The organism is Sphingomonas sp. A2-49, from assembly GCF_025548555.1.
Lineage (GTDB): Bacteria > Pseudomonadota > Alphaproteobacteria > Sphingomonadales > Sphingomonadaceae > Sphingomonas.
In genome coordinates this window covers 56,114-112,182 of the sequence record NZ_JAJLPA010000006.1, presented here as the reverse complement: position 1 = coordinate 112,182, position 56,069 = coordinate 56,114, and the positions used below count along the sequence as shown (strand labels likewise).

The following is a 56,069-nucleotide window of genomic DNA, read 5'->3' as shown; positions in this document are numbered from 1 at the left end:
GCGCTGCCCGGCGATGCCGCAAGCCCGGCGACCTCGGGCGGGGCGGTCGTCGAATACGAGCCCGACGAGGAATCGATCCTCGCCGACCTGCTGCCGCGCAACGTCGCGATCCAGGTATTCCGCGCGATGCTCGAAAACGCCGCCTCCGAACAGGGCAGCCGCATGAACGCGATGGACAATGCCACCCGCAACGCGGGCGACATGATAAACCGTCTGTCGATCCAGTATAACCGCACGCGCCAGGCCGCGATCACGACCGAGCTGGTCGAGATCATCTCCGGCGCCGAAGCGCTCTAACGACTCCGAAGCAGGAAGAACCGCCATGGCAACCGCCGCAGACGACATCCGCCCGACCCAGAGCACGGGCAGCAGCAACACCACGGGCACGATCGCGCAGATCATCGGCGCGGTCGTCGACGTGCATTTCCCGGACAATCTGCCCGCGATCCTCTCGGCGCTCGAGACGGACAACAACGGCAACCGGCTGGTGCTCGAGGTCGCGCAGCACCTCGGCGAGAACACCGTCCGCACCATCGCGATGGACGCCACCGAGGGCCTGACCCGCGGCCAGACCGTCCGCGATACCGGGGCGCAGATCAGCGTGCCGGTCGGCCCGGCGACGCTGGGGCGCATCCTCAACGTCATCGGCGAGCCGATCGACGAGCGCGGTCCGGTGCTGACCGACCTGCGCGCGCCGATCCACGCCGACGCGCCGCTGTTCGTCGACCAGTCGACCGAGAATGCGATCCTCGTCACCGGCATCAAGGTCATCGACCTGCTCGCGCCCTATGCGAAGGGCGGCAAGATCGGCCTGTTCGGCGGCGCGGGCGTCGGCAAGACCGTGCTGATCCAGGAACTCATCAACAACATCGCCAAGGGCCACGGCGGCACGTCGGTGTTCGCCGGCGTCGGCGAGCGCACCCGCGAGGGCAACGACCTCTATCACGAATTCCTCGACGCGGGCGTCATCGCCAAGGACGCCGATGGCAATCCGCAGTCGGAGGGGTCGAAGGTCGCGCTGGTGTTCGGCCAGATGAACGAGCCGCCGGGCGCGCGCGCCCGCGTCGCGCTGTCGGGCCTGACCATCGCGGAATATTTCCGCGATCAGGAAGGGCAGGACGTGCTGTTCTTCGTCGACAACATCTTCCGCTTCACGCAGGCGGGCGCGGAAGTGTCGGCACTGCTGGGCCGCATCCCGTCGGCGGTGGGCTATCAGCCGACGCTGTCGACCGACATGGGCGCGCTCCAGGAACGCATCACCTCGACCAACAAGGGGTCGATCACCTCGGTGCAGGCGGTGTACGTGCCCGCCGACGATCTTACCGATCCGGCGCCGGCGACGTCGTTCGCCCACCTCGACGCAACCACCGTGCTCAACCGCGCGATCTCGGAACTCGGCATCTATCCGGCGGTCGATCCGCTCGATTCGACCAGCCGCGTGCTCGAACCGCGCGTCGTCGGCCAGGAGCATTACGACACGGCACGCGCCGTCCAGTCGCTGCTCCAGCGCTACAAGTCGTTGCAGGACATCATCGCCATCCTCGGCATGGACGAACTGTCCGAAGAGGATAAGCTGACCGTCACGCGCGCGCGCAAGATCCAGCGCTTCCTCAGCCAGCCGTTCCACGTCGCCGAGGTCTTCACCGGCATCAGCGGCAAGTTCGTGCAGATCGAGGACACGATCCGCTCGTTCAAGGCGGTCGTCGACGGCGAATACGATCACCTGCCCGAAGGCGCGTTCTACATGGTCGGCGGCATCGACGAGGTCGTCGCCAAGGCCGAAAAGATGGCGCAGGACGCGTAAGCCGATGCTCCCCTCCCGCTTGCGGGAGGGGCTGGGGGTGGGCCTGAGCGAGGCGTTGCCCCATGCCCACCCCCGACCCCTCCCGCAAGCGGGAGGGGAGTGAGAAGAACCATGCTGCACTTCGAACTCGTCACGCCCGAAAAGCTCGTCCGGTCCGAGGACGTGTACATGGTCGTCGTCCCCGGCACCGAGGGCGACTTCGGCGTGCTGGAGGGGCATGCCCCGCTGATGTCCACCGTCCGCGACGGCGCGCTGACCGTCTATCGCACCGAGGGCGGCACGCCCGAGACGGTCGCGATCCAGGGTGGCTTCGCCGAAGTCAATGCGCGCGGCCTGACCGTGCTGGCCGAACGCGCCGCCTGACTCGCGCGGGGGGCGATGCCCCCGCGACAGGGGGGGGCGAGCGCGGAGGCGCTGTCCCGGCCCCGGTCGCGTCCCCTCTTCGTCATTGTGAGCGGCGCGAAGCAATCCGGAGCCGGACCAGGACGCCGTGGATTGCTTCGCTACGCTCGCAATGACGTGGCGGGGGCGGCAGGTCCGGTCCGTTACGCCGGTATCGGCGACGCGCCCGTCCTTACGCCCGCCGTACCGGTCAGACGGCATAGGCTAACCCCGGCAGCAGGCCGGACGCGCGCCCTGAGCGGGCGGCGGGCGATATCCCCAAGACGGCGGACCGGCGCGGCGGCTCTATCCCGGCCCGTTGACGTTCTCCCTTCGTCATTGCGAGCACAGCGAAGCAATCCAGAGCCGGACCAGGACGCCTTGTATTGCTTCGCTCCGCTCGCAATGACGGGGCGGGGGGGCGACAGGTCCGCTCCGTTACATCGCTCACCCCGCGAACAGCGACGCACCCTTCTTGACCACGGTTCGCCCCGCCGCATCGGTCACCGCATAGGTGAATCCCGGCAGCAGGCAGAACGCGCCCACCTCGCCGCGCGGCGACAGCGCGAGGAAGCCGACCTGAACCCCCTTGATCGCGTCGCCGCGCAGCCGGGCGATGTGGCGCACCACTTCCTCGCACGCCGCCTGCGGCGACAGGCCGGCGCGCATCGAGGCGACGACGCGCGCGGTGCCCGATACGCGGGTCACTTCCTCGCCAAGCCCGGTCGAGGTCGCGCCGCCGACGCCCGCCTCGACGTACAGCCCGGCGCCGACCTGCGGCGAATCGCCGACGCGCCCGCGCATCTTGAACGCCATGCCCGACGTGGTGCAGGCGCCCGCCATCCGCCCCGACGCATCGCGCGCGAGCAGCCCGATCGTGTCGTGGTCGAGCGCACCGCCCGGGGTGCGATGCGGCGTCATCCGGTTCTCGATATTGGCGACCGGCCGGTATTGCGAGGTCTTGAGCCAGTCGCGCCACGCCTTTTCCGCCGGCGGGGTCAGCAGGTCGACCCTGGGGAAACCCTGGTCGCGGGCGAAGCGTGTCGCGCCCTCGCCGACGAGGAAGGTGTGCGGCGTCCGTTCCATCACGCGCCGCGCGACCGAGATGGCGTGGACGGTATCCTCCAGCGCCGCGACGGCGCCCACCCCGCCACGGTCGTCCATGATGACCGCGTCGAGCGTCACCCGGCCGTCACGATCGGGATAGCCGCCATAGCCGACCGAGTGGTTCTCGGGATCCGCCTCGGGCACCATGCCGCCCGCCTCGACCGCATCGATCAGGCTGCCGCCCGCCTTCAGCCGGGCGAAGGCGGCATCGTTCGCCGCGGCGCCGAAATCCCAGGTCGACACGATCATCGCGCCGCGCCCGGGCGTGGCCGCTCCGCCGAGCGCCGCGACACCGCCGGCCGCAGCCGCGCCCCCCATGAACCCGCGGCGTGTCGTCATCGTGCAAACCCCTTTGGACCGATATTGGTATTCAAAGGAAGTTATACGGATCCACGTCCACCGTCACGCGCGCTTTCGCCGGCCAGTCGAGCGGCCCCAGCCAGTCGCGGATCACGTCCTGTACGTCGAGCGCGCGGCGGGCGTGGACGAGCAAGCGGTAGCGGTGCCGCCCGCGCAGCATCGCCAGCGGGGCCGGCGCGGGACCATAGACGGCCATGCCCTCCACCTGCGGCGCGCTCTTGGCCACCAGCCGCGCGACGTCGTTGGCACAGGCCTGATCCTCCGAAGACACCACGATCGCGGCATAGCGGCCGAACGGCGGCGCGCCGGCATCGCGCCGCGCCTCCGTCTCCGCGGCGTAGAAGGCGTCGGCATCGCCGGTGACGAGCGCCTGCATCACCTGTGCCCCGGGACTGTGCGTCTGGATGAAGACGTGGCCGGGCTTGGCGCCGCGCCCCGCACGACCCGACACCTGACGGATCTGCTGGAAGGTGCGTTCCGCCGCGCGCAGGTCGCCGCCCTCCAGCCCCAGATCGGCGTCGATGACCCCCACCAGCGTCAGATTGGGGAAGTGATAGCCCTTGGTGACGAGCTGCGTGCCGACGACGATGTCGATGTCGCCCGCTTCCATCCGCCCGACGAATTCCGCGGCCTTGGCCGGGGACCAGATCGTGTCGCTGGTGACGACCGCGGTCTTCGCCTCGGGGAACAGCGCCGTCACCTCGTCCGCGATCCGCTCGACGCCGGGGCCGCAGGCGACCAGGCTGTCCTCCTCCTTGCATTCGGGGCAGGCGCGGGGCGTCGGCATGACGTGGCCGCAATGATGGCATGCCAGCCGCCGGGTCAGCCGGTGCTCGACCATCCAGGCGGTGCAATTGGGGCATTGGAAGCGATGCCCGCAGGTCCGGCACAAGGTCAGCGGCGCATAGCCGCGGCGATTGAGGAACAGCAGCGACTGTTCGCCCCGCGCCAGCGTCTGTTCCAGCGCGGCGACGAGTTTCGGGGCGATCCAGCGGCCGCGCTCGGGCGGGTTCCGGATCAGGTCGATCGCCTCGATCGTCGGCATTTCGGCCGCGCCATAGCGGCCGGGCAGGCGCAGTTCGGCATAGCGGCCCAGCGCGACCTGCTGGCGCGTCTCGATCGCGGGCGTGGCGCTGGCGAGGATGACCGGGCATGCCTCGAACTTGCCGCGCATCACCGCGACGTCGCGGGCGTGGTAATGCACGCCCTCTTCCTGCTTGAAACTGGTCTCGTGCGCCTCGTCGACGACGATCAGGCCGAGGTTGCGATAGGGCAGGAACAGCGCCGAGCGCGCGCCCACCGTCACCAGCGCCCGACCATCGGCGATCGCCCGCCACGCGCGGCGCCGCTGCGTCGAGCGCAGGCCGGAATGCCACGCCACCGGCTCGCAGCCGAAACGGTCGTGGAAGCGCTTCAGGAACGGTTCGGTCAGCGCGATTTCGGGCAGCAGCACCAGCGTCTGCCGGCCCTGCCGGATCGCCTCGGCCACCGCTTCGAAATAGACTTCGGTCTTGCCCGATCCGGTGACCCCGTCGAGCAGCGTGGGGGCGAAGGCATGCGCCGCCACGGCGGCGGCCAGCGTCGCCGCGGCATCCTGCTGTGCGCCGGCGAGCGTCGGCGGACCGAAGGCGGGGTCGGGGGAGGGATAGGGACTGTCGATATCCACCGCCACCGCCTCCAGCGCGCCGGCCTTCACCAGTCCGCGCACCACCGCGTCGGACACGTCGGCGATGCCGGCGAGTTCGCGGATCAGGCCCTGGCGGTCGCCGATCCGCTCCAGCGCCTGCGCGCGCTGGGGGGTAAGGCGCGGCGGGACGCGACCGGTGGCGCGATATTCGGTCGCCGTCCGCGCGCCCTCCAATGCCGAGGTCGAGGCGAGCGCCATCCGCACGACGGCGGCCGGCGGGCTGAGGTAATAGGCGGCGGTCCATTCGACCAGCCGGCGCAGCGGCGCGGCAAGCGGCGGCACGTCGACGAGCCCCAGCAGCGGGCGCAGGCGGTTGTCGCCGACCTCCGCATCCGAGGGCAGCCGCTCGGGCTCCCACGCGACGCCGAGCAACTGGCGGGGCCCGAGCGGCGCGATGACGATCGATCCGGGCTCGACCGCCATGCCGGCCGGCACCCGATAGTCGAGCGGACCGAGCGCGGAATTGAGGACGAGGACGCGGGCACGCGAGGACATGCCCCGCCATATGGGGGCTATGCGACTCGACGGGAAGCACCAAGGCGGGCTCACGGGGGTGGGGGCGCTGCCGCGGGCGTGGCCCTTCGCCGTGTGGTCGGATCATGCGCCCGGACCGTGACGCGCGCGACGATCGTATCCCTACGCTCCGGGGCCCAGCCAGGCGCGATCCCGCACGCGGGCGGGCGCTAAGCCGCCGCGCGAAGACCCTGCGGGCGGCGCGTGCCGACACGGGCGCGCTTGGCGGCGTAGAGGCGCGTGTCGGCGCGGCGGGCGAAATCGCGCAGCGAATGGCAGTCGGCGTCGAACAGCGCGATGCCGACCGATCCGGCGCTGGTCATGGTGATCCCGTTGGCCTCCACCGCGACGCGCAGCGCCGCCTCCAGGTCGAGCGTGACGCGGTCCGGGTCTGCGACCAGCCGCGGGTCGGCGATGACGACGGCGAATTCGTCGCCGCCGATGCGCGCCGCGAAACAGTCGCGCATCCACGACCCGCGGAGCGCCGCGCCCGTCATCCGCAGCACGTCGTCGCCCGCGGCGTGACCGAGCGAATCGTTGATCGCCTTGAAGCCGTCGAGGTCGATCAGCGCCAGCATCAGCGGCGTGCCGTCGCGGCGGGCATCGCGCATCGCCGCGTCGAGTTCGCGATCGAAGGCGGCGCGATTGGCGATGCCCGTCAGCGCGTCGGTATCCGCGGAGCGGCGCAATTGCGTCTCCAGATCGTGCCGGTCGGTGATGTCCTGGAACACGCCGACCAGCGTGGCGGGCACGCCGTCGACCATCTCGACCTCGCCCGCCGACCGGACGCGGCGCCGGCGCCCGTCCGCGGTAACGAAGTCCGCCTCATATTCGAACGGGTCGCCGGTCCGGATCGCGGCCGCGATCCGCGCCTCGACGTCGGCACGGGCATGCGGCGGATAGAAATCGAGCGCATGGTCCAGTGCCGGCTGGCGCCCGACCGGAAGGCCGTGGATGCGATAGACGTTGTCCGACCATTCCAGCGCGGAATCGCTCAGTGACAGGCGCCACGATCCGATCATCGCGATGCGTTCGGCATGGCGGAAGATGCGGTCGTTGCGCGCGAGCCGGCGGACCAGTTCCTCGCCCGTGGTGGCGATCCGCAGCGCCTCGACCGCGGTCCGGCGCGCGGCGATCAGCGCTTCGGCGAGCGTCGCGAGGTGACGCAGGGCGGCATGGCCCGCCGCGCTGAGGCTGCGCGGGTTGCTGTCGAGCACGCACAGCGTGCCGATCGGCTGGCGTATGCCGTCGCCGTCGGCGAGGTGGATCGCGGTGCCCGCATAGAAGCGCATGCCGCCGTCGGTGACCAGCGGGTTGGCGGCGAAGCGCGGATCCATCGACAGGTCGTCGACGATCAGCGGCACGTCCTGCCGGATGGTGCGGTCGCAGAAGGCGATGTCGCGCCCGAGCTCGCGCTCGCCGGGCGTGTTGCGCGCCTTGATCCACAGCCGGTCGCGGTCGATCAGCGTCATCAGCGCGGTCGGGCAGCCGAGCATCTCGGCCGCCAGCGCGACCAGCGCGTCGAATTCGCGCTCCGGTTCGCTGTCGAGCAGCGCGAGCGCGTGCAGCGCGGCGAGCCGGCTGGTCTCGTCATAGGCCGGCGGCACGGGATACGCGACTGCACTCATCATGTTGGAATGGATGGCATAGAGGCGTTAAAATGTTCTTTGCCCTGACCGCCGGCGGGCGCCAGAATGGCGAGCGCATGACCGATCCTATCCTTCCGTTACCCCTGCAATGGGCGGCGCACCTTGCGCGGGACCGGCGGCGTTCGGTGCACACCGTGCGCGCCTATCGCGCGACCGCGGAGCGGCTGACCGCGTTCCTCCGGGCGCATTGGGGGGGCACGGTGGATGCCGCGGCGCTGGCGCGGATCACCGCGGCGGACCTGCGCGCGTTCCTCGCGGCGCGGCGGGCGGAGGGGCTCGGCAACGCCTCGGCGGCACGCGAGCTGTCCGCGGTGCGCGGCTTTCTGGCGTTCGTGGTGCCGGCGGCGGCGACGCCGCGGCTGCGCGGCCCGCGCGTCAAGACGGGCGTGCCGCGGCCGATCTCGCCCGACGAGGCGCTCGCGCTTGCCGGACAGGTCGCCGACGATGCCGCCGAACCGTGGATCGGCGCGCGCGACTGGGCAGTGCTGCTGCTGCTCTACGGCGCGGGCCTGCGGATCGGCGAGGCGATCGCGCTGCCCGCGCGGGTGCTGCCGCTCGGCGACACGCTGGTGGTGACCGGCAAGCGCGACAAGACCCGGGTGGTGCCGCTGCTGCCGCAGGTCCGCGCCGCGATCGAGCATTATGCGGCGCAGGTGCCGTGGGCGCTGAGCGCGGACGCACCGCTGTTCCGCGGGGCGAAGGGCGGGGCGCTGTCGCCCGGGATGATCCGCCGCGCGGTGCAGGCGGCGCGGGGCGGACTGGGTCTGGGCGACCGGACGACGCCGCACGCGCTGCGCCACAGCTTCGCGACGCATCTGCTCGGCCGCGGCGCCGATCTGCGCGCGTTGCAGGAACTGCTCGGCCACGCCAGCCTCAGCTCGACGCAGGTCTATACCGCGGTGGATGCCGCGCACCTGCTCGACGTCTATCGCAACGCGCATCCGCGCGCCTGACCGCGCTCAGCGCGTCCGCGGCCGCCAGGTGGCGACGCGCCACAGGTAACCGCCCAGCATCAGCACGGTGAGCGCGATCGCCAGCGGCCCGACGTAGCGGTCGAGCTCGCCGAACCGCGAGCCGAGGTAGAGGCCGGCGGCGGCGAGGATGCTGTTCCAGATCAGGCTTCCCGCGAAGGTCCAGACGAGGAACCGCCACAGCGGCATGCAGGTGATGCCGGCGGGCAGCGAGATGATCGTGCGGAATGTCGGCATGAAGCGGAACACGAACACCACCCAGCCGCCGTGCTTCACGAAGAAACGGTGCAGGCGCTCGACATCGTCCCACTCCATCGTCAGCCAGCGACCGTGCCGTTCGACGAAGGGGCGGAAGCGCGCATAGCCGATATGCCGGCCGACATGGTACCAGAAGTAGTTCCCGGCGGTGGTACCCGCCGTGCCCCACAGCACCAGCGGCACGATCCCCATGCTGCCCCGCGCGACCGCCATGCCGCCGAGCCCCATGATGACCTCCGACGGGATCGGCGGCACGATATTCTCGAGCGCCATCAGCAGGAAGATGCCGAAATACCCGCCCCAGGCGATTCCGTTGAGGATGAATTCGGTCATGTCCGCCGCTCAACGGCGGGCCGGTCAGCCGCGTTCCGCGATCCTGCGTTCGATCGCATCCCAGATGAGGCCGGCGACGTCGGTGCCGTCGAACCGCTCGATCGCGACGATCCCGGTCGGCGAGGTGACGTTGATCTCGGTCAGCCATTCGCCGCCTATGACGTCGATACCGACGAAGATCAGCCCGCGCCGCTTCAGTTCCGGCCCCAGCACCGCGCAGATCTCGCGTTCGCGCGGCGTCAATTCCGTCTTCACCGCCGACCCGCCGACCGCCAGGTTCGACCGGATCTCGCCCTCGCCGGGCAGGCGGTTGATCGCGCCCGCGACCGCGCCGTCGACCAGTACGATGCGCTTGTCGCCCTTCGCCACCGCGGGCAGGAACGCCTGGATCATGTGCGGTTCGCGCCACGTCTGGTTGAACACCTCGATCAGCGCGGACAGGTTGGCGCCGTCGCGGCCGACCTTGAAGATCGCCTTGCCGCCGTTGCCGTGCAGCGGCTTGACGACGATCTCGCCATGGTCGGCGAGGAACGCGCGCGCCTCGTCGAGGCTGCGGGTGACCAGCGTCGGCGGCATGAACTGCGGATAGTCGAGCACGAACACCTTTTCGGGCGCATTGCGGACGCTCGCGGGATCGTTGACCACCAAAGTGCGGTCGGCGATCCGTTCGAGCAGGTGCGTCGCGGTGATGTAGCCGAGGTCGAACGGCGGATCCTGCCGCATCAGCACCACGTCGGCGTCGTCGCCAAGGTCGAGATCGACGGGCTCGCCGAAGCAGAAATGATCGCCCTCCACGCGCTGCACCGTGACCGGATGCGCACGCGCCCAGACGCGGCCGGCGCTGTAGCTCAATGCCTCCGCGTCGTAATGGAACAGGCGATGGCCCCGTGCCTTCGCCGACAGCATCAGTGCGAAGCTGGAATCGCCCGCGATGGCGATGCTGTCGAGCGGGTCCATCTGGACGGCGACGGTGAGGGACATGCGGACGCTCCTTGCCTGTACGCGCCGGCAGGTAGGACGCCGCCGCCGCCATGTCACCTGCGGCGGCGGCATCGAACTAGAAAGGACGGGTCCGCGCGGCGGCGCGGAGGCGCGGAGAGGATACGCCCGGCGCCATCGGCGCCCTCCCATCACGGCCCTTCCGAGGTTCGCAAGGCCGCGCCGCGCGAGCCCTCTCCGCGTCCTCCGCGCCTCCGCGCGAACCAATGTTCTTCGCGTCATCGCGTCTTCGCGCGAACCCGCCCGCTCGATCGACGCATGCTCGAATTGTCGAGACCGCGTACCGGGTCACGTCGACCCGTGGCCGGCGACAGCGAGGAAGAAAGAGTTGGTGCGCGCGAAGGCGCGGAGACGTGAAGATGATCCGCGTGGCGCCATCGGCGCCCTCCCATCACGGCCCTGCGAGGTTCGAAAGGCTGCGCCGCGCGAACTCTCTCCGCGCCTCCGCGCCTCCGCGTGAACCAGCCTTCTTCGCGCCTTCGCGTCTTCGCGCCTTCGCGTCTTCGCGCGAACCCGTCCGCTACCCGATCCACGCATTCTCGATGTGCCGCGGCCGCGTGCCGGGGGCGAGGAGGATGACGTCGACGCGGATGTCGTCACCCGGCCCGGCATAGCGCGGCATCAGCACCTCCGCGGCCGCCGCGACCCGTGCCAGCCGCCGCGCGTCTATCGCGAAGTCGAGTTCGGCGGCGGTGCGCCGCGTCTTCACCTCGACGAAGGCGATCAGGGTGCCGCGGCGCGCGACCAGATCGACCTCGCCCGCCGGAGTGCGCACGCGGCGGTCGAGGATGCTCCACCCCTTCAGCCGCAGCCACCAGCCCGCCAGCCGCTCGCCGCGCCGTCCGGCGGCTTCGGCGGTGCGCCGGGCATCGGCGGTGGGGCGGCGGGGCGGGCGCGTCATGCACGGCAGGCTGCCGCAGCCGTCGGTGCGGCGCAAGCGTATGTCAGCCGCCGTCCGCCGCCTGCCGCATCACCAGCGCACGCGCGTAGAGGTCCTTGCGGTCGAGCCCGAACGCCTTCGCCACCTCGCCCGCCGCCTTGGCGACCGGCAGCCGGGTCAGCGCCTCGGCCAGCGCGGCGTCCGCGTCGGCGGCGTCGGGGGGCGGCGCCTCGCCCGGCGGCGCGACGACGATCACGATCTCCCCCCTCGGCGGCGAATCGGCGTAGCGCGCGGCGAGCGTCGTCAGCGTCCCCGTCACCGCCTCCTCGTAGCGCTTGGTGATCTCGCGCGTCACCGCGGCGTCGCGATCGCCCAGCCCCTCCGCGAGCGCGGCGAGGCAGGCGGCGAGCCGCGGCCCCGATTCGTAGAGGATCAGCGTCGCGCGCACCGCCGCCACCTCCGCGATCGCGTCGGCGCGCGCCTTTGCCTTGCTCGGCAGGAAGCCGCAGAACAGGAAGCGGTCGGTGGGCAGGCCCGCCAGCGTCAGCGCGGCGATCGCGGCGCAGGGGCCGGGGATCGTCACCACGGCATGCCCGGCTGCGCGCGCGTCGCGGACCAGCTTGTAGCCGGGATCGGAGATCAGCGGCGTGCCCGCGTCGGACACCAGCGCCACCGCCTCCTGCGCCATCCGGGCGATCAGGCCGGGGCGGACGCCCTCGGCATTGTGGTCGTGATAGGGGACCATCGGCCGCTTGATGCCGATGTGGCGGAGCAGGCCGGCGGTGACGCGGCTGTCCTCTACCGCTACGATGTCGGCGCGGCTCAGGATATCGGCGGCGCGCGGCGATAGGTCAGCAAGATTGCCGATCGGCGTCGCGACGATATACAGCCCGGGGTCGAGAGGATTTTCGGATATGGCCACAGGGGACGTCATGGCAGAGGCTTTACCGGTTGGACAGTCGCGACGCGCGCGCATCGGCGGCCTGGCGCGCTGGGCGGGGATCGTGGCGGCGGGGCTGCTCGCCGCCTGTTCCACCGTAGTGCCGCGCGGCCCGGTCGAGGCGCCGGCGCGCCCGACCCGCCCGCAGGCGGAGCGCCCCGAGCCGGTCGAGGCGGGCCTGCCGCGCGACACGCAGCGCAACCGCGTCGCGCTGCTGGTGCCGCTGTCGGGCGGCAATGCGGGCGTCGGGCGCTCCATCGCCAATGCGACGATGCTGGCGGTGCTCGACACCGGCACCGACAAGGTGCGGATCACCAATTACGATACCGCGACCGGCGCCGCCGCGGCGGCGGAGCGGGCGATCGCGGACGGTGCGCAGGTGATCCTGGGGCCGCTGCTTGCCGAGGACGTGCGCGCGGTCGCGCCGATCGCGCGCGCGGCGCGCGTACCGGTCCTGAGCTTCTCGAACGACGCCTCGGTCGCCGGCAACGGCACCTATCTGATGGGCTATGCGCCCGCGCAGTCGATCGACCGCGTCGTCCAATATGCGCGCAGCCGCGGCGTGACGAGCTTTGCCGGGCTGATCCCCAACGGCCTCTACGGCGAGCGTGCCTCGACCGCGTTCCTGCGCTCGGTCGAGGGGGCGGGCGGCGCGGTCGTGTCGCTGCAGACCTATGGCCGGGTCGTCGGCGGGATCGCGGGCGCGGTGACGCGGCTCAACGCCAAGGCGCCCTATGGCGCGGTGCTGGTGGCGGACGCGGCGACCAGCGCCGCCGTCGCCGCGCCGCTCGTCAAGCGCGGCAGCGGCGCCGCGACGCGCATCCTCGGCACCGAATTGTGGAATTCCGAGGCGAGCCTGACCGCGAAGCCCGCGCTCAACGGCGCCTGGTTCGCCAGCGTCGCGGACACGCTCTATCGGCAATATGCGACCAAATACCGCGCCCGCTACAGCGCCGCGCCGTATCGCCTGTCGAGCCTGGGCTATGATGCGGTCCTGCTGACCGTGCGCATCTCGCGCGACTGGCCGGTCGGTCGGCCGTTCCCGGAAGCGCGGCTGCGCGACGCCGACGGTTTCGCCGGCATCGACGGCGCGTTCCGCTTCGGCCGCGACGGCATCGCCGAGCGCGCGCTGGAGGTACAGGAAATCCAGAACGGCGCGACCGTCACGGTGTCGCCGGCACCGAGCGGCTTCGGCCGCTAGGATGTGAGTCGTCCGGGCGGACGCGCCGCCCGGGAAGGCCCGGTCCCGGTCGCCGTCGGGTGGCGACAAACTGCGGTCCGGGCCGCGCCGGTTATCCTTGCGCGCAGCCCGGTCAGGCGGCGCGCACCGTCTCCGGCGCGTCGCGCACCACGAGTGGCAGGATCGCGTCGAGCAGCAGCGCCCCCGCCTCGGTGACGCGCAGCCGGTCGGGCTCGCGGGCGACCAGCCCCTGCGCCTCCAGCCGCGCCACCGCGGTCCAGTCGATCGGCGCGCTGCCACCGGCGAGCGCGGCGACATGGGTCAGGTCGACTCCCTCGCGCAGCCGCAGGCCCATCACCAGCGCCTCGGTCGCGCGCTCGTGCGGCGTCAGCGGCTCTTCCACCTCGATGCCGTGGCCGTTGCGCGCGACCGCCGCCAGCCAGTTTTCGGGCTTGCGGCGACGCTGCGTGGCAAGGGCGTCGCGGCGGCCGTGCGCGCCGGGGCCGACGCCCGCATAGTCGCCGTAGCGCCAATAGGTCAGGTTGTGGCGGCTCTCCGCCCCGGCGCGCGCATGGTTGGAGGTTTCATAGGCGGGCAGGCCGGCGGCGGCGGTCATCGCGCGCGTCGCCTCGAACAGGTCGGCCGCGCGGTCGCCGTCGGGCACCGCCAGCCGCCCCTGCGCCGCCTCGGTCGCGAAGCGCGTGCCGGGCTCGATCGTCAGCTGGTAGAGCGACAGATGCTCGGTGCCGAACGACAGCGCCCGCGCCAGCTCCGCCTCCCACGCCGCGAGCCGCTGGTCGGGCAGCGCATAGATCAGGTCGAAGCTGACCCGCGCGAAATGGCGCTGCGCGGTCGCCAGCGCGGCCAGCCCCTCGTCGACGCCATGCGCGCGGCCGAGAAAGCCGAGCGCGGCGTCGTCGAGCGACTGGAGGCCGAGCGAGACGCGGTTGACCCCCGCCGCGGCGAGATCGGCGAAGCGCGCCGCCTCGACCGAAGACGGATTCGCCTCCAGCGTGATCTCGATGTCGGCGGCCGGCGTCCACGCCCGCTGCGCCGCGTCGAGGATCGCGGCGACCGTCGCGGGCGGCATCAGCGACGGCGTGCCGCCCCCGAAGAACACCGACCCCAGCGTCCGCCCCGGCAGCGCCCGCGCTTCGTGCGCGAGGTCGGCGAGCAGGGAATCGCGCCATGCCTGCTGGTCCACCTGGTCGCGGACATGGCTGTTGAAGTCGCAATAGGGGCATTTGGAGACGCAGAACGGCCAGTGGACGTAGAGCGCGAGCGGCATCTTGTCGGGGGTCATGATGCCGACGATATGGCGGGGATCATGTCGAAACGCCACTCATGGCTTGCCGCGTTGCTGATCCTTCCCGCCTGCGCGCCGTCGCCCGAGCGCGTCGTCGAACCGCGGACGACCGACGCGCCGGCGCCGCGCGGGGCGGCGCTGCTGCGCCACGCGATGCTGGCGGGGCAGAATGCGGCGCGGGCGGACGTCGGCGTCGGCCCGCTCGTCTGGAGCGAACCGCTGGCGGCGTCGGCGAAGCGCTACGCGGAGGAGATGGCGCGGACCGGGCGGTTCGCGCACGCGCCGCAGTCGATCGGGATGGACCGCGAGGGCGAGAACCTGTGGACCGGCACGCGCGACGCCTATCGCTTCGACGAGATGGTCGGGCATTGGGTCGCGGAAAAGCGCGATTTCGTCGATGCCGCGGTGCCGCGGTCCAGCCGGACGGGGCGGTGGGAGGACGTCGGCCATTATGCGCAGATCGTCTGGCGCGGGACGACCGCGATGGGCTGCGCGCTGGCGAGCGACGCCGCCGACGATTTCCTCGTGTGCCGCTACGGCCCGCCGGGCAATGTCGTGGGGCAGGAGGCGTATTGAATGCGATCGATGCGGTCCGTCGCGCGGCTGGATCGAATCACGCGTGCCCGCTAGGGGCAGGATCATGACCAAACTCGCCGTGTTCGACTGCGACGGCACGCTCGTCGACAGCCAGGCCAACATCTGCCAGTCGATGGAAACGGCGTTCCGGATCGCCGGCATCGCCGCGCCGCCGCGTGACGCGATCCGGCGTATCGTCGGGCTGAGCCTGGTCGAGGCGATCCGCGCGCTGCTTCCCGAGGCGGACGACGCGCAGCATCGCCGGATGGCGGCCGATTACAAACAGGCGTTCTTCGACCTGCGCACGAGCGGCGCGATGGCGGAGGAGCCGCTGTTCGACGGGATCGAGGACGTGCTGGAGACGCTCGCCGACGACGGCTGGCTGCTGGGCGTCGCGACCGGCAAGTCGGATCGCGGGCTCGCGCACATCCTCGCGCACCACGGCCTCGCCGACCGGTTCGTCACCTTGCAGACCGCCGATCGCCATCCGTCGAAGCCCGATCCCGCGATGCTGCTCGCCGCGATCGACGCGGCCGGGGCGATGCCGCGGACGACGGCGATGATCGGCGACACGAGCTTCGATATGGCGATGGCGAAGGCGGCGGGCGCCCGTGCGATCGGCGTCGCCTGGGGCTATCATGACGTGCGCGACCTTGCCGACGCGGGGGCCGATGTCGTCGCGGATCGGGTCGCCGCGCTGCCGGGGCTGCTGGCGTGAGCCCGCAGGACGCCACCGCGCGCAAGCGCTGGCTGGCGATGGTCGCCAGCCGCATCGCCGGGAGCCTCGGCGCGGTGTTCGGCCTCGCCCTCGCCGCGCGCGCGCACGACTGGCCGGTGAAGGCGCTCGGCGTCGCGATCACGCTGTCGGCGCTCGCCGTCGTCGCGATCGTGCCTGCCAGCCTCGCGCAGCGCTGGCGGACGCCGCCGCGGCCATGAAGCGCTTCTGGACCGATGTGGCGATCGACGCCGATCGCGTCGTCACGCTGGACGGCCGGCCGGTGCGCACGCCCGGCCGCGTCCCGCTGGCGCTGCCCACCGACGCGCTGGCGGAGGCGGTCGCGGCGGAGTGGCGCGCGGTGGGGGAGACGATCGACCCGCGCGCGATGCCGGTCACCGGCCTCGCCAATGCCGCGATCGACCGGATCGCACCCGATCCGCGCGCGTTCGCCGCGGGGCTTGCGGCTTATGGCGGCAGCGACCTGCTGTGTTATCGCGCGCTGTCGCCGGACGACCTCGTCGCCCGCCAGCGCGCGGCGTGGGATCCGTGGCTCGACTGGGCGCGCGCGCGATACGACGTGCATCTCGAAACGACCGCCGGGATCGTCCACCGCGCGCAACCGCCCGCGACGCTGGCGCGGCTTGCGGAGGCGGTCGGCGCGCTCGACGCCTTCCGCCTTGCGGCGCTGTCGCCGGTGGTGACGATCACGGGATCGCTCGTCCTCGCGCTCGCGCTGGTGGAGCATGCCGGCGATCCCGACACGTTATGGGCCGCGGCACACGTCGATGAGGACTGGCAGGCGGAATTGTGGGGCGAGGATGCGCTCGCCACCGCGGCGCGGGCCAACAAGCGCGCCGAATATGACGCCGCGGTGCGCGTCCTCGCCGCGCTCGACTGATCGGGACGGGGGTCAGGCGGCGCCGGGCACCCGGGTCAGCTTGCGGATGAAGCCGATCAGCCCCGTCTGCCGCGACCGCTTCAGCCGTTCCGCCGCCAGGATCGTCTTCACGCCCTGGAAGCATGTCTCGACGTCGTCGTTGACGAGGACGTAGTCATAGCCGTCCCAGTGGCTGACCTCGTTCGCCGCGCGCGCCATCCGCGCCTCGATAACCTCCGCCGAATCGGTGTTGCGGTTGGTCAGCCGCGCGCGCAATTCCTCCATCGACGGCGGGAAGATGAAGACGCGCACGACGTCGCCGCCGGCGATCTGGAACAATTGCTGCGCGCCCTGCCAGTCGATGTCGAACAGGACGTCCTTGCCCGCGGCCAGCATCGCCTCGACCTGCGCCTTGGGCGTGCCGTAGCGCTGGCCGAAGACATGCGCCCATTCGAGGAATTCGTCCTCCGCCACCATGTGCCGGAACTGTTCGAGGTCGACGAAATGATAGTCCTTGCCGTCGGTTTCGCCGGGCCGCATCGGGCGCGTCGTGGCCGATACCGACATGCCCAGTTCGGGTTCGTCGGCGAGCAATTTGCGCGCGATGGTGGACTTGCCCGCGCCCGACGGCGATGACAGCACGAACAGCACGCCACGACGCTTGAAGTGGTGCGGATCGGTGGGGAGCGAGTTCGGCATGCGCGCTAGTGGCGTCTGGGCGGGGCGGGCGTCAAGCATCGGCCGCGCAGTCGCCGCGAAAAACGGGCTGGCTGTCCTGCTCGCGCTGGCCGGCATGGCGGTGGTCCTGCTGGCGATGGGGCGCCCCGCCACCTGTCCGTGCGGCACCGTCGCGCTGTGGCACGGCACCGTCCGCTCGGACCAGAACAGCCAGCAATTCGCCGACTGGTACAGCCTGACGCATGTCGCGCACGGCCTGCTCTTCTATGCCGCGACCCGCGTGGCGTTGCCTCGCTGGCCATGGCCGCGCCGTCTGGTGGTGGCGGTGCTGGTCGAGGCCGGATGGGAAATTCTGGAAAACTCGCCGATCGTCATCGACCGCTATCGCAGCGTCACCATGGCCTGGGGCTATAGCGGCGACAGCGTGCTCAACTCGCTGGGCGACTGCGCGTGCATGATGATCGGGTTCGCGATCGCCCAGCGACTGCCCTGGTGGGGCAGCGCCGGGATGCTGATCGCACTCGAGCTCGTCGCGTTGGCAGTGATGCGCGACAACCTGACGCTCAACGTCCTGATGCTGATCGCGCCGATCGACGCGATCCGCATCTGGCAGGCCGGCTGACGCTCAGTAGTCGACGCGCGACTGACGGCGGCGATCATAGGCTTTCTTGGCGACGTAGCCGCCGCCCAGCAGCAGGCCGAGCGGCCCCATCCGGCGCATCGCGCCGACCGACAAGGCGCCGATCGCCGCGCCCTTCAGGCCGCCACGGCCATCGCGACGGTCCATTTCGCGCCCCACCAGCGCACCGATAATCCTGCCGATCATGCGTCCACCTTTCCGAAAACCTGGTCCTTGAGTTCCGCCGCGCCGCGCAACACCGCCCAGCCCACCGCATAGGTGACCGCCAGCGGCAGCACGACCTTCAGGACGTTCGCGGTCACCGCCCCGATGATCGCGCCGTCGGCGACGCCGTCGTCGCCCGAAATCGAATCGATCGCGGCGCCGATCAGCGCGCCGGTGGTGGTGGTGCTCACGTATCGTCCCTCATGGCGTCTCGGGCTGCGAAGCGCGCGACCCGCGGGGAAGTTCCGTGGCGTCCGCGCCGGACCGGCCCTATCGCCCGATCATCGTCTCCGGGCGGACCAGCCGGTCGAACGTCGCCGCATCGACGAGGTCGAGGGCGAGGCCCGCCTGTTTCAGCGTCAGGCCATTCCGGTGCGCGTGCTTGGCGATCCGGGCGGCGGCATCGTAGCCGACCTCGGGCGCGAGCGCCGTGACGAGCATCAGCGACTGGTCGACCAGCGCCCCGATTCGTTCGCCGTTCGCCTTCAGCCCGTCCACGGTCCGCGCGGCGAAGCTTTCCATGCCGACCGCGAGCAGGGCGATCGAGCGGAGCACGTTGGCGCCGATCAGCGGCTTGAACACGTTCAGTTCCAGATGCCCCTGCATGCCCCCGACGGTCACCGCGACGGTGTTGCCCATCACCTGCGCCGCGACCATTGTCAGCATCTCCGCCTGCGTCGGGTTGACCTTGCCGGGCATGATCGAGCTGCCGGGTTCGTTGGCGGGCAGCTCCAGTTCGCCGAGCCCCGATCGCGGGCCCGAGCCGAGCAAGCGGATGTCGTTGGCGATCTTGGTCAGCGCCACGGCCAGCACGTTCAGCGTGCCGTGCAGGTCGACCAGACCGTCGTTCGATGCCAGCGCCTCGAACTTGTTGGGCGCGGTGACGAAGGGCAGGCCGGTGAGCGCCGCGATCTCCGCCGCGACATCCGCCGCGAACCCCGCCGGTGCGTTGAGCCCGGTGCCGACCGCGGTGCCGCCCTGCGCGAGCGGCAGGATCCCGCGGGCCACCGCATCCGCGATCCGGGCGCGGGCGTTGTCCAGTTGCTGGACGTAGCCCGAGAATTCCTGCCCCAGGGTCAGCGGCGTTGCGTCCTGGAGGTGGGTGCGCCCGATCTTGACGAGCTCGTCCCATTCCCGCGCACGCGCGGCGAGCGCGTCACGCAGCCGGTCGAGTGCGGGATAGAGCCGGTGCGTCACCGCCAGCGCTGCCGCGACGTGAAGCGCGGTGGGAAAGCTGTCGTTCGACGATTGCCCGCGGTTGACGTCGTCGTTGGGATGCACCGGCACCTTTCCGCCGCGCACGCCGGACAACCGCTCGTTGGCGCGCCCGGCGATCACCTCGTTGACGTTCATGTTCGACTGCGTGCCGCTGCCGGTCTGCCAGATGACCAGCGGAAACTGGTCGTCGAACCGACCGTCGACGATCTCGGCGGCGGCGGCCTCGATCGCATCCGCCGTGTCGGCGGCGAGCCCGTGGCGCCGGTTCACCCTGGCCGCCGCCCGTTTCACCACGGCGAGCGCGTGCACGATCTCGATCGGCATCCGCTCGCGCGGGCCGAACGGAAAGTTTTCGAGACTGCGCTCGGTCTGCGCGCCCCAATAGGCGTCGGCGGGAACCTCGATCGGGCCGATCGAATCGGTTTCGGTGCGGGTAACGGTCATGCCCACAAGATCAAGCGCCGGCGGACCGTATTCAAGGTCGGCGCCCGCGCGGTCGCGCGCGCCTCAGGCTTCCTTTTCCAGCCGCATCTCCATCGCGTCGCCGCGCACCGCCGCCGCGATCGCGGCGTGCAGCGTGTCGGTGCCATAGGGCTTGGCGAGCAGCACCGCGCCGGTGCCGGGGGGGACCGCCGCGGTGTCGCCGGTGGCGAAGACGATGCCGACGCCCGGCCGCAGTTCGCGTGCCCGGATCGCGAGGTCGGGGCCGGAGGCACCGGGCAGGTTGACGTCGGTGACCAGCACGTCGATCGGCACGGTCTGCAACGCGGTCGCCGCATCCTCCGCGCTCGCCGCGTCGATCACGACATGGCCGCCGGCTTGCAACAGCTCGGCGGTCGTCGCGCGGATCACCGGATCGTCCTCGACCAGCAGCACCGTCACCTGGCCGCGCGCGGCCGGCGGCGTCCGCGGCGGGGTGGCGACGGCGGCGCGCTGTTGCTGGTTGGCGAGGACGTGGCGGAATTTCCGCGCCAGCGCCTCGCGCGTATACGGCTTCGACAGCAGCTCGACGCCGGCGTCCAGCCGACCGCCGTGGACGATCGAATTTTCGGTATAGCCGCTGGTGAACAGCACGGCGAGGTCGGGCAGCCGCTCCTTCGCCTTGCGCGCCAGTTCGGGGCTCTTCAGCGTGCCGGGCATCACCACGTCGGTGAACAGCATGTCGATCGGGATGCCGCTTTCGATCACGCTCAGCGCGCTTTGCGCATCGACCGCCTTCAGCACGCGATAGCCGAGGTCGCCCAGCATCTCGACGACGGTCGCGCGGACCGCGTCGTCATCCTCGACCACCAGCACGGTTTCGCTGCCGCCCTCGATCGCGCCCGTGTCGACGACCACCTCGACATCCTCCGCCTCGCGGCTGCGCGGCAGATAGAGGCGGATGGTGGTGCCCTCGCCGACCTCCGAATAGATCTTCACATGGCCGCCCGACTGTTTGACGAAGCCATAGACCATCGACAGGCCGAGCCCCGATCCCTTGCCCTCGCTTTTGGTCGAGAAGAACGGCTCGAACACCTTGGTGACGATGTCGGGGCTCATGCCGCTGCCGGTGTCGCTGACCGCGAGCATGACGTACTGGCCCGCCTGCACCTCGTCGTGGCCGCGGGCATAGGCATCGTCGAGATGCGCGTTGGCCAGCTCGATGGTCAGCTTGCCCGACCCGTCCATCGCGTCGCGCGCGTTGATCGCCAGGTTGAGCAGCGCATTCTCGATCTGCACCGGATCGATGAAGCAGTTCCACAGGCCGCCGCCGAAGATCGTCTCGACCTCCACGCCCTCGCCGATCGCGCGGCGCAGCATGTCGTCCATGCCCCGGACGAAGCGCGTGACGTTGACGACCTTGGGCTCCAGCGCCTGCCGCCGGCCGAAGGCGAGCAGCTGCGCGGCGAGCTTCGACCCGCGCGATACGCCCGCCATGGCGTTGGCGACGCGGCGCTCGGCCCGGTCGTTTCCGGCGATATCGATCGCCAGCAGCTGGAGGTTGCCCGACACGACCTGAAGCAGGTTGTTGAAATCGTGCGCGACCCCGCCGGTCAGCTTGCCGATCGTCTCCATCTTCTGCGACTGCGCCAGCGCCGCCTCCGCCTGCCGCCGCTCACCGATCTCGGCGATCGCCCGCGCCTCCAGCGTCTCGTTGAGCTGGCGCAGCTGCTCCTCGGCGCGCTCGCGATGCCCGACCTGCCGGCGCAGGTGGTCGGCCTGATCGCGCAGGCTGCGCTCGGCGGCGCGCTGTTCGGTGATGTCGGTGTGCACGCCGACCCATTCGACGATCTCGCCCGCCGCGTCCTTGATCGGCTGTGCGCGGATCAGGCAGTCGCGCCACGCCCCGTCGCGGCGGCGGACGCGATGCTCGAAGACGAAGACGGACCGCGCGGCGACCGCCGCTTCCCACGCGGCGATCGTCGGGGCGGCATCGTCGGGATGGACTGCGCTCGCCCAGCCATAGCCGCCATAGGCGTCGGCATCCTGTCCGGTCAGCGCGGTCCAGCCGGGCTGCTCGCCGACCATCCGGCCGTCGGCGGTATTGGTCCACAGCACGCCGTGCACCGCCTCCATCGCCGCGCGGAACCGGTCGTTGCTGGCCCGGACCGCCGCCTCGCGCTCGGCGCGCTCCTCGATATCGGTGACGAGGACGTGAAAGCCCTCGACGTCGCCGGCCGCATCGCGGCGGGGCAGGTAGCGGATGTCCGCGCGCCGGTGGCCGCCGTCCCGATGCGGCATGCGGCCTTCGTCCTCGATCGCCTCTCCGGCGAGCACGCGCTCGATCAGCGGCAGGCGTTCGGCATAGACCGCCTCGCCCAGCACCTCGCGGATATGCCGGCCGACGACCGCTTCGGGATCGAGCCCCAGCCAGTCGCGGTAATGGCTGTTGGCGAAGCGATACACCTGGGTACGGTCGACGTAGGAGATGAGGACCGGCAGCGCGTCGGTGATCGCGCGCAGCTCCGCGGCGCCCGCGGTCACCGCGACCTCCGCGGCGATGCGCGCGGTGTTGTCGATCACCGTGCACATCACGCCGCCGACGCAGCCGTCGTCGCAATGGACGGGGGTGTAGAACAGGTCGAGGAACAGCCGCTGCGGGGCGTCGCCGCGCATCAGGGTCATCGGCTGGTCGCGATAGCTGACGACCTCGCCGGTGAAACCGCGTTTCAGGATCGCCGCATTCCAGTCCCAGATCTCGGGCCAGACGTCGCGCACCGTGCCGCCGAGCGCGGCGGGATGCCTGGCGCCGGCGATCGCGATATAGCCGTCGTTGTACAGCATGACATGGTCGGGGCCCCACATCAGCACCTTGGGGACGGGGGAATTGACGATGTTGCCGACCGTCGTCCGCAACGCCTCGCTCCACCGCTCGATCGGGCCGAGCGGGGTGGCGCTCCAGTCGCGGGCGCGGATCAGCGCGCCGCACGCGCCGCCGCCGACCGGCCACAAGGGGGACGCGGGTACAGACGCGGGTACGGGGGACTCTGTCGACATCCGCCGGAAATGCGACCTCCGCCGCGGCGTGTCAAACGCGAGGCCCGTGCTTTTCGCCGCTTCGGTATGGACGCGGGGCGTGCCGCCCGGCAAAGCCCGGGGCCATGACCGATGACCTGCTGACCGGAACCGAAGGCGCCGTCGGGCGGCTCCGCCTCAACCGCCCCCGGGCGCTGCACGCGCTCAACCTCGCCATGTGCGAGGGCATGCTGGCGATGCTGGAGCGCTGGCGAACCGATCCCGGCGTCGCGGCGGTTATGCTCGACCATGCGCCCGCCGCGGACGGCGATCCCCGCGCGTCGCGCGGCTTTTGCGCGGGCGGCGACATCCGGATGCTGGGCGAGAGCGGCGCGGGCGACGGCGCCGCGGCGCGCTGCTTCTTCCATACCGAATACCGGCTCAACAACCGCCTGTTCGCCTATGCCAAGCCCACGGTCGCCTTCATGGACGGCGTGACGATGGGTGGCGGCGTCGGCATCGCGCTGCCCTGCCGCTGGCGCGTCGCGACCGAGAATACGCGCTTCGCCATGCCCGAAACGGGGATCGGCCTGTTCCCCGATGTCGGCGGCGGCTGGTTCCTGTCGCGCCTGCCGGGGCGGATCGGCCAGTTCCTCGCGCTCACCGGGCACCGGCTCGACGGCGCGGAGGCGCATGCGCTGGGTCTGGCGACGCATTACCTGCCCGCCGCCGCGCTCGACGCGGCGAAGGCGGCGGTCGTCGCCGATCCCCATGGGATCGCGGCCGTGCTCGACGCGGCCGCGGTCACGCCGCCCGCGGCGCGGCTGCTGGACCATCGCGTGGCGATCGACCGGCTGTTCGCCGCCGATACGCTCGAGGAGGTGTTCGCGGCGTTGGAGGCGGACGGGGGCGCCTTCGCCGCCGAGCAGCTCGCGATCCTGCGCACCAAGTCGCCGCAGGCGATGAAGGTGTCGCTGCGGCTGCTCTACGACGGCGGGCTGATGCAGAGCTTCGCCGACGAGATGCGACAGGAATATGCCGTCGCCAGCCGCGTCGTGCAGCGCCACGACTTCCTCGAGGGCGTGCGCGCGGTGATCGTCGACAAGGACAATGCCCCGCGCTGGCAGCCCGCCACGCCCGAGGGCGTGACCGAACACGTCATCGACCAGATCTTCGCGCCGCTGCCCGAGGCGGACGCGTGGACGCCCGCCTGAAGGAGAGCCCCGTGCCCGAAGCCCCGTCCGACTATCAGACCATCCTCGTCGAGCGCCGCGAGCGCGTGACGCTCATCACGCTCAACCGGCCCGACGCGCTGAACGCGCTGAACGCGCAGGTGCTCGCCGACCTGCTCGCTGCGCTGGCCGCGTTCGACGCGGACGAGGGGCAGGGGTGTGCGGTCCTGACCGGCAGCGCCCGGGCGTTCGCCGCGGGCGCCGACATCAAGGAAATGCAGGCGATGGATTTCGCCGCGATGTATGGCCGCAACCATTTCGCCGGCTACGAGACGCTCACCGCGACGCGCAAGCCGATCATCGCCGCGGTCGCCGGCTATGCACTGGGCGGCGGCTGCGAACTGGCGATGATGTGCGACTTCATCCTCGCCGCCGACACCGCGAAGTTCGGCCAGCCCGAAGTGAAGCTGGCGGTGAGCCCCGGCATGGGCGGCTCGCAGCGGCTGGCGCGCGCCGTCGGCAAGGCGAAGGCGATGGAGATGTGCCTGACCGGGCGGATGATGGACGCCGCCGAGGCGGAGCGCGCCGGGCTGGTCAGCCGGGTGATCCCGGCCGCCGACCTGGTCGAGGAGGCGATGACGACCGCCGCGACGATCGCCGCGATGGCGCCGCTCGCGGTGCTGGCGAACAAGGAGATGGTCAACGCCGCGTTCGAGACGACGCTGGCGCAGGGCGTCCAGTTCGAACGCCGGCTGTTCCACGGCCTGTTCGGCACCGCCGACCAGAAGGAAGGCATGGCGGCGTTCGTCGGGAAGCGGCCGGGGGTGTGGGAAGGGCGGTGAGGGCGGCGGCGGTTGCGGTGCTATCGGCGGGTGTCACCCGGCCGCCGCGCGACCCAGACGAGGCCGGTCCAGTCGCCCTTGGGATAACGCGCCGTGAAATCGCGATGTGCCGCGCGGTCGAGGCCGACGCGGCGCATGACCTCCTGCGATCGGCGATTGTCGATCGCGGTGTACGCGACGATTTCCATGCTGGTCAGCGTTCGCCAGGCGTGGTCCAGCGCGACGCGAGCGCCCGCGGTCGCCAGTCCGCGTCCCCAGGCGTCGCGCCTCAGACGCCATCCGATCTCGTGATGCAGTCCCAGCGGATGCCCTCGATCGGCCCGGAACATGACGCCCGCATAGCCGAGGAATGCGCCTGAAGCCCGGTCGACTATTGCCCATCGTGATATTCCGTCGATCGACCAGGCATCCCGATAGCGATCGAACTTTTCGCGGATGGCGGCATCGGCGAACGGGCCGCCGAGATCTGCCATGACCTCGGGATCGCGATGCATGGCGGCAAAGCCGTCGCGATGCGACTCGGACCATCGTCGAAGATCGAACGTCATCGGCGCCTCGCTGTCGAACACGACGATACACGACGGTCATCGTCAGGACAGTCGCCCGAGCGGCAAATTTGCCTCATGTCATTCGAAGTCCGTCTAAATTAAATTTGCCGGGGCCGGCAGAATGCTTGTCGCTGCCGGAAGGACTTTCGTCGAAGATCGTGCTATGTCCTTTCAGGAAGGAGGGTGGCATGGTCTTTCCGGTTATCGCGATGATATCGTTGGCCGTCATCCTGACGCTGGCTGTTCGGGCGAATGCGCGCTTTCGGGGTGAGGCCCGTCTGCCGATGCAATGGGACCTTGCCGGCGAAGTCACGTGGTCGGCGCCAAGACATATGGCATTGGCATTCATGCCGGTGCTGGCGTCGGGAAGCTTCGTCTTCCTGCTCTATCTGGCGCGGAACGTCGCCCCCCGGCCTGGGCAGGAGCATCTCGTCTTGCCGATGTTTGCCGGCACCGGTGTGACGCTCGTCGCGATACAGCTTTTGCATCACTGGATGATCGCGAAGGCGTTGCGCCGCGACGCGGGATGACGTGCATCATGGGATGCTGGCGGTCGGCCGGCATCGGGTCCGTCTGGCGGGCACCTTGAACGAAGGGCGCTACCGGCCCCTTCGCTCGGGATCGAACGTCAGAAACCGCTCCACCTCCGCCAGCGCCGCCGCCTGCACAGTGTCCGGCGGGCCGCTGGCGTCGACCAGCGCGTGGCGCCCCGGTGCGGCTGCCGCCTGGGTTATGAACGAATCGCGGATGCGGCGGTGGAAATCGAGGGCCAGGCTTTCGAACCGCCCCTCGTCGATCGCGTCGGCGGCCAGGCGGCGGCGGCTGCGGGCGAGGCCGGTCGCCGGATCGAGGTCGAGCACCAGAGTCAGGTCGGGCCACAGGTCGTCGACCATGCTGCGGTGCAGATCGTGGATCAGGCCTTCGTCCATGCCGCGGCCGGCGCCCTGATAGGCGAGCGTCGATCCGGCGTAGCGGTCGGACACGACGATCCGCCCCGCCGCCACCGCCGGCAGCACGACGCGGGCGACGTGCTGGACGCGCGCGGCGGTCATCAGCAGCAATTCGGCGCGCGGGTCCCACGCGTCGTCGGCGCCCGCCAGCAGCAGGCCGCGCAGCGCCTCTCCCTGCGGGGTGCCGCCGGGCTCGCGGGTGCCGAGCACGTCGTGCCCGCGCGCCCGCAACGCCGCGATCAGGTGGCGGACGACGCCGCTCTTTCCCGATCCGTCGACGCCCTCGACCGCGATGAATGCACCGGTCACCCGTGTCGTCCCGCCGGCCGCCACGCGCGCGTCAGCCGTGCAGCTGCTGCTGGTGGCGCGCGTGGTGCCGGATCACCTCGTCGATGATGAAGCGCAGGAACTTCTCGGTGAATTCGGGATCGAGCTCCGCTTCCTCGGCGAGGTGGCGCAGCCGCGCGATCTGGCGTTCCTCGCGGCCCGGATCGGCGGCGGGCAGGCCCGACGTCGCCTTGTAGCGGCCGACCGCCTGCGTCACCTTGAACCGCTCGGCGAGCAGGTGGACGAGCGCGGCATCGATGTTGTCGATGCTCTTGCGATAGCCCTGCAGCATCCCGTCGCTCATCCTTCGACCTTTCCCTCGCGCGCGTCGCGCCTCCCATGGGGTGTGTCGGCGCTGCGGGCAAGACTTGCGTTCGCGGGGCCAAGCGGCCACAGCGCGGGGCGAGATGACCGCCACCATCCACCGCCTCGACCGTCCCGAACCCTCGCTGGATCCCATGCTCCAGCTCGTCGCGGGCGACATGAACGCCGTCAACCAGGTGATCCTCGACCGCATGCAGTCGCAGATCCCGCTGATCCCCGAACTCGCCGGCCATCTGATCGCGGGCGGCGGCAAGCGGATGCGGCCGATGCTGACGCTCAGCAGCGCGCGGCTGATCGGCTATACCGGCACTCGCCACCACCGGCTCGCCGCGTCGGTGGAGTTCATTCACACCGCGACGCTGCTGCACGACGACGTCGTCGACGGCTCGGACCTGCGCCGCGGCCGGCGCACCGCCAACATCATCTGGGGCAATCCGGCGAGCGTGCTGGTCGGCGACTTCCTGTTCAGCCGCAGCTTCGAGCTGATGGTCGAGGACGGCAGCCTGAAGGTGCTGAAGATCCTGTCCAATGCCAGCGCGGTGATCGCGGAGGGGGAGGTCAATCAGCTCACCGCCGCGCGGCGCGTCGACCTCGGCGAGGATCGCTATCTCGACATCATCAACGCGAAGACCGCGGCGCTGTTCGCCGCCGCCTGTCGCATCGCCGCGGTGGTGGCGGAGCGCGGCGAGGGCGAGGAGGCGGCGCTCGACGCCTATGGCCGCAACCTCGGCATCGCGTTCCAGCTGGTCGACGACGCGATCGACTATGTCTCCGACGCGGGGACGATGGGCAAGGATGCGGGCGACGATTTCCGCGAGGGCAAGATGACGCTGCCCGTGATCCTCGCCTATGCCCGCGGCGATGCGCAGGACCGCAAGTTCTGGAAGGACGCGATCGAGGGGCGCCGCTCGTCGGACGAGGATTTCGCGCAGGCGATCGATCTCGTCCGGCGGACCCGCTCGGTCGACGACACGCTCGCCCGCGCGCGCCATTACGGCCAGCGCGCGATCGACGCGATCGGCGGCTTCGCCAACGGCGAGGCGAAGGATGCGATGGTCGAGGCGGTCGAGTTCGCGGTCGCGCGCGCCTATTGATCCCGGCGGCGCGGGGTCAGCAGCCGCCGCAGTCGCCGCCCGTTTCCACCTGCAACGTCGCGTGGCCGATCCCGAACCGGTCGTGCAGCATCGCGCGCGCGGTGGCGAGGAAGCCGTCGCCGGGATAGCCGCCGGGGATCACCAGATGCGCGGTCAGCACCGGTTCGGTGGTCGACATTGGCCAGATGTGCAGGTCGTGCACCCGCGCGACGCCGGGCAGCCCCTGCAACGCGGCGGTGACCGCGTCATAGTCGATCGCGCGCGGTACCGCGGCGAGTGACATCTCCACCGTCTCGCGCAGCAGGCCCCAGGTCTGCCACAGGATGATCGCCGCGATCACCAGGCTGACGAGCGGATCGATCCAGCCGATCCCGGTCGCCCAGATCGCGATACCGGCCAGCACCACGCCGGCGGACACGGCGGCATCGCTGACCATGTGCAGATAGGCGCCGCGGATGTTGATGTCGCCCTTGCGGCCGCGCGCGAACAGCCACGCGGTCGCGGCGTTGATCGCGATGCCGATGCCCGCGACGATCGAGACGGTGAGCCCCGCCACCACCGGCGGATCGTCGAACCGCTGCACCGCCTCCATCACGATCGCGCCGAGCGCGACGAGCAGGAACAGCGCATTGGCGAGCGCCGCGAGGATCGTCGACCCCTTCAGGCCATAGGTGAAGCGCTTGGTCGGCGCGCTGCGCGCCAGCGTCGCGCCGCCCCAGGCGACGGCGAGGCCCAGCACGTCGGACAGGTTGTGCCCGGCGTCGGCGAGCAGCGCGACCGATCCGGTCCACAGCCCCGCGCCGCCCTCCGCCAGGACATAGGCGATGTTGAGCGCGATCCCGATCGCGAAGGCGGAATCGAAATTCGCCGGGGCGTGCGCGTGCCCGTGCCCATGACTATGGTGGTGGCCGCCGTCGTGCGCATGGCCGTCCCGGCCATGGTCGTGGTGATGATGTCCGCCCAAAGATCCCGCCCGTCCGTGCTGTGGTCGGCGCCTGCCTACCATCGCGCGGGCGGGAGATACTAGGACGCGGGCGTCACGATTTGCCGAACAGTCCGCCAAGGCCGCCGAGCATGCCGCCGATGCCGCCTTCGCCGCCGCCCGCCCCGCCGAGCAGCGCGCCGAGGTTGCCCAGCGCGCCCTCGCCGCCGAGGTGGCCGAGGATCTGTTGCAGCACGTCGGGGGACAGGCCGGTCGCATCGGCGGCACCCGCGACGGTGTCGCCCGGCTGGGTATGCGCGTCGCCCAGCGCGCCGATCGCGGCGGTGACCTGGTCGGGGGAGAGGCCGATCTTTTCGGCGAGATTGGCGATCGCGGGGTTTCCGGCCACGTGGCCGAGGATGCCGTCCAACAGACCCATCGTGCGTCTCCTTGCTGTACTCGATCCCGGGATAGCATCCGCGGCGGGTCGCGTCGCGCGGTTATCCATGGCAAGGGCGAATGCCGTGACCCGACCGCCCGACCTGCCGATCCTCGCCGTCCTGCCCGCACTGCTCGCGGCGCTCCGCACCGGCAGCAATGCGGTGCTGGTCGCGCCGCCGGGGGCGGGCAAGACGACCGCGGTCGCGCCGGCGTTGCTCGCAGAGCCGTGGTGCGACGGCGAGGTGCTGGTGCTGTCGCCGCGCCGGCTCGCCGCCCGCGCCGCCGCGGAACGGATGGCGGCCCTCGCCGGCGAGGCGGTCGGCGGCACCTTCGGCTATGCGACGCGGATGGACAGCCGGCGCTCCGCCGCGACCCGCGTGACGGTGGTGACCGAGGGCATCTTCGTCGCCCGCATCCAGGGGGACCCGGAACTGGCCGGCGTATCGGCCGTGCTGTTCGACGAGGTCCACGAACGCAGCCTCGACGGCGATTTCGGGCTGGCGATGGCGCTCGACGCGCAAGGATCGCTGCGTCCCGACCTGCGGCTGGTGGCGATGTCGGCGACGCTGGACGGCGCGCGCTTCGCCGCGTTGATGGGCGGCGGCGGCGACCCGGCGCCCGTGATCGAGAGCGAGGGCCGCAGCTACCCGCTCGACCTGCGCCACATCGGGCGCGCAGGCGACGGCCGGATCGAGGATGCGATGGCGCGCGCGATCCGCCGCGCGCTCGGCGAGGCGGAGGGTGGCGTGCTCGCCTTCCTGCCGGGCGTCGCCGAGATCGAGCGGACCGCGGAACGGCTCGCCGGCCTGCCCGACGACGTGGTCGTCCACGAACTCCACGGCAGCCTCGACCCCGCCGCACAACGCGCCGCGATCCGCCCGGAGCCCGACGGTCGGCGCAAGCTGGTGCTCGCGACGTCGATCGCGGAAACCAGCCTGACGCTCGACGGCATCCGCATCGTCGTCGATTCGGGGCTGGCGCGGCGGCCGCGCTACGATCGCGCGGCGGGAATGACGCGGCTGGTGACCGAGCGCGCCAGCCAGGCGGCGGTGATCCAGCGCGCCGGCCGCGCCGCGCGGCTGGGCCCGGGCGTCGCCTATCGCCTGTGGGAAGAGGCGGCGACGGGCGGGTTGCCGCGCTTCGATCCGCCCGAGATCCTCGAGGCCGACCTGTCGGGGCTGGTGCTCGCCGCCGCGCTGTGGGGCGTGGGCGATCCGCGCGCGCTCGCCTGGCTCGACCCGCCGCCGGTCGCGGCGGTGGCGGAGGCGCGCGAGCGGCTGGCGGCGCTCGATGCGATCGATGCGGACGGTCGCCCGACCGCGCACGGGCGCCGGATCGCGGCGATGCCGATGCCGCCACGACTGGCGCACATGCTGCTGCGCGCGGGCGAGCTGGGGCAGGGCGCCATCGCGGCGGAGGTCGCGGTGCTGCTGTCGGAGCGCGGGCTCGGCGGCAACGATCCCGATCTCGACGCGCGGCTGCGGCGCTGGCGCGGCGAGCGCGGTAGCAAGGCGACCGCGGCGCGACGGCTGGCCGAGCGCTGGGCGAAGCTGGTCGGCGGCGGCGGGGACGGCGAGGGGGTCGAGGTGCCGATCGCGCTCGCCTTTCCCGACCGGATCGCGCGGGCGCGCGACGCGTCGGGCGAGCATTGGGCCTCGGTCGGCGGGCGCGGCTTCCGGCTCGATCCGGCGACCGCGCTCGCGCGATCGGAATGGCTCGCGGTCGCGGAAACGCAGGGCGCCGCGTCGGGGGCGCGCATCCTCGCCGCCGCACCGATCACGCTCGCCACGATCGAGCGATTGTTCGGAAACCGCATCGCGATGCAGCGGACGGTGGCGTTCGATCCCGCGACCAGCGGCGTGACCGCATTGCGCGAGCGGCGGCTCGGCGCGCTGCGGCTGTCGTCGGGCCCGGACGCGCAGGCCGATCCGGCGGCGATCGCGGCGGCGTTGCTGGCGGGCGTCCGCACCCATGGTATCGCGCAGCTGCCGTGGAGTGCGGGTGCGCAGGCGCTGCGCCAGCGCGCGGCCTATGCCGGAATCGCGATCGATGCGCTGATGGCGGATCGACTCGACGAATGGCTGCCGCCGCTGCTCGACGGGCGCCGGCGGCTCGATACGATTCCCGGCGGTGCGCTGACCGAGGCGGTGCGCGCGCTGATCGGCTGGGACGCGATGCGCCAGGTCGACCGGCTGGCGCCCGCCGCCTTCACCAGCCCGGCGGGCAGCACGCACGAGATCGATTATGCGGCGGACGGGGGCCCGCGGGTCGAGCTGCGCGTGCAGGCGCTGTTCGGGCTGGCGGAGCATCCGGTGACCGGGTCGGCGCGGGTACCGCTGGTGCTCAGCCTGACCTCGCCCGCCGGCCGGCCGATCCAGACGACGCGCGACCTGCCGGGTTTCTGGGCGGGCAGCTGGAACGCGGTCGCGAAGGAAATGCGCGGGCGCTATCCGCGGCATCCCTGGCCGGACGATCCCGCCGCCGCCGCCGCGACGCTGCGGACCAAAAAGGCGGATGCGCGCGGGCCCGGACCGCGCTAAGGAGCGCGTCATGCCTACCGCCCGTATCTTCCAGCGCCCCAAGAACGCGATGCAGTCCGGCAAAGCCCGGACCCAGACGTGGAGCCTCGAGTTCGAGCCTGCCGCCCCGAAGGTTCCCGATCCGCTGACCGGCTGGGCGGGAAGCGGCGACACGCGCGAACAGGTCCGGCTCGGCTTCCCGACGCAGGAGGCCGCGATCGCCTATTGCGAGGCGCAGGGGTTCGATTACGAACTGATCCCCGCACCCGAACGGACGCTGAAGTTGCAGGCCTATGCGGACAATTTCCGCTAGGTCCGGCCAAGGTCGGGACTAACCCCGCCGCCTCATCGTCACGCCGGACGTGTTCCGGGGGAGGCCGCGCGGCCAACAGTCGGGGTTCGGGGGTCTTGCCGTGCCTTGCAGCCCCGAGGACCCCGGAACCGGTTCGGGCTGACCAATCCCGCACGCCGTGTGCGAGCCCGGACGCAATGGGCTTCAGCCGCCCGCAATCTCCGCCAGCAGGCCGGCGCCGAGGATCATGAGCATCTTGGCATCGATCGCCACCCCCGCGCGGCGGCGTTCGGCGACGAATCCCGGCACCTGCGCCAGCGGCACGCGGTAAACGGTGATGTTCTCCTGCGCGTCGCCGCCGCCATCGCCGGTGCGCGTCAGCCCGGTCGCCACGACCAGGGTGAAGCGTTCCGACGTCATGCCCGGCGAGGAGAAGAATTCGCCACGCTCCTCGACGATCGCGGCGCGATAGCCGGTTTCCTCCTCCAGCTCGCGACGCGCGGCATCGGCGACGCTTTCGCCCTCGCTCTCGTCGCCGACCAGTCCGGCGGGCAGTTCGAGGCACGCCCGGCCCAGCGGCACGCGATGCTGCTCGACGAGCAGCAGCTGCCCCTCGTCGTCGATCGCGACGATCACCGCCGCCGCGATCGACCCGACGCGCTCGGCATATTCCCACGTCCCCGCCTTGCGGACCGAGAGGTATTTGCCCTTCCAGACGGTGTCGGCGGTCATAGTTCGATCAGTCGATCCGGCAGTTCGTTGGTGTCGTCGGCGCGCGGCGGGACGTGCGCGGCAAGCACGACGCCGATCTGGCGCACCGCCTCCGCCATGCCGTCGCCGGGGCGCCCGTCGCGCGTCGCCGCGATCAGCGCGGCCATCGCCGCCCCCCAGACGTCGGGCGCGACCCGGCGATGGATCGCGGCGTCGGCGATGATCTCCGCCCGGTGTTCGTCGAGCGACAGGTAGAGCAGGACCCCGGTTGCATCGCGCGTCCGCGCCTCCGCGCTGGCGCGAAAGAGCGCGATCGCGCGGGCATGGACGCGGCGCGCCTCGGTGCTGCCCGGCGTCAGCGCCAGCCGCAGCGGCATCCAGGCGAGACCGACGCGCACGACCAGAAAGGTCGCGGCGAGCAGGACCAGCGCGACGGTGAACAACCCGCCGGGGGCGGGCGCCCCCTCCCACGGATCGGCGACCAGCCCGTGCAGCCGGACCGCCGCGTCGGGCCACAGCGCCAGCAGGGCCAGCACCAGCAGCATCGCCAGCACCGCCCAATGGAGTGCGACGTCGTGATATTTGTCGGATCGACGCGCGACGATCGTGACGATCTCGCCCGCGGTATGGCGCTCGGCTTCGGTCACCGCCGCGGCGACCCGCGTCCGATCGGCTTCGGTCAGACGCATGTCACCAGCTCCCCGAGGCGCCGCCGCCACCGAAATCGCCGCCACCACCACCGGTGAAGCCGCCGCCGCCCCAGCTGCCGTCGCTGCCGCCATCCGACCCGCCACCGCCGCCACCGCCCCAGCCGCCACCCGACGACCGGCCGATCTCGTTGGCGAGGCCCCACAGGACGATCGGCAGCGCGCTGCCGCCGTCGCCGCCGGTCCCGCCGTAGCGCCGACCCCACGGCCCGGCGCGCTTGCGGCCGCGCAGCAGCGGCACCAGTACGAACAGCAGGATCACCGCCCAGACGATCAGCCCGAACGGGACGCCGCCGCCGTTGCTGCGTCCTGCTGGCGAGCGGCGATGGACCTGATCGTACTGCTGCGTCGCCGCGTCGAGCCGCGCCTGCGCCTCTTCGGGGGAGGCGCGCAGCTGTTGCGCGATCGCGTCGACCCCCGCGGTCATGCCGCCGGGGATGTCGCCCGCCTTCAGCCGCGGGATCATGTCCCGGTTGATGATGACGCTGGACAGCGCGTCGGTCAGGACCGGTTCGAGGCCGCGGCCCACCTCGATGCGCGGGCCGCGACGCCCCGCGGGTTCGTTGGGCGCGATGAACAGGATGGCGCCGTTGTTGACGTCCTTCAGCCCGACGCCCCACGCGCGGCCGAGCTTGTAGCCATATTCCTCGATCGGATAGCCTTGCAGGTCGGGGATCGTCGCCACCACCAGCTGGCGCCTGGTGTCCTTTTGCAGCGCCTCGAGCTTCGCCGTCAGCGCCGCTTCCGTTTCCGGAGGCAGCACATTGGCGGCATCGACCACCAGACCGGTGAACTTCGGAAACGTCTGCGCCGTGGCCGGCGCGGCGATCAGCCCCGCCAGCGCCATCAGCCCGGCGAGCGCCATCAGGCGCCAGCCGGCGAGCGTCCGCGCCAGGGCGTACATCGCCGTCAGCTCGCATTCCCGAGTTTGACGCTGGGCGCCTGTTCCGCCCCCGGCGTCGTGGCGGCGAACGGGGTCAGCGGCTTGGCACCGTAGAAGATCTTGGCGCCGACCGCGTCGGGGAAGGTGCGGATGCGCGTGTTATACGCCTGCACCGCGGTGTTGTAATCGGTGCGGGCGATGGTGATGCGGTTCTCGGTCCCCTCCAGCTGGCTCATCAGCGTGGTATAATTGCCCTGGCTCTTCAGTTCGGGATACGCCTCCTGAAGCCGCTGGAGCGACAGCGTCACCGCGCCCTGCGCGCGCTCGAACGCCTGCATCTTGGCGGGGTCGGTCAGCTGGTCGCCGGACAGCTTGACCTGGTTGGCGCCGGCGCGCGCCTGCGTCACCTGGACCAGGATGTCCTTTTCCTGCGCGCCCGCCGCCTTCACGGTCGAGACGAGGTTGGGGATCAGGTCGGCGCGGCGCTGGTACTGGTTCTGGACGTCGGCCCAGCGCGCCTTGGCATTCTCCTCGGCGGTCGGGACGGAGTTGATGCCGCAGCCGGCCAGCGACAGGCTCGCGGTGGCGGCGAGGGCGAAAGCGGCAATCGGGCGACGCGACGACATGAACATCCTCCTAGGTCTGTCCTATCCATATAGGACAGTGATCGGGGTTGGCGAAGGGGGAATCGGCGCCTACCCTCGACGCGTCGGGCACAGACAGAGGGATGGCGACTTATGCTCAAGGAATTCAAAACCTTCATCGCGCGCGGCAACGTGCTGGATCTGGCCGTGGCGGTCATCATCGGCGCCGCGTTCGGCAAGATCGTCACCTCGCTGACCGAGGACGTCATCATGCCCGTCATCGGCAAGATCTTCGGCGGGCTCGATTTTTCGGGCTATTTCCTGCGCATGGGGCCGGTGCCGGCCAATTATGCGGGATCGCTGTCCGACTATGCCGCGCTGAAGAAGGCGGGCGTGCCGCTGCTCGGCTACGGCGAGTTCATCACGCAGGCGGCGAATTTCGTCATCGTCGCCTTCATCATCTTCCTGATCGTGCGCGCGGTGAACCGGCTGATGCCGAAGCCCGAGGTTTCGCCGATGGTCGAGCCGGCCGACGTGACGCTGCTGCGCGAGATCCGCGACGAACTGAAGGCCCGCCCGCGAGTGTGATCCGGACGGTCCCCCGCTCCCGCGGGCGGGGGATCAGGCGGCGACCAGCTGGTCCGCGGTGGCATCCGCCAGGCTGGTGCCGTCGAGAATGCGGGCGGTCTCGTCACGCACGCGCATCATCGCATGGCGGATGGCGCAATCCGCCTCGCTCTTGCAGTCGGTGCAGGGGCGGTAGGCGGTACGGCTGACGCACGGCACCAGCGCCAGCGGCCCCTCGATCACGCGGATCACCTCGCCCAGCGAGATGAGATGCGCGGGGCGGCCGAGGACGTAGCCGCCCATCTTGCCCCGTGTGCTGCTGAGCAGTCCGGCATCGCGCAGGTCGGCGAGGATCAGTTCCAGGAACTTGCGCGGCACGTTCGCGGCGACGGCGATCCGTCCCATCGGAATCGGAGGCGTGGCGGCGGGTGCTTCGGCCAGAAAAAGCATCGCACGCAACGCGTAGCGGGAACGCTGGGTCAACATTATGGGGCGCTATGGCCCCATAATGTGGCAAGTGAAAGGCGTGGATTGCAGCCGCCCGGCGGGTCGCCTATATGGGTCGTGCCGGCTTCCAGCCGGCTATGGCGATAAACGGTGGCGTCACATAGGCGCAGCGGACCCGGGGGCAGTACCCGGCGGCTCCACCACCGACCTTGTTTCGATCGTGGCGCGCCTCGTGCCGCCGCGTACCGGAACAGCGTCGATGACGGGGCCGAACTAGGATCGACGTGTGTTGAACAGCGCTGTCTTTCGCTCGGAATGGGACCACCGCAACGGCCCATTACACAAGTGCCAACGATAACGAAGCACTCGCGATTGCGGCGTAACTGAGGGCCTAACGGCCTGAGGTTATTCCAAGATTACGCGGTTGGACCCACCGGGCAACAGAAGGGATTCCAGCGGTACGGGGAGCACCGGGCAACAGAAGCTCCCCACTGTTTTCATCCTCGCTCGTCATGCTGGCGGCGGCAGAGCGCGGTCCGCGATTCGCCGGCGCCTTCGGTCGCTATCGGGGCCAGCCGACATGGCGTCCCGATTTCATCACCATCCGTCATTTCCCGCGAAGACGGGAATCCATCGACGCAGCGTCAGGGACAGGGCGGCGACGTCATGGAATATGGATCCCCGCCTGCGCGGGGACGACGACGCGGCGGGATGGAGGGCGGATCGTTACGGTACGATCCCCGACCCAGCGCAGGCGGGCGAACGTCATCCAGGCAGGGCTTACCGCCCCGATCCCGCCACCGGATTGTTTCCCCACAGCCGGTCGTACGACCAGCCCGACAGGTCCTCCACCACCCGCGCGCGCTCGACGTCCGCGGGGCGGCGCTCGCCGGCACGGAAGCGCTCGATCTCGTCGAGCAGGATCGCGTGCGTGCGCGGGTCGAGGCGGAAGCGCGTCGACACCAGCACGCCGAACACCAGCATCGCGATCGTCCCCGCGCCCAGCACGCCGACGATCGCGGCGATCGCGGCGGGGCTCTGCGTCGTCGCCTTGGACACGAAGCCCGACGCCTGCATCACCTGTCCGACCAAAATCACCGCCAGCGCCTGGCTCATCTTGCGCACGAAGGTCATCACGCCCGCGAACGCGCCCTCGCGGCGGCGGCCGGTGACGATCTCGTCGACGTCGGCCATGTAATTGTAGGTCGCCCAGGGGATGTAGTTGAGCGCGCCGCGGCCGAGGCCGGCGAACACCACCGGCAGCCAGAACAGCGCCGACGTCGCGGTATAGCCGGCGACATACATGGCGAGGAAGATGACGACGCCGATCCCGAAGCTCAGCGCCGCGAAGCGATAGGCGGCGGCGGGCGACAGGCGCAGCGCGAAGTTGATCGCGAGCACCACCGCGACCAGCTGGACGATATAGGTCACGCCGACCAGCTGGCCGACGATCGCGGTCGATCCGGCCAGCGCGAAGATCACGAAATAGGTGAAGGCCGCGTTGTAGATGTCCTGGCTGATATAGCCGCCGAGGTACATGCCGAGGTGCAGGCGGAACGCCCGGATGCGCAGCGTCGAGAACAGGTTGCGGTACAGCGCCACGAAGGCGGCACCGAGCGTCGGCTTGTCGCGCGCCTCCGCCTCCGCCAGTTCGGGCGGACGCTGGCGTTCCCAGCTGAACGCGAACAGCAGGCCCGCCGCTCCCATGAACAGCACGGAAAAGATCACGCCCATGTACAGGTACGTGTCGGGCGAATCCGGCCCGAGCCAGGCGATCAGCCACGCCGGCAGGAACGCGGCGGCGATCGCCGAACACTGGCCGCACAGGATGCGCGCACCGGCGAACTTCGCCTTGGTGCGGTAATCGGTCGCCATTTCGCTGGCGAGCGTCTCGTACGGGATGATCTCCATCGCATAGACCATCTCGAACAGGACGTAGGTGACGAGATAATACCAGAAGCTCTGCCCCGCGACCCACATGATCGCGAACGACGGCAGCAGCGGGATCGCGGCGAGGATGAAGAACCGCCGCCGGCCGAAGCGGCGGCCGAGCCACGTCCGGCCGATGTTGTCGGACAGGTGGCCGATCATCGGGCTGGTGAAGGCGTCGAGCACGCGCGCCACCCCGAAGATGATCGTCGCCTGCGCCGCCGACAGGCCGCAGAAGCTGGTGTAGAAAATGAGGATCCAGGTCGAGATGACCGCCATCGACCCCGCGCCCAGCACGTCGTTCGAGCCATAGGCGAGCAGATTGTACCAGCGCACCGGACGTGCCGGGGCGGTCGGCATGATCGGGGTGGCGGCGATGGGGTCGGTGGCCATGCGTGTTTACTCGGCTGGTGGCCTGTCCTCACCCTTCCGGCCCTGTGGGCCGCCCTCCCTCTCCCATCGGGAGAGGGAAAAGACGCCGAAGGCGGCGAAGGGTGAGGACGGCACGGTCAGATATAGGTGCGGAGGAACTCGCCCAGCGCGACCATCGCGAGGCTCTGGCCGTAGGGCATCGAGGTGAGCGCGATGTCCTTGTAGAATTGCTGCGTGTCGCCCATCGCGGTGCCGAAGCTCACCTGTTTCAGCTCGCCCGCCGCGTCGATATTGGCGAGGACGCCGCGCACCGCCTTGATCCCGACCGCCTCGTAATGGCGCGGCAGGTAGCCCTTCCGCACGCCCTTCAGGATGCCGTAGGCGAAGCCCGCGGTCGCCGACGCTTCCAGATAGCTCGTCGGGTCCATGATGAGCGTGTGCCACAGGCCCGTCTCGGCATCCTGCGTCTCGGACAGGGTCTTCACCTGCGCCGCGAGCGTGTCGATCAGGAACAGGCGCAGCGCGTCGCCCTGGGGCAGGTCGAGGATTTCGATGATCTCGGGGATCGCGATCGTCACCCAGCAATTGCCGCGCGCCCACAGCGCCTCCGCGAAATTGTGCCGGCCGTTGAAGTCCCAGCCGTGGAACCAGAGCCCGGTCTTCCTGTCGAACAGATACTTGATATGGACGAGGAACTGGCGCTTCGCCTCCTCGACATAATGCGGGCGGTTCAGCAGCAGGCCGATCTTGGCGAGCGGGAGCACGCTCATCATCAGCGTGTCGTCCCACATCTCGCCCGGATTCTCGTCGTTGTAGACGATGTGCTGGAAGCCGCCTTCCTCGGTCTTGGGCAGGCCGTCGGGCGCCATCAGCCATTCGGCCCAGGTGTCGAGATAGGGGATGTAGCGCGGATCGGGCTCGTGCTCGTACAGGTAGGCGAGCGTTATGAAGGGCGCGACGGTGTTGATGTTCTTGGTCGGCGTGCCCTCGGCGAAGCGATCCTCGAACCATTGCTTGATGATCGCCAGCGCGGCCCGGTCGCCGGTCTGTTCGTAATAGCGCCACATGCCGAACAGGCCGACGCCATGCGTCCATTCCCAGCCGGCCCAGCCCTTGGTGTCGATGATCCGGCCGTCCTCCAGATGGAGCAGGAACTCGCCCGTCTCGTCCTTGATGTTGACGAGGTTGTCCATCAGCTTGGCGATGGCGGCGGTGACCTCCTGGCGCGGGATGTCATGGGTGAGGGCGGCCAAGTTACTTCTCCTGGATGAGCTGGTCGGGGCGCGAGGGCGCCGCGACGCGGGATACGGGAATGCCGCCGCGCACGGAGCGCAGCGTCACGAGCTTCACCGGCTCCAGCACGTCGCCGGGCGCGCCGTCGCTGATGACGGCGAGCGCGATCGTGTTGCGGCCGTGGTGGTCGAGCACGCCTTCGGGGATCGGGAACACGCGCTGGGGGCCGACATGGGCGATGAACTGGCCCATGTTCCAGCCGTTGACGAAGATGGACGCGCGGTATTTCGCGACCGAGCGCGGGGTGGCGGTGTCGCCGAACGCGATCGCGACGGTGGTATCCTGACCCTTTGGCAAGGCCAGGTCGAAGCGGGTGCGATACCAGGTGGTGCCGGGTCGCACCGTCGCCGCCGGGGCCTGCCATGCGGCGTCGTCGAAGCCGGGCAGGTGCCAGCCGTTGCGCTCACCATATTGGCCGCCGGTGTTGGCGGGGCCGCGGGCGGGATCGGGCAGGTCCTCGCCGCCCTGTCGCCCCTGTACCTTCCACGCGATCGGGATCGCGAAGCTGCGTCCGCCGGGCGCCTCGATCGAGGCGGAGATCAGCCCGCGGGCCTCCTTGTGCGCATCGTCGCTGTCGAGGTCCCAGTTATGGCCGTTGTTGCGGACCATGATGCTGACGACATGCTCGCGCGGGCCCTGCGCCGTGGCGGGCAGGTCGAAGCGGGCGGTGCCGGTGGTGATCGGGCGGGGCAGGCCGCCGGGGAGCTCGTGCTGGCCGACGAAGGCGCCATCGATCCAGACCTGCACCATGCCGGACCCGCCGGCGCCATAGTAGAGCGCGATCTGCCGTGCATCGGGCGTGCCGGTGAACCGGCCGCGATACCAGACGTCGCCGTCGTGAAAGCCATAGGCGTCCATCGACAGGTTCGGCTGGCCATCGGGCCGGGCGGTAATGCTGGCATAGGGTTTGCCCCCGGCCGCCTGCCAGCGGCGGTCGTCGAAGCCGGGCTGCGCCTCGGGCGAGCCGAAGGCGCTGCGCCATGCCAGCGTGGGCAACGTGACGGGTGCGGGGCCGGCGAGCGGGCGCGTGGCCACGCGGCTGCCGACCGCCGTCGTCCGGGTGGCGACGCCGGCGCCGTTCCAGCGGATCGAGCGGATCGCGGCGGGCGCCCAGATTTCCAGCGGGGTGTCCTCACGCGTGTCGCCGGTGAGGTCGAGCGTGCCGCGCTTCGCCGTGACGGTGCGGACGAGCCCCGGCCCGCGGACCAGCGCCGGACCCTGTCGCCAGTAGCGGACCGCCTCCGCCTCGTCGGCGAGGATCAGCGTCAGCGGCGGGCGTCCGCCGCCCGCGATCCGGACGACCGCGCGGCCCCGATGCGCGTAGTTCAGGCGCAGGTCGCCCCTGGTCGCGTCGAAGCGGCTGGTCGCCTGTCCTTCGAGCACGCGCACCTGCGGCGCGGACGTATAGCGCAACGCCGTCTCGCCGCTCTCGCCCGTACGGCCGTAGAGCAGCATCAGGTCGCCGCCGTCGGTGCGCAGCGCGGCCTGCACTTCCGACGTCGAATAGACCAGCCGCTGGCCGCCGATGGTCACGCCGGCGACCAGCCACTTGGCGTCGAAGCCGTCCAGCCGCATCGGTTCGGTGGCGGGGAAGGTGTAGCGGCCGTCGGGCAGGTCGGCGGTGATCGTAAAGGCGTCGTCGCTCGTGCCGTTCGACGGCGCGTGCGTCACCATCAGGAAGCGCGCGTCGCTGTCGGGGTTCCTGTCGTGATAGACCTGCACGTTGGGCGACGATGCCGTCGCCGCGGTGGCCGGGATCATGCCGGCAAGGTCGGGCACCGTGGCGATCAGGCCGCCCAGCTGCTTCATTTCCTCCGCCTTCGGACGCAGCTCCCGCGCCTCGGCGATGGCGGCGCCGTAATCGTAGCTGGTGAACACCACCGGCGCCGGCAGCCAGCCCCAGCTGGTGCCGCCATAGCCCATGTAGACGCTCTGGATGTCGATGCCGTTGGCGAGGTTGGTGCCGTAGAACACCCGCTGGAAACGCTTGCCGCGCTGGATCGCGTTGCATTCGTAGCCGCCGTTCGACCCCCAGTAATCGAACCAGCCGCCGCCGAATTCCGCGAGGAACGCGGGGGTATCGGGGGAGGCGCTGGCGCCGCCCTTCGCGCCGCCCGGACCGTAATAGCCCCAGTCCGGCGCCGCGGAACCGCGGGTCGGCGTGCCGGCCACGGTGCAAGTGCCGCCGGGATAGCCGTCGAAGGCGTACAGGTCGTCGGGGCCGTGGACGACGGTTTCGACCGTGCTGCCCGCCGGCACCCAATAGCCGTTGCGGCCCTGATCGTTGTGGAACAGCGGCACGGTGATGCCGTCGGCACGCGCCCGGGCGTACAGGTGGTCCATGTAGCGGCGCTGCGCGGGCGTGGTCAGCGCCAGTTCGTTCTCGATCTGGTGGAGGATGACGGTGCCGGCATGGCCCTTGCCGTCGCCGTTGATTTGATGCCGCGCGATGATCGCGTCGATCCGCGACAGCCATTCGTCCGCCGCCGCCATATAGGCCGGATCGTCGGTGCGCGCCCGGCCGCGCTGGTTGACCAGCCACCCCGGAAAGCCGCCGCGCGACAGTTCGGCGTTCACATAGGGGCCGGCGCGGGTGATGACGTAAAGCCCCTCCTCGGCCGCCATCCGCAGCACGCGGTCCATGTCCCGGATGCCGGTGAAATCGTACACGCCCTGCTTCGGGCTGTGATAGCCCCAGTCGAAATAGAGCGCGACGGTGTTGAACCCGCTCGCCTTCAGCTTTTGCAGCACGTCGCGCCACAGGTCGGGGCTCGGCAGGCGGAAGGGGTGGAATTCGGCGGACCAGATCACCTGTCGCTTGCCGTCGATCATCAGCGAGCGCGCGTCGTAGCTGACCCGCCCGAAGGTCCTGACCGGCGCCGCGAGGTTTTCGGTCGGCCGCGCGACCTGTGCCCCGGCGCCGGTGGCGAGGACCGACGCCAGCGCGGCCGTGCCGATGCGCAGGGCGGCGCGCAGGCCACGTTCAGTCATGGTGGAATATCATCGCCAGCGGCGTTTCGACCGGGCGATTGTCGGCATGGACCTCCATCAGCGGCGCCATATGGTCCCACCAGCGCTTCATCACCGGATGGTCGGGCAGCGCGTCGCGTCCATTTTCCTCGGCGAGCCTGAGCACCGCGAACAGCGACAGCGTGCCTTCGTCGAGGAAGATCGAATAATCGTGGATGCCGCTCGCCGTCAGCAAGGCCGACAGCTCGGGCCAGATGGCGTCATGCCGCCGGCGATATTCGTCGATCGTGCCGGGCTTCAGCTGCATCCTGAATGCATGGATCGACGTCATTACCCCTCCAGCCCATTATATGGTATTGGTCTGTAGGATTTGGTAAGCTGTTATGGTCGCGAGGTCAAACGCTAACCGCGCCAGAGCGGGGTGTTCGTGACCCGGATCGCATCGGCATCCTCCACACGGAACGGCGGGCGCGCGTCGGGCGTGGCGGTGGCGAGCGTCAGGCCGTCGACGACCAGCCCGCGCGCATGCCGGACCCACAGGCCCCAGGCGGGGGTGACGCCGAACATGCTCGGTTCGGGATAGGCCTGCGCAAGGTCGTCGGGCCGGCGCGCGGCGTCCCCGGCGCTGCCACCGCCGGCATAGGTCAGGCGGACGTCGCGCACGACGACGCCCTCGATCGCGTGGCCGGACAGGCCGGCGATGGTGGCGGCGAACCGATGGTCGATGCCGGTCGCCGCAATGCCTTCGAGCAGCACCCCGCGGATCGCGCCGACGCCGGTGCCGGCGGGGCCGCGGCGGCGATCGCCGATACGCAGGAACAGCGGCGCGGTGGTGACGTCGCGCATCGTCAGCCGCCGGGCGACGACATTCTCCATGACGCCGCCATCGACCGTCTCCAGCGCCAGCCCGCGGCAATGGTCGAAGGTGCAATCCTCGATCAGGATGTTGCGATAGCCGCCGTTGCTCTCGGTGCCGAGCTTGATCCGTCCGGTCGGCCGGTCGCGATCCGGGGCCATCGCCTGCGTCGTGCGGCGGCTGCCGTCGAGCATCGTGCCGAGGTCGTAGCCGCTGACCGCGCAGTCGCGGACGACGACATTCTCCGCCGCGACGGCGCGGCCGAGCGCGAAGCTGCTCTTGACGACGATCGCATCGTCGTTGGGCGTGTTGACGCGGCAGCGCGCGACGAGCGTGTCGCGGACGCAATCGAGGTCGATGCCGTCGCGATCGGTGTCGATCGACAGGTCGCGGATGTCGAGGTCGCGCGTCCCCGTCGCCAGGATCGCGAAATGCCCGCACTTGAGCATCGAGAATCCCGACAGGCGGATGTTGCGGCCGTTCCTGAGCGCGATCGCCTTGTTCCCCAGGCCGTTCATCCGCGCCGCGTCGGGTTCGAGGCGGGCGATCTGCGCGGCGGTCATCTGGCGCATAGACAGCGGGCGCTCGCCGGTCTGCGCCTTCCACCGCGCGCCGGGGCCGTCGCGGGTGAGGCCGATGCCGTGGATCAGGCCAGGGCCGGTGATCGCCACGTCGTAGACATCCTCGCCCCAGATCAGGCTGTTGCGCCAGTGGCTGTGGCCGAAATCCTGATAGAGCTGGTCGCCATTGTCCTCGGGCAGGTCGTAGCCCGTGCCCGCCGCCGCCTCGATCACCGCGCCCTTCGCCAGCACGATCGTCACGCGGCTGCGCAGGCGGATCGAATAGCAGCGATACCGGCCGGCGGGGACGGCGACCGTGCCGCCCTGCGGCAGGAGGGCGGCCGCGGCGATGGCGGCGTTGATCGCATTGGAATCGATCGCCCGCCCGTCGCCCTTGGCGCCATGGTCGCGGATGTCGATCATCGTCGCGGCATGGGCGGGAAAGGGAAGGATGAGGCTCGCGGCCATCCCGAGCGTGGCGGCGCGGCGGGTGACGGGCATGTCGTCCCACGCCCCGGCCTTCGGAGAAGCGGCGGGAGGGGTAGGGGCCGGCATCCCGCTATTGCAGGTTCACATAGGCACCGCCGTCGACCAGCAGCGACGCGCCGGTGACGTAGTTCGCCAGGTCCGACGCCAGGAACACCGTCGGCCCGACGAGGTCGTCGGGCTGGCCGAGCCGCCCGAGCGGGATCCGCCCTTCCATGTACGATCGCTTGGCCTGATCGGCGAGGTCGTCCTTGTTGATGTCGGTGAGGATCGTGCCGGGGAACAGCGAGTTGCAGCGGATACCATGCCTGCCGAGCGCGATCGCCACCGACTGCATCAGCGAATGCAGCCCGGCCTTGGTCGGGGTGTAATGCGTCTGGTATTCGCCGCCGACCAATGCGGAGATCGACGACATCGCGATGATCGAGCCGCCGTCGCCCTGTTTCACCATCTGGTTGGCGGCGGCCTGCACCATGAAATAGGCGCCGTGCAGATTGACCTTCATCGTCCGTTCGAACGTCTCGACCGGCATGTCGAGGAAGGCGTGGAAGGGGCAGATCCCGGCATTGTTGACGAACACGTCGACGCGGCCGAGCGCGGCGACCGCGCGGTCGACGAAATCGGCCGCAGTCGCAGGGTCGGACACGTCACCCTGCACCGCGATCGCCTTTCGGCCCAGCGCCTCGATCTCCGCGACCGCGGCGTTCGCGCCGTCGACGTCGCGGCTGAAGTTCAGCGCGACGTCGGCGCCATGGCGGGCGCAGCCGATCGCGACGGCGCGGCCGATCCCGGCCGACGCGCCGGTGACCAGCACGGTCTTGCCTGCGAGCAACATGGTCTTCTCCTCGGGATGGTCAGTCAGGGTGGGGCTCGAAGCCGAGTTCGTGGCTGATCGCATTGGCGGTGCCGCGGACCTCGTCGGTCAGCGCCGTCATGCGATCGTCGCTCATATATTGCGCGGCGCTCGACACGCTGATCGCGCCGACGATCTTGCCCGCGGCATCGCGGATCGGGGCGGCGACGCAGCGGATCTGGTCCTCGTTTTCCTCGAGGTCGAACGCGCGACCGACCCTGGCATAGCCTTCCATGCGCTCGCGCCAGACCTTCGCATCCGCCCGCGGCGCGCCCGCCGCCTGGTCGGCGGCGAAGCGTTCGTCCCAATAGGCGGGCGGCGAATCGATCATCAGCGCCTTGCCGAGACCGGTCGAGCTCAGCGGCTGGCGGTCGCCGACGCGGCTGGAGATGGTGATGCGGCGGCGCCCGGGCACCTTGTCGAGGTACAGCGCGAAGTCGCCGTCGAACACGCCGAGGTGCACGGTGTCCTCGGTCGAGGCGGCAAGCTCTTCGAGATGCGGGCGGGCGACCTGGACGAGGTCCGCCTGCGCCTGCGCCAGCGTGCCGAGCAGCAGCAGCTTGGGCCCCAGCCGGTACCCCGACCGCGGCGTGAAGGCGAGGTAGCCGCGATCGACCAGCGCGGACAGCAGCCGGTGCGTCGTGCTCTTGGTGAGGTCGAGCTTCGCGGCGAGCTCGCTCAGCGACAGCACCTCATGGCTCACCGCCTCGATCAGGTCGAGCCCGCGCATCAGCGTCTGGCTGCCCGCGCCGACGGCGCCGGCGACTTCGGGCTTTTCGATGGTTGCCATGGAGGATTTCATGCCCACTCCTTAGGATGCCTTCCTGCATGCTGGCAATTCAAGAAGCGACCGGTCGCCGCAACGGCGACGACCGGCCAGGGGGAGGAACGCGATCAGAACTTCAGCGAGAAGCCAGCGAAGAAACGCTGGCCGGGGTAATAGACCTCCGACGTGCCGATGTTCTTGATATAGGTCTTGGAATATTCCTTGTTGATGTTCTGCATTTCCATGAACAGGCTGTAATGCCATTCCGGAAAGCGGAAGGTGATCTTGCCGTCGAGATAGCCTTCGCCCTTGCGGTATATCGGCAGATTGCCGTTGGTCGCGCTGGACACCGTGTCGAGCCAGTTCGAACGGTAATTGTAGCTCAGCCGGGCGTTCAGCCAGTCCTTGTCGTAGAAGACGCTGGCGTTGTACGTCCACGTCGACAGGCCGGGATATTCGGTCAACGGCTGGTTGGTCGCCGCATTGGTCAGGTTGGTCCGGATCGCGCGGGCATAGGTGACGTTGCCCGAAGCACCCAGGCCGTCGAACGGCTTCGGCAGGAAGGTGAAGGCAGTCTGCGCGCTCGCCTCGATCCCGTCGAGCAACGCGCCGAACCCGTTGATGGGCTGGCGCACCGTGTAGGTGACGCCGTCCTGGAACAGGTCGACGCCGCTGCGTGTCACGTTCGGGATGACGAAGCTCTTCTCGTATTTCTTGTAATAGCCGACGCTCACCAGCGTGTCGCGGTTCGGATACCAGGCGAGGTTCACTTCCCACGCGTCGGCACGGTACGGCACCAGCGCGGGATTGCCCGCGGTGCAGACGTCGTCCAGCGCCGCGACCGTCGCGTCGTCGAGGCAGTTGATGTTCGGCACGAGGTCGGTCGGCTTCGGCCGGGCGAGGTTCTTCGCCCAATTGGCACGCAGGACGAGGTCCGGCGTGATCTCCAGCGCCGCGTTGAACGCGGGCAGGATGTCGTGATATTCGTTCGACAGCGACAATTGCTGTGCGGCCAGGGTCACGGTCTCGACCGCGCCGGTCGCGGTGAAGCGGGTAACCCGGCTGATGTTGGTGCCGGTCCCGGTGTCGCGGGTGTAGGTGTAACGCACGCCGGCGTTTCCGGTCAGGCGCATACCGAAGACACGCGTGTCCATGTTGGCCTGGATATAGCCCGACGCGATCTTTTCGGAGATCTTGACCGACGGAATCTGAGGCAGGCCGTCGGCGTTGAACAGCAGATCGTTGTCGAACGACGACAGGTCGTAATATTGGCCGAGCAATGTCGGGTTGAAGTTGGCGATCGCGATCCGGTCGGGGATGCTCGACGGGGCCCCCTTCAGGCCGCTGAACAACGGCGCGCCCGCGCTGACGCCGCCGATCGACGCGATCAGATTGGCATATTCGGTGCGGGTCAGCGAATAGGCCGACCCGATGTTCCGCTGCGGCACCGTCGCGGCGTTCACGAGCTGCGTCGTGTACGACACGTTTGCACTGGTCTGGTACACCAGCGGCGTCACCCCCGGTGCCGACAGCAGGCGCGAACCACCGCCATTGTACTGCAGATAGTCGGCCCAGCGGTACTGGCCGCCATATTCGATGCTCTTGAGCGGGCCGGCCTCGACCTCCCAGTCCACGTCCAGTTTCAGCTGGTCCTCGGTATTGGAGGCATCGGTCGGGCGATACTGCACGCTCGGACCGGCTGCACCAAGCTCGTTCCCGCGCCGCGTATAGTCGGTGTAGATGCTGGGATCGGCAGGGTTGACGGTGCTGGGATAGGTGAAGACCGGAATGCCGAGGTTGTTGCGCGTGTCGACGGTCACGCCCGAGATGCCTGTCGAGAGCGAAATGAGGTTTGTTTCGCCCGCAGTATGCGCCTTGGAATGCGATGCCAGGCCCTTGATCTGGATCCGGTCGAAATCCCAGTCGAACCCGGCCTGGTAATATTGCGACTTCTGATTGTACTGGAAATCGCGACGCTGGACGCCAAGGATGTTGCTCGATCCGCTGTACACGGGGGCGGCGGCGGTGCCGATGTTCACGCCGTCCAGTGCGGTCTGGTAGCTGGTGACGACGTGATTGGCGTCGACCGTCGCGCTGCTCTGCTTGACCTGTGGCCGCGACGTGGCGTTGTTCAGGCCGGCGCCGAGGACGGGGTCGAGCTGGTAGCGCTGGAACCGGCCCATATCGAGCGAGTAGTTGGTGTCGAACAGCCGCTGGTCGCGATTGTTGATCGTGGCTTCCGCATAGGCGCGGAAATTGGATGCGACCTCGTACTGGACGGTGAGGTCGCCTGAGATGCGCTTGTCGCGGCGGACGAGGTTGCGATAGCGCGGAACGGTCGGTGCCCAGTCGAAGAACTGGGTTTCGCAGGCGAGGCGGCGCGCGGTCGCATTCGACGTGTTCTGGCCGCCGACACCGGCGCAGCTCGCATAGGTGTTGAAGCTTGAATAGAGCGGGTCGGCGACCGTCTTCTGGTCCGAATGGTCGAAGTCGGCGAGCCGGCTGTAGTTGGTGTTGCTGGCGTAATCCTGCCGCGTCGACTTGTCGTCGTAGGTGACGTTGAGCAGCACGCCGAGGCCTTCGACGAGGAACTTGGGCGTGCCCAGCACGATCGTGCCGCGCGGCCGCCAGTCCTGCGTCGTGTCCAGATGCTGTTCGGAGAAGACGACCGAGCCGAGCGCCTGCTTCAGTTCGAGCGGTTTGCGCGTTTCCACCCGAACGGTGCCGCCGATGCCGCCTTCGGTCAGGCTAGCCTGATAGCCCTTGAACACGTCGATCGACTTGACGAGCTCGGTCGCCAGTTCGCGGAAATCGCCCGACCGGTCGCCGGTCGCGGACGCCTGGCTGACGCCGTTGATCTCGACGCGGTTGAGGTCGGGTTCGACGCCGCGGATCGATACCTTCACGCCCTCGCCGAAGTCGCGTTGCAGCTGCACGCCGGTGATGCGCGACAGCGAATCGCCGACGTTCTTGTCGGGGAAGCTCGCGATGTCGTCGGCGACGATCGAATCGACCACGGTGCCCGCGTTGCGCTTGCGCGCGATGGCGGATTGCAGCGAGGCGCGGGTGCCGACGACCAGGATGTCCTCGGGCTTCGCCTCGGGATCGTTGGCGTCGGGCGTTCCGGTGGCGGTCTGGACCGGGGCGTCGGCGGGCGCGGGATTGGTCGCGGGCGTTTCGGCGGGCGACTTCGGCTCGACCGCGGCCGACGACGGCGCGACGTTGCGATCGCCGGGGACCGGGCCGGTCTGCGCGATGGCCGGCGTGGCGGCGCAGGCGAGCGCGATGGCGAGGACGGACGTCGTCGCAAGGGTGGTGCGGGCGGCCTGGCGGCTGGCGGTCATGATGGTATCTCCCCTGTTGGGCCGCGTTGCGGCCGATGGGCGCTGCGTGTCGTCGCGGTCGCCCCGATGATATGGTTCGGCGGGCGTCAGCCGGCGGAGCGGTGAGCTGCGGGCGCGCCGGCGGCGGGCGCCCATGGGCGCGGCGCGGGTCGAACCTGTCGCTGCATCGGCCTTGTCATTCGCGTCCCCTCCAGTGCGACCCGGCTGTTACCGTCGTCGTGGCATCCCGTGCCGATCCCGAATGTCCACATACTGGACCGGTGTTCCGATCCTATGTTGCCAAAATCTGAAATGCAATCATGATTATTGAGACAGGCGGTAATTGCCTGACATGAACACGATGGAGAGGAAGATCATGGCTGCCCACCGAATCAGGCATTTGGCCGCGTTGCTCGCCGGCGCCGCCGGCGTCGCCACCGCGCATGCCGCCCCCGGGCGGAGCAGCGAGCGGCTGGACCGCGGCCTGATCGCCTCGCCCGCGCGCGACGGCGGCTGGCTGGTCGGCTGGCGACTGCTCGCCACCGATGCGCCGACGATCCGTTTCGACGTCTATCGCGACGGGCGCAAGATCAATCCGCGGCCGATCGCCGACGCGACCGCCTTCGTCGATCCGCAGGGCAGCGCGACGGCGCGCTACACGATTCGCGCGCTGACCGCCGGGCGGGCCGGGGCACCCGGCCCCGCCGCGCTGATGTTGCCGCGCGGCTATCTGTCGATCCCGTTGACGCCGCCCCCCGGCGGCACGACGCCCGCGGGCGAGACCTATGGCTATACCGCCAACGACGCCTCGGTCGGCGACCTCGACGGCGACGGCCGGTATGAGGTCGTGCTGAAATGGGACCCGACCAACAGCCACGACAACAGCCAGGCGGGCTACACCGGCAACGTCTTCCTCGATGCCTATACGCTGGACGGGCGGCGGCTGTGGCGGATCGACCTCGGCCGCAACGTCCGCGCCGGCGCGCACTATACGCAATTCCAGGTGTTCGACTTCGACGGCGACGGTCGCGCCGAAGTCGCGATGAAGACTGCCGACGGGACGGTCGACGGCACGGGCGCGGTGATCGGCGACGCGAGGGCCGACTGGCGCGGCCATGACGGTGAAGTGCCGCAGCCCGACCGCACCGGCGCCAGGGTGCTCGCCGACGGCACCAGGGTCGCGCCGCTTCAGGGGCGCATCCTGAAGGGGCCGGAATATCTGACCGTGTTCGACGGGCGCAGCGGCCGGGCGCTCGCCACCGCGCCCTACGATCCGCCCCGCTATCCGGGTGGCGATCCGACGTTCGAGCAACTGCGCGACACCTGGGGTGATGGCTACGGCAACCGTTCGGACCGGTTCCTCGCCGGCGTCGCCTATCTCGATGGCCGGCTGCCCAGCATGATCTTCGGGCGCGGCTATTATGCGCGAACCACCGTCGCCGCCTGGGACTATCGCGGCGGCACGCTCACGCGCCGCTGGCTGTTCGACAGCGCGGCGCCCGGCAACGCCGACTATGCGGGACGCGGCAACCACGAGCTGAGCATCGCCGATGTCGACGGCGACGGCCGCGACGAGGTGATCTACGGATCGATGGCGATCGACGACGACGGCAAGGGTCTTTGGACCGATCCACTGTATCACGGCGATGCGATGCACGTCGCCGACCTCGACCCGCTGCGGCCGGGGCTGGAGAAATGGGGCGTGCACGAAGAGGTGAAGCGCAACGGCGGGATCGGATCGGCGCTGCTCGACGCGCGCACCGGCGCGGTGTTGTGGACCAAGCCCGCCGACCGGGACACCGGTCGCGGGCTCGCCGCCGATATCGATCCGCGCCACGTCGGCGCCGAATTCTGGGGATCGAACAGCCGCGACCTGTTCGACGTCAGGGGCAACGCGATCGGGCCGGCACCGCGCCAGACCAATTTCGCGCTCTATTGGGACGGCGACCTGTTGCAGGAGCTGCTCGACGGCACGACGATCAGCAAGTGGGACTGGCGGACGGGCACCGCCACCCCGCTGCTCCACCCCGAAGACGTCGCGTCGAACAACGGCACCAAGGCGAATCCGGCGCTCCAGGCCGATATCCTGGGCGACTGGCGCGAGGAGGTGATCTGGCGCACCGCGGACAATCGCGAATTGCGTATCTACACGACGCCCTATCCGACCCGGCACCGGCTGGTCACGCCGATGCAGGACCCCGTCTACCGGCTGGGCGTCGCGTGGCAGAACACCGCCTACAACCAGCCGCCGCACCTGTCCTATTTCCCCGGCAGCCGGACGCCGGCGGATCGCGCGGAGTAGCGCGGCGGCGAAACGCTGCGTTGCGCGCCTGCCGGCTTGCCGCGGGGCGGCCGGAGGGGGCAACGCAGCGGCCCGGAGGACAGCATATGACGTTTCGCACCATCACCGCCTTGCATCGCGCGCACCGCGACGACATCGGCGATCTCGTGACGCGGCGGCCGCTGCCGGGGCCGGGCCTGCCCCAGGTCGACCCGTTCCTGTTCCTCAACCACCACGGGCCGCAGACCTACCGGCCGGGCAATGCGGGCCTGCCGTTCGGCCCGCACCCGCATCGCGGGTTCGAAACGGTGACCTTCATCCTCGCCGGCACGCTGGCGCATCACGATTCGGGCGGCCATGCCAGCGTCATCGCGGCGGGCGGCGTGCAGTGGATGACGGCCGGATCGGGGCTGATCCACGCCGAGGTTTCGCCGCCCGCGTTCAAGCGCGACGGCGGGCCGCTCGAGATCCTGCAACTGTGGGTCAACCTGCCGTCGCGTCTCAAGATGACCGCGCCGCGCTATACGGGGTTGCAGGCGGAGGCGATCCCCGCGCTGCCCGTCGCCGACGGACGCGGACGGATCGACCTCGTGTCCGGGACGATCGGCGATACGGCGGGGCCGATCGCGTCGTCGACCGGGGTGACTCTGGCGACCGTACGGCTCGCGGCGGGCGCGTGCGTCGACCTGCCGACACCGTGCGGCAGGTCGGTGCTGCTCTATGTGGTGTCGGGGCGGGTGCGCAGCGGCGACGTCGTGCTGGAGCGCTGGACGCTCGCCACGGTCGGCGACGACGGCGACGCGGTGCGGATTACCGCGTCGGAGGATGCGGTGCTGCTGTTCGGCCACGCCGATCCGATCGGCGAACCCGTCGTCGCGCACGGCCCCTTCGTGATGAACACCCGCGACGAGATCGCGGCGGCGATCCGCGATTATCAGGCGGGGCTGTTCGACGGCGACGGACCGCTGCCCGCGGTGTGACGCGCGCGGGTCGGGGGTTCAGCGGCGGCGGCGGGGTAATGGTGCCCGGGGACGGATTCGAACCGCCGACACTGCGATTTTCAGTCTATGAGAACCTTCATCCCGAAGGTTCCCAATCCTTCCCTTATCAATGACTTAGCGGCCTAAAGGCCGTACCGAACGTCCCTACCGATCACCCATCTTCCCGCGTTTTCCCGGATCAGTTACACAAGAATTACAGAAGGGGAGGGCAGCGAGCGCGCTGGTTCTCACAGCTTGTCAGTACCGGCTGCGGCTTTACGATCAGTCTAATGGCTAAGCCCCCGCGCAACCCGATCTGGTCCAGAGACGAGCTAACCCTAGCCCTCGACCTATACGTAAAGACAGGGGGTAACCCGACCGCGAAAGATGACGTTGCGATAGAGGCGCTGTCCGCAGTCCTAAACAAGATGCACCGGCTTAACGGCGGCGGCGGCAGCGACACGCTTCGGAACCGCAATGGCGTGTACCTAAAGGTCATGAACTTCCGTTCGTCCGACCCGGTGTACCTCGACCAAGGCAAGGTCGGTATGCAGCGTGGAAACCGCCTAGAACGCGTGCTGTGGGCCGAATACTACGGTCGGCTAGCTGATCTAGCTACAGACGCAGAGGCGATAAGGCAGGCCGTTATAGGCGTAGACGAGGCGGCCCTAGCAAAGCTACCGCCGGTTGAGCCTTACGAAGGTGAAGAGGGCGGCGTCATCATGCGTCTCCACAAACGCTATGAGCGCGATCCGAAGCTTGTACGCCAGAAGCGTAAGGCAGCGGCAGCGGCGGGGTTGTTGGCTTGCGAGGTTTGCGGATTCGACTTCGAACGAGCATATGGTGAGCTAGGTGCCGGCTATATCGAAGTACACCACACTAAGCCGGTCCACACCCTAAAACCCGGCACATTGACGAAGCTCGCAGACCTCGCCCTGCTATGTGCTAATTGCCATCGCATGGCCCATAGGCAGCGTAATGCCCTTTCGTTGCCCGCGCTTCAGCAGAAATACTTGGCGAGTGAGCGCGAACACTACGATTAGCGTTAATATGATAATAAAGCAAAGAGCAAACGGCTCGCAACCTCGATTTTATCGATAAAAACAATTCCACGGTGTGGGATTAGTTGTATTTGCCCTATTGCAACAACCTAGGCAGATTTATCATCCAACACGGTCAGTAACCCGGTGGCATCCGGGGGCGTTAACACCGGCTGAGGATTGCGATCATCCGCTTTGCGCAAGCTAAGCGCCTTGATTGCCTTAAGGCTTTCGTTTCGGCGTTCCCGTGCAACGTACCACTCGACAAACAGAACCTCGACTAGATCGATAAGCATTTGAGCTTCATCTGCGTCAACATCAACGATTATATTGATGTCTTTCTCCATATGTGCCCCGATATTACCGATAGATCGGACATGATCGATCGCCTCGACGGTATCTATATCGACGCCCTTTGGACCCAATCCACCTTCCACCGCTTCGCGCAGAGCCTTGATTTCTTGAGCTAGTGTACCTCTCTTGATGTCGCAGAAATCGCGGATCATACCCTGTAAGCACCTTCGAACGAGAGTCGCAGACGCTTTTGGACTTAGGTCCCTGATAGCACAGGCCTCTTCATAATCGATCACAAGGGGTCGAGGTATGTATGACGGCTGCGGCTTGCTTGTCCCACGGGGTAGAAACCTAACGTTTGCGATAAAAGGGCCGCCACGATAATAGAATTTCGGCCCATCCACGGAACTCATTTGAGCTGCCGGCAAGAGAAACGCCGATATCGTTAGCTTCATACATTTTGGGTTTACGCAGCCAAGAGCATTGTAGCCAAGCAATACGTTGCCGTCCGCTAGTCCGTCTATATCAATATGAATGTTTTTGGAAGCGGATTTAGACGCAGACTTCATTTGCGCAAAATTGCAGTGAGGGCAGACCCAGCTCTCGGCAAGCGGCAACTTGTTTCCCATCGAGCACTCCACGATCCGTCTACGACCTGGAGTTTATAGTGGCATGCAACAGGGCAATCAGACAACAATAAGCGAGCGTTACCCCCGTACCTCACGCTCCCCGGCCCCCACGATTATGACACGCCTAACCGGCCCGCCTTGTCGGACGCGGTTCGTTCTCCCGCGTAGCGCGTTACCAATGCCAGTCCTCACCCCGGCCGGATTGCTGACCGCGCCGTTGCTCTGCTCGGAAGTTGTAAGTCATGAGCCACCCCTAAAGACGTTCCAACGCGCCGCTCAGAAGATATGACTCCGCATATCAGCGCCTAGCTCATATAATACCCCTACCTTATGAGCGACTCGGAGCCGTTATGTCCCGCATTGCCTACTATCGTTGTTCCACAGCGGACCAGAGCATCGAAGCGCAGCGGCAAGCCCTTAGCGGTCCTTTCGAGCGCGAGTTCGTCGACGAGGGCGTGTCCGGCGCGGTACTCGCCGCCGATCGCCCCGGCTTTGCTGCGTTGCTCGGCTACGTTCGCGAGGGCGACACGGTCTGCATCTATTCGATCGATCGGCTAGGCCGCGACGCCCTCGACATACAAGCTACTATCCGGCGCCTGATCGACAAGGGGGTGACCGTCGACGTGCGGGGCCTTGGACCGATCGCTAAGGGCGTTGGCGAGCTTATCGTAGCGGTGCTGGCACAGGTTGCCGAAATGGAGCGCCAGCGGATTAGGGAGCGCTGCGATGCCGGTCGGGCAGCGGCGCGGGCTTCGCTGGCTAGCACGGGCAAGACCCATCGGGGCAAGGTCAGTCTAGGCCGTCCGGTTGCTCACGATCGAAATCATGTGGTCGCATGGCGAAAGCAAAACGCAGCTAGCATTGCTACTACGGCGGCGCATTTCGATATCTCGTTGGCGACGGTAAAGCGCTACTGTGCCGCCGCATGAGCGTTCGTCCACGCAAGCCCTTCCGCGCCGTGCCTATCCGAATGGATAAGGTGATCCGTATCAACCGCGCTGGTCAGGATCGCTACGGACGCACCTTGGCTACCTCGTCGAGCGACAAAGGCGATTTGTCATGCTGGCAGCTTCAACATGGACTGGCGGTCTATAAGGCGCGATGGGACAACGGTATACGAGTTCTACGAACGTGTCCGAGCAGGGTGCTGCGGTCGACGGAAGCGTCTGCTTGGGGGCGTTAGCAAAAGGTTCGCTATTGGCGGGTACACCCCGTTAGCGAGCTATCAACATCAGTCGGATCGCCGTGCGCCTACGTGATGGGTCAAAGAGGGAAACATGGTTTTTGGAAGCCGCGGCCAACGATCCGTAGCAAAACGGTTACCGCTCGTTGTTACGCTTTCATGCGGTATGCTTAGCGTCGTTCTCCGCATTGCTATACGCCTCGATAGCCT

General features: G+C 69.4%; 53 protein-coding genes and 1 other RNA gene (1 of these 54 cut by a window edge). 22 read left to right on the top strand and 32 right to left on the bottom strand.

Annotated elements, in window-relative coordinates; genetic code table 11:
- The 3 genes from LPN01_RS08140 to LPN01_RS08130 form a co-directional block, all read left to right on the top strand.
- Window positions 1-297 carry the end of a F0F1 ATP synthase subunit gamma gene (locus tag LPN01_RS08140; RefSeq protein WP_262827874.1) on the top strand. It extends 594 nt beyond the left edge of the window, so 297 of the gene's 891 nt are visible here — the last part of the coding sequence; the start codon falls outside the window, past its left edge; the stop codon is at window positions 295-297.
- Between the two features lie 25 nt (window positions 298-322).
- Window positions 323-1,804 carry a F0F1 ATP synthase subunit beta gene (gene atpD, locus LPN01_RS08135; protein ID WP_262827873.1) on the top strand — a complete coding sequence of 494 codons (1,482 nt, stop codon included), beginning with the start codon at window positions 323-325 and terminating at the stop codon, window positions 1,802-1,804.
- A 111-nt stretch (window positions 1,805-1,915) separates the two neighbouring features.
- Window positions 1,916-2,167 carry an ATP synthase F1 subunit epsilon gene (locus LPN01_RS08130; RefSeq protein WP_262827872.1) on the top strand — a complete coding sequence of 84 codons (252 nt, stop codon included), beginning with the start codon at window positions 1,916-1,918 and terminating at the stop codon, window positions 2,165-2,167.
- 465 nt (window positions 2,168-2,632) lie between these two features.
- Here LPN01_RS08130 and LPN01_RS08125 read toward each other — a convergent pair whose 3' ends face one another.
- From LPN01_RS08125 to LPN01_RS08115, 3 genes are all read right to left on the bottom strand, one after another.
- A complete protein-coding gene (locus LPN01_RS08125) occupies window positions 2,633-3,631 on the bottom strand; it encodes a N(4)-(beta-N-acetylglucosaminyl)-L-asparaginase (RefSeq protein WP_262827871.1) in 999 nt (332 codons plus the stop codon).
- 31 nt (window positions 3,632-3,662) lie between these two features.
- The gene (locus tag LPN01_RS08120) at window positions 3,663-5,834 is read right to left on the bottom strand and encodes a primosomal protein N' (RefSeq protein WP_262827870.1); all 2,172 of its coding nucleotides are present in this window, start codon (window positions 5,832-5,834) and stop codon (window positions 3,663-3,665) included.
- A 188-nt stretch (window positions 5,835-6,022) separates the two neighbouring features.
- On the bottom strand, window positions 6,023-7,483 hold the full coding sequence (locus LPN01_RS08115) for a diguanylate cyclase domain-containing protein (protein WP_262827869.1): 1,461 nt from the start codon (window positions 7,481-7,483) through the stop codon (window positions 6,023-6,025).
- A gap of 74 nt (window positions 7,484-7,557) precedes the next feature.
- On the opposite strand from LPN01_RS08115, the gene LPN01_RS08110 reads away from it, so the two are divergent.
- Window positions 7,558-8,454, top strand: coding sequence for a tyrosine recombinase XerC (locus tag LPN01_RS08110; RefSeq protein WP_262827868.1), 897 nt, complete (start codon window positions 7,558-7,560; stop codon window positions 8,452-8,454).
- Window positions 8,455-8,460: 6 nt separating this feature from the next.
- On the opposite strand, the gene LPN01_RS08105 is transcribed toward LPN01_RS08110, so the two are convergent.
- The 4 genes from LPN01_RS08105 to rsmI form a co-directional block, all read right to left on the bottom strand.
- Entirely contained in the window at window positions 8,461-9,063 is a 603-nt protein-coding gene (locus LPN01_RS08105; protein ID WP_262827867.1) for a DedA family protein, read from the bottom strand.
- A 24-nt stretch (window positions 9,064-9,087) separates the two neighbouring features.
- A complete protein-coding gene (gene gshB / locus LPN01_RS08100; RefSeq protein WP_262827866.1) occupies window positions 9,088-10,044 on the bottom strand; it encodes a glutathione synthase in 957 nt (318 codons plus the stop codon).
- 538 nt (window positions 10,045-10,582) lie between these two features.
- The gene (locus LPN01_RS08095) at window positions 10,583-10,963 is read right to left on the bottom strand and encodes a YraN family protein (protein ID WP_262827865.1); all 381 of its coding nucleotides are present in this window, start codon (window positions 10,961-10,963) and stop codon (window positions 10,583-10,585) included.
- A 43-nt stretch (window positions 10,964-11,006) separates the two neighbouring features.
- Window positions 11,007-11,876, bottom strand: a complete 870-nt coding sequence (gene rsmI / locus LPN01_RS08090; RefSeq protein WP_262827864.1) for a 16S rRNA (cytidine(1402)-2'-O)-methyltransferase — start codon at window positions 11,874-11,876, stop codon at window positions 11,007-11,009.
- Between rsmI and LPN01_RS08085 the strand changes: the two genes are divergently transcribed.
- Window positions 11,875-13,083, top strand: coding sequence for a penicillin-binding protein activator (locus tag LPN01_RS08085; RefSeq protein ID WP_262827903.1), 1,209 nt, complete (start codon window positions 11,875-11,877; stop codon window positions 13,081-13,083). The two genes, rsmI and LPN01_RS08085, sit on opposite strands and share 2 nt — an antisense overlap.
- A 112-nt stretch (window positions 13,084-13,195) precedes the next feature.
- Here LPN01_RS08085 and hemW read toward each other — a convergent pair whose 3' ends face one another.
- On the bottom strand, window positions 13,196-14,365 hold the full coding sequence (gene hemW / locus LPN01_RS08080; protein WP_262827902.1) for a radical SAM family heme chaperone HemW: 1,170 nt from the start codon (window positions 14,363-14,365) through the stop codon (window positions 13,196-13,198).
- Between the two features lie 24 nt (window positions 14,366-14,389).
- Between hemW and LPN01_RS08075 the strand changes: the two genes are divergently transcribed.
- From LPN01_RS08075 to LPN01_RS08060, 4 genes are all read left to right on the top strand, one after another.
- Window positions 14,390-14,944 (top strand): CAP domain-containing protein, encoded by a 555-nt coding sequence (locus tag LPN01_RS08075; RefSeq protein WP_262827863.1) that lies wholly within the window; start codon window positions 14,390-14,392, stop codon window positions 14,942-14,944.
- A gap of 64 nt (window positions 14,945-15,008) precedes the next feature.
- A complete protein-coding gene (locus tag LPN01_RS08070) occupies window positions 15,009-15,662 on the top strand; it encodes an HAD-IA family hydrolase (protein WP_262827862.1) in 654 nt (217 codons plus the stop codon).
- Window positions 15,659-15,880 (top strand): hypothetical protein, encoded by a 222-nt coding sequence (locus LPN01_RS08065; RefSeq protein WP_262827861.1) that lies wholly within the window; start codon window positions 15,659-15,661, stop codon window positions 15,878-15,880. Before LPN01_RS08070 ends, LPN01_RS08065 begins: the two co-directional genes overlap by 4 nt.
- Window positions 15,877-16,560: an ATP12 family chaperone protein gene (locus LPN01_RS08060; protein WP_262827860.1), complete on the top strand. Its 684-nt coding sequence runs from the start codon at window positions 15,877-15,879 to the stop codon at window positions 16,558-16,560. Before LPN01_RS08065 ends, LPN01_RS08060 begins: the two co-directional genes overlap by 4 nt.
- A 12-nt stretch (window positions 16,561-16,572) precedes the next feature.
- Here the strand turns inward: LPN01_RS08060 and gmk are convergent, their stop codons facing one another.
- Window positions 16,573-17,238 carry a guanylate kinase gene (gene gmk, locus LPN01_RS08055; protein ID WP_262827859.1) on the bottom strand — a complete coding sequence of 222 codons (666 nt, stop codon included), beginning with the start codon at window positions 17,236-17,238 and terminating at the stop codon, window positions 16,573-16,575.
- Here gmk and LPN01_RS08050 point away from each other — a divergent pair.
- Window positions 17,237-17,839 carry a DUF2585 family protein gene (locus tag LPN01_RS08050; protein ID WP_262827858.1) on the top strand — a complete coding sequence of 201 codons (603 nt, stop codon included), beginning with the start codon at window positions 17,237-17,239 and terminating at the stop codon, window positions 17,837-17,839. The two genes, gmk and LPN01_RS08050, sit on opposite strands and share 2 nt — an antisense overlap.
- Window positions 17,840-17,842: 3 nt before the next feature.
- On the opposite strand, the gene LPN01_RS08045 is transcribed toward LPN01_RS08050, so the two are convergent.
- The 4 genes from LPN01_RS08045 to LPN01_RS08030 all read right to left on the bottom strand — a co-directional run bounded on the left by LPN01_RS08045 (window position 17,843) and on the right by LPN01_RS08030 (window position 22,756).
- Window positions 17,843-18,043, bottom strand: a complete 201-nt coding sequence (locus LPN01_RS08045) for a hypothetical protein (RefSeq protein ID WP_262827857.1) — start codon at window positions 18,041-18,043, stop codon at window positions 17,843-17,845.
- Window positions 18,040-18,252 (bottom strand): hypothetical protein, encoded by a 213-nt coding sequence (locus LPN01_RS08040; RefSeq protein WP_262827856.1) that lies wholly within the window; start codon window positions 18,250-18,252, stop codon window positions 18,040-18,042. Before LPN01_RS08040 ends, LPN01_RS08045 begins: the two co-directional genes overlap by 4 nt.
- Before the next feature lie 79 nt (window positions 18,253-18,331).
- Entirely contained in the window at window positions 18,332-19,723 is a 1,392-nt protein-coding gene (fumC, locus tag LPN01_RS08035; protein ID WP_262827855.1) for a class II fumarate hydratase, read from the bottom strand.
- Window positions 19,724-19,786: 63 nt separating this feature from the next.
- Entirely contained in the window at window positions 19,787-22,756 is a 2,970-nt protein-coding gene (locus tag LPN01_RS08030; protein WP_262827854.1) for a PAS domain-containing protein, read from the bottom strand.
- A gap of 104 nt (window positions 22,757-22,860) precedes the next feature.
- On the opposite strand from LPN01_RS08030, the gene LPN01_RS08025 reads away from it, so the two are divergent.
- Window positions 22,861-23,928: an enoyl-CoA hydratase/isomerase family protein gene (locus LPN01_RS08025; RefSeq protein ID WP_262827853.1), complete on the top strand. Its 1,068-nt coding sequence runs from the start codon at window positions 22,861-22,863 to the stop codon at window positions 23,926-23,928.
- 11 nt (window positions 23,929-23,939) lie between these two features.
- Entirely contained in the window at window positions 23,940-24,728 is a 789-nt protein-coding gene (locus LPN01_RS08020; protein WP_262827852.1) for an enoyl-CoA hydratase, read from the top strand.
- A 20-nt stretch (window positions 24,729-24,748) separates the two neighbouring features.
- Here the strand turns inward: LPN01_RS08020 and LPN01_RS08015 are convergent, their stop codons facing one another.
- On the bottom strand, window positions 24,749-25,276 hold the full coding sequence (locus tag LPN01_RS08015; RefSeq protein ID WP_262827851.1) for a GNAT family N-acetyltransferase: 528 nt from the start codon (window positions 25,274-25,276) through the stop codon (window positions 24,749-24,751).
- Window positions 25,277-25,464: 188 nt separating this feature from the next.
- Here LPN01_RS08015 and LPN01_RS08010 point away from each other — a divergent pair, with 188 nt between their 5' ends.
- Entirely contained in the window at window positions 25,465-25,806 is a 342-nt protein-coding gene (locus LPN01_RS08010) for a hypothetical protein (RefSeq protein WP_262827850.1), read from the top strand.
- A 69-nt stretch (window positions 25,807-25,875) separates the two neighbouring features.
- On the opposite strand, the gene tmk is transcribed toward LPN01_RS08010, so the two are convergent.
- Window positions 25,876-26,535: a dTMP kinase gene (gene tmk, locus LPN01_RS08005; RefSeq protein ID WP_262827849.1), complete on the bottom strand. Its 660-nt coding sequence runs from the start codon at window positions 26,533-26,535 to the stop codon at window positions 25,876-25,878.
- A gap of 31 nt (window positions 26,536-26,566) precedes the next feature.
- On the bottom strand, window positions 26,567-26,857 hold the full coding sequence (locus LPN01_RS08000) for a chorismate mutase (protein WP_262827848.1): 291 nt from the start codon (window positions 26,855-26,857) through the stop codon (window positions 26,567-26,569).
- Between the two features lie 103 nt (window positions 26,858-26,960).
- Between LPN01_RS08000 and LPN01_RS07995 the strand changes: the two genes are divergently transcribed.
- Window positions 26,961-27,971 (top strand): polyprenyl synthetase family protein, encoded by a 1,011-nt coding sequence (locus LPN01_RS07995; RefSeq protein ID WP_262827847.1) that lies wholly within the window; start codon window positions 26,961-26,963, stop codon window positions 27,969-27,971.
- A 16-nt stretch (window positions 27,972-27,987) separates the two neighbouring features.
- On the opposite strand, the gene LPN01_RS07990 is transcribed toward LPN01_RS07995, so the two are convergent.
- Complete coding sequence (locus tag LPN01_RS07990; protein WP_262827846.1) at window positions 27,988-28,935, bottom strand: cation diffusion facilitator family transporter; 948 nt, start codon at window positions 28,933-28,935, stop codon at window positions 27,988-27,990.
- Between the two features lie 73 nt (window positions 28,936-29,008).
- Window positions 29,009-29,332 (bottom strand): hypothetical protein, encoded by a 324-nt coding sequence (locus LPN01_RS07985; RefSeq protein ID WP_262827845.1) that lies wholly within the window; start codon window positions 29,330-29,332, stop codon window positions 29,009-29,011.
- Between the two features lie 67 nt (window positions 29,333-29,399).
- On the opposite strand from LPN01_RS07985, the gene hrpB reads away from it, so the two are divergent.
- On the top strand, window positions 29,400-31,874 hold the full coding sequence (hrpB, locus tag LPN01_RS07980; protein WP_410482815.1) for an ATP-dependent helicase HrpB: 2,475 nt from the start codon (window positions 29,400-29,402) through the stop codon (window positions 31,872-31,874).
- A 10-nt stretch (window positions 31,875-31,884) separates the two neighbouring features.
- Complete coding sequence (locus LPN01_RS07975) at window positions 31,885-32,166, top strand: ETC complex I subunit (protein ID WP_262827843.1); 282 nt, start codon at window positions 31,885-31,887, stop codon at window positions 32,164-32,166.
- A 183-nt stretch (window positions 32,167-32,349) separates the two neighbouring features.
- Here LPN01_RS07975 and LPN01_RS07970 read toward each other — a convergent pair whose 3' ends face one another.
- Genes LPN01_RS07970 through LPN01_RS07955 form a run of 4 tightly spaced genes read right to left on the bottom strand, consistent with a single transcriptional unit; the run spans window position 32,350 to window position 35,078 of the window.
- Entirely contained in the window at window positions 32,350-32,877 is a 528-nt protein-coding gene (locus LPN01_RS07970) for an NUDIX hydrolase (RefSeq protein ID WP_262827842.1), read from the bottom strand.
- On the bottom strand, window positions 32,874-33,545 hold the full coding sequence (locus LPN01_RS07965) for a TPM domain-containing protein (RefSeq protein WP_262827841.1): 672 nt from the start codon (window positions 33,543-33,545) through the stop codon (window positions 32,874-32,876). Before LPN01_RS07965 ends, LPN01_RS07970 begins: the two co-directional genes overlap by 4 nt.
- A gap of 1 nt (window position 33,546) precedes the next feature.
- A complete protein-coding gene (locus LPN01_RS07960) occupies window positions 33,547-34,467 on the bottom strand; it encodes a TPM domain-containing protein (protein WP_410482814.1) in 921 nt (306 codons plus the stop codon).
- A gap of 5 nt (window positions 34,468-34,472) precedes the next feature.
- Window positions 34,473-35,078: a LemA family protein gene (locus tag LPN01_RS07955; protein ID WP_262827840.1), complete on the bottom strand. Its 606-nt coding sequence runs from the start codon at window positions 35,076-35,078 to the stop codon at window positions 34,473-34,475.
- Window positions 35,079-35,183: 105 nt separating this feature from the next.
- Between LPN01_RS07955 and mscL the strand changes: the two genes are divergently transcribed.
- Window positions 35,184-35,618: a large conductance mechanosensitive channel protein MscL gene (gene mscL, locus LPN01_RS07950; protein ID WP_262827839.1), complete on the top strand. Its 435-nt coding sequence runs from the start codon at window positions 35,184-35,186 to the stop codon at window positions 35,616-35,618.
- 33 nt (window positions 35,619-35,651) lie between these two features.
- On the opposite strand, the gene LPN01_RS07945 is transcribed toward mscL, so the two are convergent.
- Window positions 35,652-36,083, bottom strand: a complete 432-nt coding sequence (locus tag LPN01_RS07945; RefSeq protein WP_262827838.1) for an RrF2 family transcriptional regulator — start codon at window positions 36,081-36,083, stop codon at window positions 35,652-35,654.
- Between the two features lie 41 nt (window positions 36,084-36,124).
- Here LPN01_RS07945 and ssrA point away from each other — a divergent pair.
- Window positions 36,125-36,537: a transfer-messenger RNA gene (ssrA, locus tag LPN01_RS07940) on the top strand.
- A 287-nt stretch (window positions 36,538-36,824) separates the two neighbouring features.
- Here the strand turns inward: ssrA and LPN01_RS07935 are convergent.
- The 8 genes from LPN01_RS07935 to LPN01_RS07900 all read right to left on the bottom strand — a co-directional run bounded on the left by LPN01_RS07935 (window position 36,825) and on the right by LPN01_RS07900 (window position 49,473).
- The gene (locus LPN01_RS07935; RefSeq protein WP_410482813.1) at window positions 36,825-38,366 is read right to left on the bottom strand and encodes an MFS transporter; all 1,542 of its coding nucleotides are present in this window, start codon (window positions 38,364-38,366) and stop codon (window positions 36,825-36,827) included.
- Window positions 38,367-38,482: 116 nt separating this feature from the next.
- Entirely contained in the window at window positions 38,483-39,598 is a 1,116-nt protein-coding gene (locus LPN01_RS07930; protein WP_262827836.1) for a glycoside hydrolase family 105 protein, read from the bottom strand.
- Between the two features lies 1 nt (window position 39,599).
- The gene (locus LPN01_RS07925) at window positions 39,600-42,629 is read right to left on the bottom strand and encodes a beta-galactosidase (RefSeq protein ID WP_262827835.1); all 3,030 of its coding nucleotides are present in this window, start codon (window positions 42,627-42,629) and stop codon (window positions 39,600-39,602) included.
- Window positions 42,622-42,939, bottom strand: a complete 318-nt coding sequence (gene rhaM, locus LPN01_RS07920) for an L-rhamnose mutarotase (protein WP_262827834.1) — start codon at window positions 42,937-42,939, stop codon at window positions 42,622-42,624. The genes LPN01_RS07925 and rhaM overlap by 8 nt, the downstream gene beginning before the upstream one ends.
- A 71-nt stretch (window positions 42,940-43,010) precedes the next feature.
- Window positions 43,011-44,525, bottom strand: coding sequence for a glycoside hydrolase family 28 protein (locus LPN01_RS07915; RefSeq protein ID WP_262827833.1), 1,515 nt, complete (start codon window positions 44,523-44,525; stop codon window positions 43,011-43,013).
- A 58-nt stretch (window positions 44,526-44,583) separates the two neighbouring features.
- Window positions 44,584-45,345 (bottom strand): SDR family NAD(P)-dependent oxidoreductase, encoded by a 762-nt coding sequence (locus tag LPN01_RS07910; RefSeq protein ID WP_262827832.1) that lies wholly within the window; start codon window positions 45,343-45,345, stop codon window positions 44,584-44,586.
- Window positions 45,346-45,364: 19 nt separating this feature from the next.
- A complete protein-coding gene (locus tag LPN01_RS07905) occupies window positions 45,365-46,153 on the bottom strand; it encodes an IclR family transcriptional regulator (protein WP_262827831.1) in 789 nt (262 codons plus the stop codon).
- A 104-nt stretch (window positions 46,154-46,257) separates the two neighbouring features.
- Window positions 46,258-49,473, bottom strand: coding sequence for a TonB-dependent receptor (locus LPN01_RS07900; protein ID WP_262827830.1), 3,216 nt, complete (start codon window positions 49,471-49,473; stop codon window positions 46,258-46,260).
- A gap of 355 nt (window positions 49,474-49,828) precedes the next feature.
- Between LPN01_RS07900 and LPN01_RS07895 the strand changes: the two genes are divergently transcribed.
- The 3 genes from LPN01_RS07895 (at window position 49,829) to LPN01_RS07885 (ending at window position 53,756) form a co-directional block, all read left to right on the top strand.
- On the top strand, window positions 49,829-51,754 hold the full coding sequence (locus LPN01_RS07895; protein ID WP_262827829.1) for a rhamnogalacturonan lyase: 1,926 nt from the start codon (window positions 49,829-49,831) through the stop codon (window positions 51,752-51,754).
- A gap of 86 nt (window positions 51,755-51,840) precedes the next feature.
- Window positions 51,841-52,713, top strand: a complete 873-nt coding sequence (locus tag LPN01_RS07890) for a pirin family protein (RefSeq protein ID WP_262827828.1) — start codon at window positions 51,841-51,843, stop codon at window positions 52,711-52,713.
- Between the two features lie 290 nt (window positions 52,714-53,003).
- Complete coding sequence (locus LPN01_RS07885) at window positions 53,004-53,756, top strand: HNH endonuclease (RefSeq protein WP_262827827.1); 753 nt, start codon at window positions 53,004-53,006, stop codon at window positions 53,754-53,756.
- Between the two features lie 107 nt (window positions 53,757-53,863).
- On the opposite strand, the gene LPN01_RS07880 is transcribed toward LPN01_RS07885, so the two are convergent.
- Window positions 53,864-54,460: a DUF4145 domain-containing protein gene (locus LPN01_RS07880; protein ID WP_262827899.1), complete on the bottom strand. Its 597-nt coding sequence runs from the start codon at window positions 54,458-54,460 to the stop codon at window positions 53,864-53,866.
- A gap of 566 nt (window positions 54,461-55,026) precedes the next feature.
- Between LPN01_RS07880 and LPN01_RS07875 the strand changes: the two genes are divergently transcribed.
- A complete protein-coding gene (locus LPN01_RS07875) occupies window positions 55,027-55,605 on the top strand; it encodes a recombinase family protein (protein WP_262827826.1) in 579 nt (192 codons plus the stop codon).
- Window positions 55,606-56,069: the final 464 nt, after the last annotated feature.

Bases quoted from the DNA above. Each gene is read 5' to 3' on its own strand.
- LPN01_RS07885 (WP_262827827.1), top strand. From the start codon at position 53,004: ATGGCTAAGCCCCCGCGCAACCCGATCTGGTCCAGAGACGAGCTAACC.
- LPN01_RS07935 (WP_410482813.1), bottom strand. From the start codon at position 38,366: ATGGCCACCGACCCCATCGCCGCCACCCCGATCATGCCGACCGCCCCG.
- LPN01_RS07895 (WP_262827829.1), top strand. From the start codon at position 49,829: ATGGCTGCCCACCGAATCAGGCATTTGGCCGCGTTGCTCGCCGGCGCC.
- LPN01_RS08075 (WP_262827863.1), top strand. From the start codon at position 14,390: ATGTCGAAACGCCACTCATGGCTTGCCGCGTTGCTGATCCTTCCCGCC.
- hemW (WP_262827902.1), bottom strand. From the start codon at position 14,365: ATGACCCCCGACAAGATGCCGCTCGCGCTCTACGTCCACTGGCCGTTC.
- LPN01_RS08130 (WP_262827872.1), top strand. From the start codon at position 1,916: ATGCTGCACTTCGAACTCGTCACGCCCGAAAAGCTCGTCCGGTCCGAG.
- LPN01_RS08025 (WP_262827853.1), top strand. From the start codon at position 22,861: ATGACCGATGACCTGCTGACCGGAACCGAAGGCGCCGTCGGGCGGCTC.
- gshB (WP_262827866.1), bottom strand. From the start codon at position 10,044: ATGTCCCTCACCGTCGCCGTCCAGATGGACCCGCTCGACAGCATCGCC.
- LPN01_RS07970 (WP_262827842.1), bottom strand. From the start codon at position 32,877: ATGACCGCCGACACCGTCTGGAAGGGCAAATACCTCTCGGTCCGCAAG.
- LPN01_RS07915 (WP_262827833.1), bottom strand. From the start codon at position 44,525: ATGCCCGTCACCCGCCGCGCCGCCACGCTCGGGATGGCCGCGAGCCTC.
- LPN01_RS08050 (WP_262827858.1), top strand. From the start codon at position 17,237: ATGCGCGCTAGTGGCGTCTGGGCGGGGCGGGCGTCAAGCATCGGCCGC.
- LPN01_RS07960 (WP_410482814.1), bottom strand. From the start codon at position 34,467: ATGTACGCCCTGGCGCGGACGCTCGCCGGCTGGCGCCTGATGGCGCTC.
- LPN01_RS07900 (WP_262827830.1), bottom strand. From the start codon at position 49,473: ATGACCGCCAGCCGCCAGGCCGCCCGCACCACCCTTGCGACGACGTCC.
- rhaM (WP_262827834.1), bottom strand. From the start codon at position 42,939: ATGACGTCGATCCATGCATTCAGGATGCAGCTGAAGCCCGGCACGATC.
- LPN01_RS08085 (WP_262827903.1), top strand. From the start codon at position 11,875: ATGGCAGAGGCTTTACCGGTTGGACAGTCGCGACGCGCGCGCATCGGC.
- LPN01_RS08125 (WP_262827871.1), bottom strand. From the start codon at position 3,631: ATGACGACACGCCGCGGGTTCATGGGGGGCGCGGCTGCGGCCGGCGGT.
- LPN01_RS07975 (WP_262827843.1), top strand. From the start codon at position 31,885: ATGCCTACCGCCCGTATCTTCCAGCGCCCCAAGAACGCGATGCAGTCC.
- LPN01_RS08120 (WP_262827870.1), bottom strand. From the start codon at position 5,834: ATGTCCTCGCGTGCCCGCGTCCTCGTCCTCAATTCCGCGCTCGGTCCG.
- LPN01_RS07965 (WP_262827841.1), bottom strand. From the start codon at position 33,545: ATGCGTCTGACCGAAGCCGATCGGACGCGGGTCGCCGCGGCGGTGACC.
- LPN01_RS07875 (WP_262827826.1), top strand. From the start codon at position 55,027: ATGTCCCGCATTGCCTACTATCGTTGTTCCACAGCGGACCAGAGCATC.
- LPN01_RS08030 (WP_262827854.1), bottom strand. From the start codon at position 22,756: ATGTCGACAGAGTCCCCCGTACCCGCGTCTGTACCCGCGTCCCCCTTG.
- LPN01_RS07925 (WP_262827835.1), bottom strand. From the start codon at position 42,629: ATGACTGAACGTGGCCTGCGCGCCGCCCTGCGCATCGGCACGGCCGCG.
- LPN01_RS07905 (WP_262827831.1), bottom strand. From the start codon at position 46,153: ATGGCAACCATCGAAAAGCCCGAAGTCGCCGGCGCCGTCGGCGCGGGC.
- LPN01_RS08105 (WP_262827867.1), bottom strand. From the start codon at position 9,063: ATGACCGAATTCATCCTCAACGGAATCGCCTGGGGCGGGTATTTCGGC.
- LPN01_RS07890 (WP_262827828.1), top strand. From the start codon at position 51,841: ATGACGTTTCGCACCATCACCGCCTTGCATCGCGCGCACCGCGACGAC.
- LPN01_RS08045 (WP_262827857.1), bottom strand. From the start codon at position 18,043: ATGATCGGCAGGATTATCGGTGCGCTGGTGGGGCGCGAAATGGACCGT.
- LPN01_RS07955 (WP_262827840.1), bottom strand. From the start codon at position 35,078: ATGTTCATGTCGTCGCGTCGCCCGATTGCCGCTTTCGCCCTCGCCGCC.
- LPN01_RS08060 (WP_262827860.1), top strand. From the start codon at position 15,877: ATGAAGCGCTTCTGGACCGATGTGGCGATCGACGCCGATCGCGTCGTC.
- gmk (WP_262827859.1), bottom strand. From the start codon at position 17,238: ATGCCGAACTCGCTCCCCACCGATCCGCACCACTTCAAGCGTCGTGGC.
- mscL (WP_262827839.1), top strand. From the start codon at position 35,184: ATGCTCAAGGAATTCAAAACCTTCATCGCGCGCGGCAACGTGCTGGAT.
- LPN01_RS07880 (WP_262827899.1), bottom strand. From the start codon at position 54,460: ATGAGTTCCGTGGATGGGCCGAAATTCTATTATCGTGGCGGCCCTTTT.
- LPN01_RS07910 (WP_262827832.1), bottom strand. From the start codon at position 45,345: ATGTTGCTCGCAGGCAAGACCGTGCTGGTCACCGGCGCGTCGGCCGGG.
- LPN01_RS08000 (WP_262827848.1), bottom strand. From the start codon at position 26,857: ATGAGCGACGGGATGCTGCAGGGCTATCGCAAGAGCATCGACAACATC.
- atpD (WP_262827873.1), top strand. From the start codon at position 323: ATGGCAACCGCCGCAGACGACATCCGCCCGACCCAGAGCACGGGCAGC.
- LPN01_RS07945 (WP_262827838.1), bottom strand. From the start codon at position 36,083: ATGTTGACCCAGCGTTCCCGCTACGCGTTGCGTGCGATGCTTTTTCTG.
- LPN01_RS08095 (WP_262827865.1), bottom strand. From the start codon at position 10,963: ATGACGCGCCCGCCCCGCCGCCCCACCGCCGATGCCCGGCGCACCGCC.
- LPN01_RS08015 (WP_262827851.1), bottom strand. From the start codon at position 25,276: ATGACGTTCGATCTTCGACGATGGTCCGAGTCGCATCGCGACGGCTTT.
- LPN01_RS08110 (WP_262827868.1), top strand. From the start codon at position 7,558: ATGACCGATCCTATCCTTCCGTTACCCCTGCAATGGGCGGCGCACCTT.
- rsmI (WP_262827864.1), bottom strand. From the start codon at position 11,876: ATGACGTCCCCTGTGGCCATATCCGAAAATCCTCTCGACCCCGGGCTG.
- LPN01_RS08070 (WP_262827862.1), top strand. From the start codon at position 15,009: ATGACCAAACTCGCCGTGTTCGACTGCGACGGCACGCTCGTCGACAGC.
- hrpB (WP_410482815.1), top strand. From the start codon at position 29,400: ATGGCAAGGGCGAATGCCGTGACCCGACCGCCCGACCTGCCGATCCTC.
- fumC (WP_262827855.1), bottom strand. From the start codon at position 19,723: ATGACCGTTACCCGCACCGAAACCGATTCGATCGGCCCGATCGAGGTT.
- LPN01_RS08010 (WP_262827850.1), top strand. From the start codon at position 25,465: ATGGTCTTTCCGGTTATCGCGATGATATCGTTGGCCGTCATCCTGACG.
- LPN01_RS08115 (WP_262827869.1), bottom strand. From the start codon at position 7,483: ATGATGAGTGCAGTCGCGTATCCCGTGCCGCCGGCCTATGACGAGACC.
- LPN01_RS07985 (WP_262827845.1), bottom strand. From the start codon at position 29,332: ATGGGTCTGTTGGACGGCATCCTCGGCCACGTGGCCGGAAACCCCGCG.
- LPN01_RS07995 (WP_262827847.1), top strand. From the start codon at position 26,961: ATGACCGCCACCATCCACCGCCTCGACCGTCCCGAACCCTCGCTGGAT.